The organism is Pseudomonas sp. N2-3-1-14 (assembly GCF_041228395.1).
Taxonomy (GTDB): domain Bacteria; phylum Pseudomonadota; class Gammaproteobacteria; order Pseudomonadales; family Pseudomonadaceae; genus Aquipseudomonas.
Map to the genome: position 1 here is coordinate 1657405 of NZ_CP166199.1, position 55837 is coordinate 1713241.

52 protein-coding genes, 2 tRNA genes and 1 pseudogene (1 of these 55 cut by a window edge) are annotated in these 55837 nt (G+C 58.7%); 30 read left to right on the forward strand and 25 right to left on the reverse strand.

Annotation, left to right across the window (positions count from 1 at the left end):
- Positions 1-51: 51 nt before the first annotated feature.
- The gene (locus tag AB5I78_RS07635; RefSeq protein WP_369300716.1) at positions 52-696 is read left to right on the forward strand and encodes a hypothetical protein; all 645 of its coding nucleotides are present in this window, start codon (positions 52-54) and stop codon (positions 694-696) included.
- On the opposite strand, the gene AB5I78_RS07640 is transcribed toward AB5I78_RS07635, so the two are convergent.
- From AB5I78_RS07640 to AB5I78_RS07675, 8 genes are all read right to left on the reverse strand, one after another.
- On the reverse strand, positions 671-1249 hold the full coding sequence (locus tag AB5I78_RS07640) for a recombinase family protein (RefSeq protein ID WP_369300715.1): 579 nt from the start codon (positions 1247-1249) through the stop codon (positions 671-673). The genes AB5I78_RS07635 and AB5I78_RS07640 overlap by 26 nt on opposite strands.
- A gap of 244 nt (positions 1250-1493) precedes the next feature.
- Complete coding sequence (locus AB5I78_RS07645; protein ID WP_369300714.1) at positions 1494-4382, reverse strand: DEAD/DEAH box helicase; 2889 nt, start codon at positions 4380-4382, stop codon at positions 1494-1496.
- Positions 4383-4623: 241 nt separating this feature from the next.
- Positions 4624-6591 carry a tyrosine-type recombinase/integrase gene (locus tag AB5I78_RS07650; protein ID WP_369300712.1) on the reverse strand — a complete coding sequence of 656 codons (1968 nt, stop codon included), beginning with the start codon at positions 6589-6591 and terminating at the stop codon, positions 4624-4626.
- Between the two features lie 88 nt (positions 6592-6679).
- Positions 6680-6753, reverse strand: a tRNA-Gly gene (locus AB5I78_RS07655).
- Positions 6754-6952: 199 nt separating this feature from the next.
- Positions 6953-7837, reverse strand: a complete 885-nt coding sequence (locus tag AB5I78_RS07660) for an alpha/beta fold hydrolase (RefSeq protein WP_145162862.1) — start codon at positions 7835-7837, stop codon at positions 6953-6955.
- A gap of 304 nt (positions 7838-8141) precedes the next feature.
- Positions 8142-8834, reverse strand: a complete 693-nt coding sequence (locus tag AB5I78_RS07665) for a pseudouridine synthase (RefSeq protein ID WP_369300710.1) — start codon at positions 8832-8834, stop codon at positions 8142-8144.
- The gene (locus tag AB5I78_RS07670) at positions 8834-9046 is read right to left on the reverse strand and encodes a cysteine-rich CWC family protein (RefSeq protein ID WP_369300708.1); all 213 of its coding nucleotides are present in this window, start codon (positions 9044-9046) and stop codon (positions 8834-8836) included. Before AB5I78_RS07670 ends, AB5I78_RS07665 begins: the two co-directional genes overlap by 1 nt.
- 84 nt (positions 9047-9130) lie before the next feature.
- Complete coding sequence (locus tag AB5I78_RS07675) at positions 9131-10753, reverse strand: methyl-accepting chemotaxis protein (RefSeq protein ID WP_145162868.1); 1623 nt, start codon at positions 10751-10753, stop codon at positions 9131-9133.
- Between the two features lie 262 nt (positions 10754-11015).
- On the opposite strand from AB5I78_RS07675, the gene AB5I78_RS07680 reads away from it, so the two are divergent.
- Complete coding sequence (locus tag AB5I78_RS07680) at positions 11016-11351, forward strand: hypothetical protein (protein WP_242194112.1); 336 nt, start codon at positions 11016-11018, stop codon at positions 11349-11351.
- A gap of 161 nt (positions 11352-11512) precedes the next feature.
- The gene (locus AB5I78_RS07685; protein ID WP_369300707.1) at positions 11513-11941 is read left to right on the forward strand and encodes a DUF3757 domain-containing protein; all 429 of its coding nucleotides are present in this window, start codon (positions 11513-11515) and stop codon (positions 11939-11941) included.
- 7 nt (positions 11942-11948) lie between these two features.
- Here AB5I78_RS07685 and AB5I78_RS07690 read toward each other — a convergent pair whose 3' ends face one another.
- Positions 11949-13061, reverse strand: a complete 1113-nt coding sequence (locus AB5I78_RS07690) for an enoyl-CoA hydratase/isomerase family protein (protein WP_369300705.1) — start codon at positions 13059-13061, stop codon at positions 11949-11951.
- A 136-nt stretch (positions 13062-13197) separates the two neighbouring features.
- Between AB5I78_RS07690 and ung the strand changes: the two genes are divergently transcribed.
- On the forward strand, positions 13198-13890 hold the full coding sequence (gene ung / locus AB5I78_RS07695) for a uracil-DNA glycosylase (RefSeq protein ID WP_369300703.1): 693 nt from the start codon (positions 13198-13200) through the stop codon (positions 13888-13890).
- A 35-nt stretch (positions 13891-13925) separates the two neighbouring features.
- On the opposite strand, the gene AB5I78_RS07700 is transcribed toward ung, so the two are convergent.
- From AB5I78_RS07700 to AB5I78_RS07720, 5 genes are read right to left on the reverse strand one after another with little or no spacing between them, the layout of a single operon-like run.
- Positions 13926-14963, reverse strand: a complete 1038-nt coding sequence (locus AB5I78_RS07700) for an AbrB family transcriptional regulator (protein ID WP_369300702.1) — start codon at positions 14961-14963, stop codon at positions 13926-13928.
- Positions 14956-16470, reverse strand: coding sequence for a tripartite tricarboxylate transporter permease (locus AB5I78_RS07705; RefSeq protein WP_106577026.1), 1515 nt, complete (start codon positions 16468-16470; stop codon positions 14956-14958). The genes AB5I78_RS07700 and AB5I78_RS07705 overlap by 8 nt, the downstream gene beginning before the upstream one ends.
- Position 16471: 1 nt before the next feature.
- The gene (locus tag AB5I78_RS07710; RefSeq protein WP_242194097.1) at positions 16472-16930 is read right to left on the reverse strand and encodes a tripartite tricarboxylate transporter TctB family protein; all 459 of its coding nucleotides are present in this window, start codon (positions 16928-16930) and stop codon (positions 16472-16474) included.
- A gap of 60 nt (positions 16931-16990) precedes the next feature.
- The gene (locus tag AB5I78_RS07715) at positions 16991-17974 is read right to left on the reverse strand and encodes a Bug family tripartite tricarboxylate transporter substrate binding protein (RefSeq protein WP_370004338.1); all 984 of its coding nucleotides are present in this window, start codon (positions 17972-17974) and stop codon (positions 16991-16993) included.
- 33 nt (positions 17975-18007) lie between these two features.
- Positions 18008-19300, reverse strand: a complete 1293-nt coding sequence (locus tag AB5I78_RS07720) for an OprD family porin (RefSeq protein ID WP_369300700.1) — start codon at positions 19298-19300, stop codon at positions 18008-18010.
- Between the two features lie 235 nt (positions 19301-19535).
- Between AB5I78_RS07720 and AB5I78_RS07725 the strand changes: the two genes are divergently transcribed.
- Entirely contained in the window at positions 19536-20207 is a 672-nt protein-coding gene (locus AB5I78_RS07725; RefSeq protein ID WP_083359659.1) for a response regulator, read from the forward strand.
- Positions 20200-21585 carry a sensor histidine kinase gene (locus AB5I78_RS07730; protein WP_242194093.1) on the forward strand — a complete coding sequence of 462 codons (1386 nt, stop codon included), beginning with the start codon at positions 20200-20202 and terminating at the stop codon, positions 21583-21585. Before AB5I78_RS07725 ends, AB5I78_RS07730 begins: the two co-directional genes overlap by 8 nt.
- On the opposite strand, the gene AB5I78_RS07735 is transcribed toward AB5I78_RS07730, so the two are convergent.
- Both AB5I78_RS07735 and AB5I78_RS07740 read right to left on the reverse strand, forming a co-directional pair.
- Positions 21586-22407 carry an HDOD domain-containing protein gene (locus AB5I78_RS07735; RefSeq protein ID WP_369300698.1) on the reverse strand — a complete coding sequence of 274 codons (822 nt, stop codon included), beginning with the start codon at positions 22405-22407 and terminating at the stop codon, positions 21586-21588.
- 36 nt (positions 22408-22443) lie between these two features.
- The gene (locus AB5I78_RS07740; protein WP_369300697.1) at positions 22444-23385 is read right to left on the reverse strand and encodes a folate-binding protein YgfZ; all 942 of its coding nucleotides are present in this window, start codon (positions 23383-23385) and stop codon (positions 22444-22446) included.
- A gap of 140 nt (positions 23386-23525) precedes the next feature.
- Here AB5I78_RS07740 and AB5I78_RS07745 point away from each other — a divergent pair, with 140 nt between their 5' ends.
- Entirely contained in the window at positions 23526-23780 is a 255-nt protein-coding gene (locus AB5I78_RS07745; protein WP_014717362.1) for a succinate dehydrogenase assembly factor 2, read from the forward strand.
- Positions 23764-24210 (forward strand): protein YgfX, encoded by a 447-nt coding sequence (locus AB5I78_RS07750; protein WP_242194087.1) that lies wholly within the window; start codon positions 23764-23766, stop codon positions 24208-24210. The genes AB5I78_RS07745 and AB5I78_RS07750 overlap by 17 nt, the downstream gene beginning before the upstream one ends.
- Here AB5I78_RS07750 and nadB read toward each other — a convergent pair.
- Positions 24179-25795: an L-aspartate oxidase gene (nadB, locus tag AB5I78_RS07755; protein WP_369300695.1), complete on the reverse strand. Its 1617-nt coding sequence runs from the start codon at positions 25793-25795 to the stop codon at positions 24179-24181. The genes AB5I78_RS07750 and nadB overlap by 32 nt on opposite strands.
- Positions 25796-26258: 463 nt before the next feature.
- Between nadB and rpoE the strand changes: the two genes are divergently transcribed.
- The 4 genes from rpoE (at position 26259) to AB5I78_RS07775 (ending at position 30113) form a co-directional block, all read left to right on the forward strand.
- Positions 26259-26840 carry an RNA polymerase sigma factor RpoE gene (gene rpoE / locus AB5I78_RS07760; protein ID WP_003172477.1) on the forward strand — a complete coding sequence of 194 codons (582 nt, stop codon included), beginning with the start codon at positions 26259-26261 and terminating at the stop codon, positions 26838-26840.
- A gap of 32 nt (positions 26841-26872) precedes the next feature.
- Positions 26873-27460: a sigma-E factor negative regulatory protein gene (locus tag AB5I78_RS07765; protein WP_003172479.1), complete on the forward strand. Its 588-nt coding sequence runs from the start codon at positions 26873-26875 to the stop codon at positions 27458-27460.
- 16 nt (positions 27461-27476) lie between these two features.
- Positions 27477-28439 carry a MucB/RseB C-terminal domain-containing protein gene (locus AB5I78_RS07770; RefSeq protein ID WP_145162893.1) on the forward strand — a complete coding sequence of 321 codons (963 nt, stop codon included), beginning with the start codon at positions 27477-27479 and terminating at the stop codon, positions 28437-28439.
- A 234-nt stretch (positions 28440-28673) separates the two neighbouring features.
- Positions 28674-30113, forward strand: a complete 1440-nt coding sequence (locus AB5I78_RS07775) for a DegQ family serine endoprotease (protein WP_145162895.1) — start codon at positions 28674-28676, stop codon at positions 30111-30113.
- 55 nt (positions 30114-30168) lie between these two features.
- Here AB5I78_RS07775 and AB5I78_RS07780 read toward each other — a convergent pair whose 3' ends face one another.
- Complete coding sequence (locus AB5I78_RS07780; protein WP_200623290.1) at positions 30169-31602, reverse strand: M48 family metalloprotease; 1434 nt, start codon at positions 31600-31602, stop codon at positions 30169-30171.
- Positions 31603-31697: 95 nt separating this feature from the next.
- On the opposite strand from AB5I78_RS07780, the gene AB5I78_RS07785 reads away from it, so the two are divergent.
- A complete protein-coding gene (locus tag AB5I78_RS07785) occupies positions 31698-31937 on the forward strand; it encodes a sulfurtransferase TusA family protein (protein WP_369300692.1) in 240 nt (79 codons plus the stop codon).
- Between the two features lie 31 nt (positions 31938-31968).
- On the forward strand, positions 31969-33039 hold the full coding sequence (locus tag AB5I78_RS07790; RefSeq protein WP_242194081.1) for an AI-2E family transporter: 1071 nt from the start codon (positions 31969-31971) through the stop codon (positions 33037-33039).
- Between the two features lie 36 nt (positions 33040-33075).
- On the opposite strand, the gene AB5I78_RS07795 is transcribed toward AB5I78_RS07790, so the two are convergent.
- A complete protein-coding gene (locus AB5I78_RS07795; RefSeq protein WP_145162901.1) occupies positions 33076-33549 on the reverse strand; it encodes a peroxiredoxin in 474 nt (157 codons plus the stop codon).
- Between the two features lie 14 nt (positions 33550-33563).
- Positions 33564-34124 carry a glycine cleavage system protein R gene (locus AB5I78_RS07800; protein ID WP_003172487.1) on the reverse strand — a complete coding sequence of 187 codons (561 nt, stop codon included), beginning with the start codon at positions 34122-34124 and terminating at the stop codon, positions 33564-33566.
- A 274-nt stretch (positions 34125-34398) separates the two neighbouring features.
- Between AB5I78_RS07800 and dapA the strand changes: the two genes are divergently transcribed.
- The 8 genes from dapA to AB5I78_RS07840 all read left to right on the forward strand — a co-directional run bounded on the left by dapA (position 34399) and on the right by AB5I78_RS07840 (position 40180).
- On the forward strand, positions 34399-35277 hold the full coding sequence (gene dapA, locus AB5I78_RS07805; protein ID WP_106577012.1) for a 4-hydroxy-tetrahydrodipicolinate synthase: 879 nt from the start codon (positions 34399-34401) through the stop codon (positions 35275-35277).
- A gap of 17 nt (positions 35278-35294) precedes the next feature.
- Positions 35295-36410, forward strand: coding sequence for an outer membrane protein assembly factor BamC (gene bamC / locus AB5I78_RS07810; protein WP_106577011.1), 1116 nt, complete (start codon positions 35295-35297; stop codon positions 36408-36410).
- Positions 36411-36414: 4 nt separating this feature from the next.
- Positions 36415-37173 carry an MBL fold metallo-hydrolase gene (locus AB5I78_RS07815; RefSeq protein ID WP_119738968.1) on the forward strand — a complete coding sequence of 253 codons (759 nt, stop codon included), beginning with the start codon at positions 36415-36417 and terminating at the stop codon, positions 37171-37173.
- Positions 37174-37200: 27 nt separating this feature from the next.
- On the forward strand, positions 37201-37914 hold the full coding sequence (gene purC, locus AB5I78_RS07820; RefSeq protein WP_016971341.1) for a phosphoribosylaminoimidazolesuccinocarboxamide synthase: 714 nt from the start codon (positions 37201-37203) through the stop codon (positions 37912-37914).
- 83 nt (positions 37915-37997) lie between these two features.
- A tRNA-Ser gene (locus AB5I78_RS07825) sits at positions 37998-38087 on the forward strand.
- Between the two features lie 581 nt (positions 38088-38668).
- On the forward strand, positions 38669-39154 hold the full coding sequence (locus AB5I78_RS07830; RefSeq protein WP_124416683.1) for an Hcp family type VI secretion system effector: 486 nt from the start codon (positions 38669-38671) through the stop codon (positions 39152-39154).
- Positions 39151-39882, forward strand: a complete 732-nt coding sequence (locus AB5I78_RS07835; protein ID WP_369300689.1) for a DUF4225 domain-containing protein — start codon at positions 39151-39153, stop codon at positions 39880-39882. Before AB5I78_RS07830 ends, AB5I78_RS07835 begins: the two co-directional genes overlap by 4 nt.
- Complete coding sequence (locus tag AB5I78_RS07840) at positions 39872-40180, forward strand: hypothetical protein (protein ID WP_369300688.1); 309 nt, start codon at positions 39872-39874, stop codon at positions 40178-40180. Before AB5I78_RS07835 ends, AB5I78_RS07840 begins: the two co-directional genes overlap by 11 nt.
- A gap of 287 nt (positions 40181-40467) precedes the next feature.
- On the opposite strand, the pseudogene AB5I78_RS07845 reads toward AB5I78_RS07840, so the two are convergent.
- Positions 40468-41693, reverse strand: a pseudogene (locus tag AB5I78_RS07845) (MFS transporter).
- 274 nt (positions 41694-41967) lie between these two features.
- On the opposite strand from AB5I78_RS07845, the gene AB5I78_RS07850 reads away from it, so the two are divergent.
- Positions 41968-42222 carry a hypothetical protein gene (locus AB5I78_RS07850; protein ID WP_145162907.1) on the forward strand — a complete coding sequence of 85 codons (255 nt, stop codon included), beginning with the start codon at positions 41968-41970 and terminating at the stop codon, positions 42220-42222.
- A gap of 122 nt (positions 42223-42344) precedes the next feature.
- Here the strand turns inward: AB5I78_RS07850 and AB5I78_RS07855 are convergent, their stop codons facing one another.
- From AB5I78_RS07855 to AB5I78_RS07865, 3 genes are all read right to left on the reverse strand, one after another.
- Positions 42345-43940, reverse strand: a complete 1596-nt coding sequence (locus tag AB5I78_RS07855; RefSeq protein WP_370004339.1) for a methyl-accepting chemotaxis protein — start codon at positions 43938-43940, stop codon at positions 42345-42347.
- Between the two features lie 144 nt (positions 43941-44084).
- A complete protein-coding gene (locus AB5I78_RS07860) occupies positions 44085-45290 on the reverse strand; it encodes an EAL domain-containing protein (RefSeq protein WP_369300684.1) in 1206 nt (401 codons plus the stop codon).
- Between the two features lie 108 nt (positions 45291-45398).
- On the reverse strand, positions 45399-49010 hold the full coding sequence (locus AB5I78_RS07865) for a transporter substrate-binding domain-containing protein (RefSeq protein ID WP_369300682.1): 3612 nt from the start codon (positions 49008-49010) through the stop codon (positions 45399-45401).
- A 176-nt stretch (positions 49011-49186) separates the two neighbouring features.
- Here AB5I78_RS07865 and AB5I78_RS07870 point away from each other — a divergent pair, with 176 nt between their 5' ends.
- From AB5I78_RS07870 to AB5I78_RS07890, 5 genes are all read left to right on the forward strand, one after another.
- Positions 49187-49813, forward strand: a complete 627-nt coding sequence (locus AB5I78_RS07870) for a response regulator transcription factor (protein ID WP_242194061.1) — start codon at positions 49187-49189, stop codon at positions 49811-49813.
- A gap of 173 nt (positions 49814-49986) precedes the next feature.
- Positions 49987-50544: a cytochrome b gene (locus AB5I78_RS07875; protein ID WP_369300681.1), complete on the forward strand. Its 558-nt coding sequence runs from the start codon at positions 49987-49989 to the stop codon at positions 50542-50544.
- Positions 50545-50578: 34 nt separating this feature from the next.
- Complete coding sequence (locus AB5I78_RS07880; RefSeq protein WP_177410078.1) at positions 50579-51130, forward strand: tetratricopeptide repeat protein; 552 nt, start codon at positions 50579-50581, stop codon at positions 51128-51130.
- A 72-nt stretch (positions 51131-51202) separates the two neighbouring features.
- Positions 51203-51688 carry an RNA polymerase sigma factor gene (locus tag AB5I78_RS07885; RefSeq protein ID WP_242195037.1) on the forward strand — a complete coding sequence of 162 codons (486 nt, stop codon included), beginning with the start codon at positions 51203-51205 and terminating at the stop codon, positions 51686-51688.
- Positions 51685-52452 (forward strand): anti-sigma factor, encoded by a 768-nt coding sequence (locus AB5I78_RS07890; RefSeq protein ID WP_369300680.1) that lies wholly within the window; start codon positions 51685-51687, stop codon positions 52450-52452. The genes AB5I78_RS07885 and AB5I78_RS07890 overlap by 4 nt, the downstream gene beginning before the upstream one ends.
- 2 nt (positions 52453-52454) lie before the next feature.
- Here AB5I78_RS07890 and AB5I78_RS07895 read toward each other — a convergent pair whose 3' ends face one another.
- A complete protein-coding gene (locus tag AB5I78_RS07895; protein WP_369300679.1) occupies positions 52455-53414 on the reverse strand; it encodes a LysR family transcriptional regulator in 960 nt (319 codons plus the stop codon).
- Between the two features lie 157 nt (positions 53415-53571).
- On the opposite strand from AB5I78_RS07895, the gene AB5I78_RS07900 reads away from it, so the two are divergent.
- The gene (locus AB5I78_RS07900; RefSeq protein WP_369300677.1) at positions 53572-54891 is read left to right on the forward strand and encodes an MFS transporter; all 1320 of its coding nucleotides are present in this window, start codon (positions 53572-53574) and stop codon (positions 54889-54891) included.
- Between the two features lie 13 nt (positions 54892-54904).
- Positions 54905-55837: the 5' portion of a Zn-dependent hydrolase gene (locus AB5I78_RS07905; protein ID WP_369300676.1), read on the forward strand. 297 nt of this gene lie beyond the right edge of the window; only the first 933 of its 1230 coding nucleotides appear in the window; the start codon lies at positions 54905-54907; the stop codon falls past the right edge of the window.

Sequence of the window (55837 nt, forward strand, 5' to 3'; positions counted from 1 at the left end):
GTCTCGTAAGCGCACGTTTGGGCGAGCGAAAACCATAAAAGGATGTGTGCGATGCAGTTTGTTATGAAGCTGGCGGGGTGTGTCGGGATTGTGTTTTTGATAACGCAAGGAGTTAGCCGGTGTTCGGAGGGCGAAGACGGCGCCGAGATCGTTACGAAACCTGTTATCAGCGAGACTCAACAAATCAGTGCCCTAAAGGCGAAAGAAGATTCTGCACCTGAATCGCTGCTTTCGGATGAAGGTATCGCAACGGCCGACCAAGGCTCTGAGTGCTACAGCGATGTATCCCCTAAGCTCAGGTCTCTGATTGATGATATTCGTGCCTGTGAAGTTGAAAATGCTTTGGGAAATCACGACAGTTCGTCCCTAAAGATCATTCCTGCACGGGGCTACAAAAATGGTGCCGCCGGTGTCTTCAAAAAGTATCGCCTGCATGTCAATCAGAATGCCGATGTAACTTGCCGAGATGAGCCTTGGCCGGATACGGGCGCTGCTGGCTGTAAGGTTGGCGTTTACGTAAGCCGTATCAGGAAATCGAATCAATACTCGGACTCTGCTGGCTGGACTGCGGTCTGGTTTCGTGGAGTTAATGACTCCTCATTCCGCCCCGTGAGTCCTTTTGCAGAACACATATCAACGGTCAATGACTCCATCCTGCGAGTCGGCGGTCTTATGGATGTTTCTGATCGGCCTTGACCCCGGCGATGGTCGCCCTTGAGACCGCGTATAACTTCGATAGAGCGCTGATACTCATGCCCTCGTCGAGAGCTGTCGTGATTTCGGAACGCTGTCTGTGCGTGAGCTTGGGCGGCCTGCCAAGCTGTTTTCCTTGTGCCTTGGCTCTTACCAGTCCCGCCTGAGTGCGTTCGATTAGTAAGTCCCGTTCCATTTCAGCAACTGCCGCAAGCATTGATAGCAATAGCTTTCCTGCTGGAGAGGTTAGGTCGGTGGACCCTAGCTGTTGCACAACGACTCGGATGCTGCGTTCGCCGAGCATTCGAACGGTCTGAAGAATATCAATCGCATCTCTCCCTAGCCGGTCTAGCTTGGACACTACGAGTGTTTCCCCATCCCGAATCTTACTCAACAGCTCTCGGAATGCCGGGCGCTGAGCTGCGTGGGTTTTCCCGCTCACTGTGTCTGAGAACCAGAAATCTATGACCCATCCGGCGTTCTCTAGCTCTAGACGTTGGTTGAGGGTCTCTTGCAGTCCTGTTGATACTCTGCCATAAGCGAAAGTAGTAGCCATTTGCCCGTGTCCCTTGAGGTGTCAGAAAACGGTGTCGAAAATAGGACGCCATGCCAGGAAAGCCAAGGCTAATTTTCTGACAGGTCTTGTGCGAGGCTGTTATGGATGCCAGAAAACGGTCGTTTGTTGGCATAGTTTGCAGGATGTATAAATTACAACTGAAGAGAGCACACTCTCCCCAGATTATAAAATACACCCTGCACGCGATTCCCGTAGGGTGCGAGCGAACAGATATCAAGGAGTATCAATCATACTCAACAAATGGAAGATCATCAGACACTGCCTGTCCTGGAGTAGTCAGCCATTGCCAGAGCTGCATCTGAGTCAAATAACCTTGCCTTAAACGCAGCAAAGCCTCCGCTAAGTCATGGCTTTCGACTACGCTTAATCTTGTGCATGAGTTGATTGCTAAGGGCACGCTTGGATCAACACCGGGATGGCATAAGGTCACGCAAGAAGTGTCCTTGTAGCCATGTATTTCAGACGCTGAAAGAACCTCAGTTGCGTCATTGTAATCAACGAGTTTGTCTCCTTGTTTTGACTTTAGCTCAAAGATAAGGTGTGGCGAGCCTTCAAGGCTTATCAAATAGTCGGGCGCACCTGTAGTTTTGTTGGAGTCCAATTTTGTATGGTTTATACCCAAATGCGTTAGTAGTCGCTCAAACGCAAGTTCGAAAAAGTCTCCGAGTGACTCGTAATAGTCTTTAAAATAAACAACGCTATCTAAGTTCATTGCGCGTTTGATATGATATTTTGAAGCTTTTTTGCGAGACTCCGTCTTCCAATCGCGCACGGCATCTCTAAGCCAGTTTGCCTTTACTACTGGTGCGGGTTTTGCTTTTATAAAAACTTCCTTGCGGCAATCGTCAGCTTCTTGCGACCCAAGCATCAGCTTTTGAGGACTTGAATAGCCAGCAGCACCAAGGGCAAGTATTTCTTCACGCTGGAGCTTATACTTCTCAGAGTCGGCATTTAGCTCCATAAGCCAGAGCACATTGTCCGGCAAGCCAAATGTGAGGCGCATAATAACCCGTCTGATGACCCTTGGAAGCCTCGCCAGCTTTCTAAGGTCGGGCATAGTGTCTGTGATAACCGATGGAAGTAGTTCAGTAGGTGTTCTGCGATCAACAACAGCTGTTAAAATAGAAGCTAGCCCCTGAAGCACCCAGCTAAGATCACAAATTAGGCTTCTAATTGCACCAGCTCTGAGGTCAGGTGCTAATCCTTCTAAATCCTTTAGCTGAGCTCCTTTCGCCCACATCGAGCAAATATGAGCGCCGTTAACAGGTTTAAGGTTTGCTCTCCATACTGTTTCAGCCAAACTGTCCTTGTAAATATCAGCGTTGAAAAGAGGGTGTTTTTCTAAAGCCCACGGTAGGTTTCGAGTCACCCCTTTTCCGTTCATAGGCACAAACTCCGGGCTGTTCAATGCAGCGGAAAAAAGAAGAAAAATTAACTTATCCATGTCGCCCAGGTTGTCAATCTTCGGCAGGCAGGATGTTAGCGAGTCTTGTTTTTCACAAATATATTTTAGTAGGTAGGTGGATGTTTCAGGTGTCAGGCCGCTTAGGCCAACTGCCTTTCCTACGACTGTAGCCGACAGTTGTTTTGAGTCTGACAGTAGCAGGTAGCCTTGCGCTACAAGTTCCCCTACAGCTAGAGATATCCGGTGCGGCCAACGTTGATATGCTACGGGGTTTTTTTCTAACTCTCTTATCGCGCTAAATGTGCCTAGTATTAGCTCTGCTACCTGCCCCTCGGTTACACATAGCCCAGACGAGACTAACTGTAGTGCGAGTAGGTTGAATCTGTCAGGGCTTATTCTAGCTTTGATCAACGGCATGGAGCCAAAGTTAAGATATTTTCGCGCATCTATGGCTTCGGACTGGGACTTGGCAAAATAAAATATTTTCCCACTTACTCCCTCATATCCCATTCTGCCAACCCTGCCTGCCATGTTGTGGAACTCGGCAGAGTCAATCGGGATATATGCTTTTCGGGGGAAATTATATCTTGAGAATTTTGAGAAAATTGCAGACGCTAGTGGAAAATTAACGCCTGCTGCCAGGGTCGTAGTGGCGAATACAACATCCAGGTCTTTACTCAAAAGCTTGGCTTCAACAACTCCACGTTCATCGTCTGTTAGGTCAGCGTTGTGAATTGCAATTCTCTTACCCATGGATCTAGATAGAAACTCATTTGCAAATGTGGCGGGTAAACCGTCAAAATCCAGGCTGCCCTGTCCGGGGGCAATAGGACCCAAGAGCAATTCTGCTAGAGTGTAAGTGTCCTTCACGGTCATGCAGAACACTATTAGGGGGAGGCTACCGGGCTCATGCTTTACCACATGTTTAACGAGGGCGATGGCATCTAGTATGTTAGGGGTCTGTTGTATTGGTCCAATAAGAAGGTCTAGCTGGCCTGTATTTGCCGTAATCAGCCCGCTTGGAGTATGGCAGCTGTATTCTATATGTTTTTCGCGGGCAGGGCTCAATAGTAACTTAACGCCCAACCAGTCGCTCAACTCCCTAGCATCTTTAGTGTCGAGAACTGCCGAGAGACCAATAAACTGCAACCATCCAACTCTCCTAAGTAACGAAAGCAAAACTTCAACGCTTTGCCCACGACTCTCATCTGCAATAATTTGTATCTCATCGCATACGACTACAGTATTGCGCATATCAGATGGGATGCCGGAGGCAGACAGCAGAGCTAGATATTTTTCATACGTAGCAACTAAAACACGGGCCCCCAAAGGATCTGCACAATTTTCACCAGCCGCGTCTTTGACAGAGTCTCCTGTAGCGAGCACCAAGGAGGAATGATCACCATTTAGGAAGTCGTTGAGTAGCTGACTACGGAAGTCTGACATTTTTTGCTGTGCTAATGCACGGTGCGTGACCAAGTAAACCGCGTTAGCACCTCGTTCAAGATTCTGCGCGATACCCCAGAGCCCAATCAGAGTCTTGCCAGTCGAAGTCGGTGAGACTACGAGTAGACTCTCCCCTCTTCCCACGCCGCAGTCTAGGGCCCCAAATTGAGCATCCGTAAAAGATACCTCACCGTCAAACAACGATAATTTGGTTATAACGTTCTGTGTAAGGCAGTGATTATCAGGAAACTCATATTTCATCTGTGCGTCCTTGACGTTGTTCCGGCTTAGATCGGCCTGGGTATGAATACGAAATACCACATGTCAAGTCATTTTGCCACCATATTGCCGGCGAAATGTATCGGTTACGGGGAGCCTAGGAACGTAGCTATTAAGGCTAGATGACCGATAGCCATAGAGGATCCGGAAAAGATGGGGTGTGATATTCCTCCATATTCCAGTTTTTCTGCATACAATATTTAGCTCAACCAATAGTTTTTTGCTATTGGGGTGCATGCGACTTTCGTCGCAATGCATCAGTGATCGCATCCAGGCCATCTGTAATAACAAAAGGCTTTACTTGGGGAAGCTCATAATTAAGTAGCTTGACGTAAGTTAACAATCGGTCAGCTTCGGCATCTTTCCTGTAACGGCCTGCGGTCTCTGTTGAACCTCTGATATGACCTGCCATCTGAGCAATGATGTCCGACGGAACCTCTTGTTCGTTCAAAGCAGTAATAAAATTGTGCCTGAAAGAGTGGAAGGTTCGCTTTCCGTCACGGGTGACAAGCAACTGTTTACCAAGGAAGCGCTCGTTGAACCAGCTCCCTGCTGGTTTGCCGTAACCTTTGATGGCATCGCGCTTGAGTTCTGGGAACAGGCGATTATGGCCAGCTTTAGATAACGCTTTGACATAAGCCGGGAATCCTAGCTCTATCACGTGAGGGTGAAGGGGTATGATTCGTTTGGAGTTGACAGTCTTTAAGGATTTATCTGATCCATCAGTCACTACGCCATCGCGCACGTCGGCATCCATCTTGTCGGGGGTGTCGAGATTGAAGTCAAGATAATATACTCCGGATTCGGAGATTTTTAAGTCGTCAATATAAAGTTGGCAGAGCTCATTTATTCTGCCGCCTGTGTAGAGTCCGAGCAATGGTAGCCAGTAGAAGTGAGGACGGAATTGATAGAATCTTCCTTGCTTGTTTCTTTCACCTGTTCCTATTGAAAACCAAGGTGCAGAAAAAATCTTGTCAAGGTATACCTTTTCAAATAAGAAGCGATCATCTTGATTTCGTGTGGTTTTTTTCGATTTTTCAATCACTCTTTTTGCCGGATTCAGAGTGAGAATCATATTGTCGACCGCCCATGCGAACATACTCGACAGTGAGTCCATGTAGCGTTCAACACTCGCAGATGAAAGGCGAGTTTCTCCATGTTCCTCGGCCATTGCTAGTAGCTGATTTGCGTCTTGGGTTTTATGGCGACGAGCTGCGCTATACCTATTTTCTGGCATTTTCCGGAGTTTTGCCTCGTAGTCCCAAATCAATTGTCGGTTTAGGGCCCCCAATTGAGGATCGTTCATGAGCTCTACAAATGCGCCACATTGTGTAGCCATCCTCTTCTGCTGATCGGGCTTCCACTTGAGCTGTTTCCTTTTCAGGAATTGAACCATTAAAGATGAAACGGATTCTTTGGCTCGATCCGGTCTACAGCATTCATAACTTAGTGATTGTGGGGCTGAGGTGGCGGAAATGAATGCCGTTGGGGTTGAGGTGGCGGCTAGCAACGCCGCTTTGTCCGCTAAGGCTTTTACCCATGGAGCCCTAATTTTTTCGGCTTGAATCTTTGTGATAAAGACCGAGCTGGTAGTAAACCGTATACCGGGTAGGTCACAGAAGGCTGCTGTCCGAGTATTTAGCTTGAAGCGAAACGCGGTTTCGTCGGAGTAGCCACATTCAATTATATTTGCAATCGTATGGCTGCGATGGAAAGGTCTGAGGTGTCCAGTGAAGGTTTGCGGTATGCCCAACTCAAATGCACTGTCCAGGACAAAGCCGCCGGTATCTTCTTGTCGGTCCACTATTGTGTAATCGTCAACCCAATATATTGGATGGGCATTCAGCCTGCACGCGATGGGAATTTTGTGGTTCAGAATCTCTCTTAGCACCAGCGCAGGCTCGACCTCAAAGGTCTCGCAGAAATCTTGAATGCTGATTAGCCCGGGTCCTGCTAGCAGAGGGCTCCCCTCAATCACCTTCGTCTCATTCACTTTTTTCAGCTCACTTATGCATGAATGCCACCGCGCCATTAGGTGCGATGCTACAGCTTTCGCTGAGCTGAGATCAGTGGTTTGGGTAGACGTGTGAATTTCTCTTTGCCCCAATTGAACGCGATAGCGAGCCGGGACGGTGATGCGAAGGACGTAGATTCCGCTCGAACGGCGGTAGAGGTTGTTGCGTTGCGTCACGTTGTAGGAGTCCTTAGTAGGAGGACTACGTGACAATCTCGCTTTCTGCTCGTTAGATTTGAGGAAAATCAATGAGTTAAGAGAGAAGTGGAGCGGGTAGAGGGAATCGAACCCTCGTCGGAAGCTTGGGAAGCTACTGTTCTACCATTAAACTATACCCGCTCAGAGCGGCTGACTTTGTACCAGATGTTCATCGGGATTTGAAGTTTTTCTTCGAAAAATGTGTGGGTTGCGTCGCTCAAGCTCACTTGGAAGCTGGCTTGCCCGCGATACATCACCTGGGTGTGGCTGACACACAGGTGCCTGCGTCGCGGGCAAGCCCGGCTCCCGCCCAAGCGGGCGTTTATGCAGTGCTTTCATTTCAAATCGCAAAGGCATGCTGTGTCTGGCCCTGGTGGTAGCGCAAACGACTGACCTGTCGCTGCGGTTTCAAAAAGCCCACCACCGCGTCCCGGCTGTCCCGACACGCCGCCTTGTGCTCCATATCCAGAAAATGCCCGGTCGCCTGAACAGTGCTGAAGCTGCTCTTGGCCACATGCTGGCCAAACAGCTTGGCATCCTCGGCACTGGTGTACTCGTCCCATTCACCATTCAAAAACAGCACTGGAATGTCGATTTGCCGCGCTGCCTTGAGGTAGCACAGGCGGTCGCTGTTGAGCACGTGGCTGATGTGAAAATGCATCTGCCCGTATTCGTGCTCGGCCAGGCTGCTCACGTGTTTGTAGTTGAAGCGCTTGAACAGCGACGGCAGGTGTTTGCCGATAGTGCTGTTGACCAGGTGGCCGACGCGGTCGCGGTCGAGATTGCCGAGGTAGTCCACACCGCGTTCAAGGTAATCGCGCATCGGCGCGTTGATCACCGGGGAAAACGAACTGATCACAGCCTTTTCCACGCGACGCGGTCGCGCAGCGAGGGCGACCAGGGTGGCAGCGCCGCCCCAGGAAAATGACAGCACGTGCTCGGCGGCGAAGTGGTCGATGAGTTCCAGCAGAATCTGGCCTTCGACTTCTTTGGTCAGCATCTGCTCGTGGCGGTTGTGGATTTTGGAGCGGCCAGCGTAGGGCTGGTCGTACAAAACCACGTTGAACTGCGGGTACAGGCTTTTCACGGTTTGGGCGAAGGACGCCGTGGTGGCCATGGAGCCGTTGACCAGGATGATGGTCTTTTCAGCAGCATCCGCGCGATAGAACTCCGTGTAAACCCGATACTGACCCTGTATATCCAACACAGCGATTTCTGGCCTCATGTCGTAAGACTCCTGGCAAGCGGGTAGGGCGCGCAGATCACTCTGCACGAGCTTTATGACAGGTAGGCATACGCCTGGAAGAGGAGCACCCATGTCGGTCCGATGACGGCTGGCCGACGGCTGTTGTTAGGGCGGGCTGTTTGCCTGAGGGGCCCGTAAATCAAGCGCGGGCGGGGCAAGGTGTTTCTTGGAGGTTATAGGCGACTCGCCAGTCATAATTTGGCTGACGTCTTGATTCAAGCACCACAGACGCCAGGTCGCAAGCCAACAAGCTGGTTTATTGCCAGCATCGGCCGAACGGTCGTCAGACCGCGAGGATTTCGTTTTCAGTCAGTGCCCGATATTCGCCCGGCGCCAGCGAGTCATCCAGCACCAATGGCCCCATCCGCTCACGGTGCAGGCCGATGACCTTGTTATCAAAGTGCCCGAACATGCGCTTGACCTGGTGATAGCGGCCTTCAATGATGCTCAGCCGCGCAGTCGTTGGCCCCAGCAGTGCCAGCTCGGCGGGCTGCGTGGTGAGGTCTTCAAACGCGAAATACACACCGGCTGCGAAAGTTGCCGCGTACGCCGGGGTGATGGCCTGTTCGGTTTCCACGCGATAAACCTTGGGCAGCTTGGTCTGCGGTTGGGTCAGGCGCCGTGACCATTGGCCGTCGTTGGTGATCAGCATCAGCCCGGTGGTGTTGAAATCCAGACGACCGGCAATGTGCAATTCATCTTTGTCCGGCTCATCGAGTAAGTCCAGCACGGTCGGGTGCTGCGGGTCCGCTGTGGCGCTGACACACCCCTTGGGCTTGTGCAGCATGAAGTAGCGCGCCGGCTTGCCGGCTTGCAGCACGTCATTGTCGACACACACGCGGCTGAACTCACGCACCTCATGGTGCGGATCGCTGACCGCCACGCCATCGACAGTCACCCGTCGCTCAACCAGCAGCAAGCGCACTTGCTGGCGATTGAAGCGCGGCAGGTTACTGAGGAAACGATCAACCCGCATTACCTCGGCTCGACTCCGCGCAACTGCGCATCGACGTGGGCACATCGGGGGCACAGGCAGGCCTTGTTGCGCAACGCGTCGGGCAGGGCTTGCAGTACTGCCGGGTCGATGGTGACGCTGTAACACCAGCAGGCCTGGTCGACCGTACGTGGGTCAGCCAGGGCGCAGCCGTTGCGGGCGCCGCAGGCGGGGCAGAGTGATGGCGTGGTCATGGGCAGGTTCGGGCTGGATCGGACAAGTTTGCGTAGAGTCTCGGTGTGCGTTGTACGATACAGGGCCGACCCTGCCCAGGCTACTCAGAGCTGGAACTTGCTGACCAATACTTTAAACGAAGTGGCCAGGCGCGACAGGTCCTGGCTGGAGGCGTTGGTCTGATGGGCGCCGGCGGCCGTCTGGGTGGACAGGTCCTGGATGTTCAGCAGATTGCGGTCGACTTCGCGCGCCACCTGGGCCTGCTCCTCGGAGGCGGAGGCAATCACCAGGTTGCGTTCATTGATCTTCGCCACACTGGCGGTGATCCGTTGCAGCGCCTCGCCGGCATTCTGCGCCAGGGCCTGGGTGTCGGTGGCCCAGCTCAGGCTCTTGTTCATGGCTGCGACCGCATCGTCGGCACCGGTCTGCACTTCACCAATCATCTTCTCGATATCCACCGTGGACGTCTGCGTACGGTGGGCCAGCGCCCGCACTTCATCGGCGACCACTGCAAAACCACGCCCTTGCTCGCCCGCACGGGCGGCTTCAATGGCCGCGTTGAGGGCCAGCAGGTTGGTCTGGTCGGCGATGCCACGGATCACATCGATGACCTTGCCGATCTCTCGCACTTGGCTGGCGAGGTCTGCAACCGATTGGGTGGAGTCGTTGATCTCGACCACCATCGAACTCATGCCGGACACTGCCTGTTCCACTTGTTGGCGGCCATCTTCGGCCTCGGAGGTGGCCTGGCGCGAGGCTTCAGAGGTCGAGACCGCGTTGCTGGCCACCTCGTCCACGGCTGCGGTCATCTGGTTGACGGCGGTGGCCGCTTGTTGGATCTCATCATTCTGGCGGGTCAGGCCACGGCTGCTTTCATCGGTGACCGCGCTCAGTTCTTCGGCTGCCGACGCGAGCTGATCGGAGGCGTTGGCGATTTCCAACAGGGTGCTTTTCAGGCCGCCCTGCATATCCGACAGCGCCATCAGCAATTGCCCGGCTTCGTCGGTGCGTTCGGTGACGATTGCCTGGGTCAGGTCACCCTTGGCAATGCGCTGTGCGCTTTCGACCGCCTGAGCGATGGGCCGGGTGATCAGGCGGGTGATCAACATGCCAACGATGATGGCAATGAGGAAGGCCAGCACTATGCCGCTGATCATCCACGTCAACGCGCTGTTGCGCAGCTCCTCGGCAGCGATCGCGCCTTCTTTGATCTGGCGGTTATTGGACTCGATCATCACGCGGATCAGCTCGCGCGCCTGGCGGAAGAGTTCATTGTTGGTGGTGTTGAGCAGGGTGCGGGCCTGATCGCCCTGGCCACTGTCGATCAGCGCCATGATGCGTTCGGAACTGCTGATGTAGGAGGGCCACATCTGGTCGAGTTTATCTCCGGCCGCCCGTTCGTCATCTTCCAGTGGGGTTGCGCGATAGGTGGCGTAGGACGCCTGGCTGCGCTTGAGTTCCTGGGCGATGTCCTGGCGCACACGGTCACGATCCTGGGGGGAAACGTCGCCTTTGCTGGCATCCATCAAGCGGTACAGGCCGCGGTTATGGGCGACCAGGCCGTTGAGGGTGGCGGCCGTGTTGCTCACCGACACCAGGTTATTGGAGAAGGTGAGCTCCAGTGCCGAAGAGAGGCGAACCACCCCTTTGATTCCCAGCAGGCCGACCCCTAGGGTGACCAGCGCACACAAGAGAAAGGAGAGCAGCAGTTTGGTTGAGATTTTCATGAGTCGAGTCCGGACGGGGTGGCGATGAGTGCATGCTAGGGCCTCCCTGGCGCCATGCGATGTCATAGTGACATTATGGTAATCAACAAAGTTGCGATCCAGATTAATTTACTGAATCGATACAGCCTGAGTAGATGTATCAAACCGTTACGAAAACGCACCAGATTCCGTTTTTGATGTCAGATGTTTCGTCATTCAGTGAAAGCTGAATGCCGCCTTCCCGCGTCGCTGGAGGTGCTCTTCCGCGGTCCAGGAGGCCGCCATGTATCGACGACTGCTGCTCAGCGCTTTACTCGGTCTGACCCTTTGCGCCTGTGTGCCTTATTACGATGGAGGTGCTACTTACTATCGCTCCGAGGTCTACACCGCGCCGGCACCGGCCTATTACTACGGTGGCCCTGCCTACTATCAATATGGGCGCAGCTACTATGCGCCGCCGCCACGTTACTATTCGGCGCCGCGCTATTACCAACCGGCCCCGCGTTATTATCCACGGCCCGCTTACCGGCCTTATCCAGGCCAGGGCTGGAACAATCGGTGGGGCAATGGCGGGCCGGGCCATGGTGGCGGACGCGGCGGCGGTGGCGGCCATCGTTGACAGGTAATGCCCCCAAGCGGCGCCCCAGGCGCCGCTTTTTTATGCATGCCGTTCGTCGGCACTGTCATTTCTAACAGCTATCGCAAGCGTTTGATCTGCATTCCACTGCTGGGGACGCCGTTGTGCGTCTCTGAGGAGGCGGTGGGTTTATGGAATGCTCTTTGATCAAACGTGTGTGCTGGTTCTTATTGTTAGCGGGTGGCATGGCGCAAGCGAATGCGGAACAGGGCTGTCCCTACCCTTCATCGGTCAAATACGTGAGCGGCTATTTTCAAGCGTCGGATAAACACTCTCATTGGCGAAGCCCGAAGGTCGACGCCGATGACTTCGCGGATCGGTTTATCGGTGCGCTCTTCACCCCCGGCCAGGGCAAGGATCGCGAGAACGGCTACCTGGACCGCTGCGTTTATCGGATGGGCAGCGGGCGAAGCCTGGCGTTGCGGTATGACATGCCGGGGGCCCTCAGCACGATGTCGCTGACGAAGTCCCTGCATTGGGAACTCGCCACCGATCCACTCGAACAAGATGTCTACATTTGTCAGGACAGCCAGCCGGACAATTGTGCATTTACGGTCGGGCGCCAGAATTGATTGCCTGTCAGTAGTCGGACAAGTCCGCCAGCGGGTGCCTGCCTTCCCACACCTTGGTGAAGTGCGCCTGCACCACAGCCTCCGGCACCGTGTTGATCTCGGGCCAATGCCAATGGGGTTGTTGATCCTTGTCGATCAACCGTGCGCGTACGCCTTCGGCAAATTCCGGGTGACGGCAGCAATTGAGGCTCATGGTGTATTCCATCTGGAAGACCTCGGCCAATGACAAGTGCCGGGCGCGCTCGACCTGTTCCCACACCAGATGCGCAGTCAGCGGGCAGCCTTCGGCCAGCGTCTTGCCGGCACGGCTGAACAGCGGGTCGGCGTGGTCGCGCAACAGGTTCAAGGCGCGCCAGGCACAGCGCACATCGCCCACATCCAACCATTCATCGATCTGTGCGCGGCGGGGCAGCCACTGCGCCTGCGGTTGCTGGCTGACGGCTTCCTGGGCCAGTGCCTTGAGCAGGCTGTTGAGCTGCATCGGGGTCTGTTCCTGCCAGTTCAGTTGCAGCAAGCCTTCGATCAGTTCGTCTTGCTGGTCATCGCGCAGGAAACGGTCGGCCAGGCCCAGGTCTACGGCATCGCGGCCGTTCATATGCGCGCCGGTGAGGCCCAGGAATAACCCCAGCTTGCCGGGCAAGCGTGACAGGAACCAGCTTGCGCCCACATCCGGGTACAGGCCGATGCTGATTTCGGGCATCGCCAAACGGCTGCTGGGGGTGACGATGCGTATTGCAGCGCTTTGCAGCAGGCCCATGCCTCCGCCCAGCACATAGCCGTGGCCCCAGCAGATCAGCGGTTTCGGGTACGTGTGCAAGCGATAGTCGAGGCGGTATTCCGCCGCAAAAAAATCGGCGGCCAGTGCCGGCACAACGCCGGGTCGTTCACGGCAGGCCTGGGCCAGGCTACGTACTTCACCCCCGGCGCAGAAGGCCTTTGGCCCGTTGCCGCGCAGCAGTACGCAGACGATATTCGGGTCTTTGGCCCAGGCATCCAGACGTTCGGTCAGGGCCAGGATCATCGGCAAGGAAAGCGCGTTGAGCGACTTTTCAGCGTCCAGGCTGGCGATGCCAAGGCGGGCGCCGTCGCTGCCGGTCAGCTCTTCGAAGTGCAGGTTCATCGTGACCTCAATCGAGAAAGTGAAGGATCAGTATGATCGGTCCAACGGAAAGTGCCGGTGGTGTGTCAGATCAATTGACAAGCGGGGCCTGCTTTCCTAGGGTTCGCCCATTCTTTTTCTACGCGACGAACACACCATGACCGACGGCGACCGTATCAAACTCGAACCCAGCTGGAAACACGCCCTGCGGGATGAGTTCGAGCAGCCCTACATGGCCCAACTGCGCGAGTTCCTGCGCCAGGAACACGCTGCTGGCAAAGAGATTTACCCGCCAGGCCCGCTGATTTTCAATGCGCTCAATTCAACGCCTTTGGACAAGGTCAAAGTGGTAATTCTGGGCCAGGACCCGTACCACGGGCCCGGTCAGGCCCACGGGTTGTGCTTCTCGGTGCAACCGGGCGTGCCGACGCCGCCCTCGCTGGTCAATATTTATAAAGAACTCAAGCGCGACTTGAACATCGATATTCCCAACCACGGTTGCCTGCAAAGCTGGGCGGATCAGGGCGTGCTGATGCTCAACACCACCATGACCGTTGAGCGCGCCAATGCCAACGCCCATGCGGGCAAGGGCTGGCAGTTCTTCACGGATCGGATTATCGAAGTGGTCAGTGAACATCAGCCGCACTTGGTGTTCTTGCTGTGGGGAGCCCATGCGCAAAGCAAGCAGAAGCTGGTGGACGCGACCAAGCACCTGGTACTGACGTCGGTGCATCCGTCACCGTTGTCGGCGTATCGCGGGTTTCTGGGCTGCGGGCATTTCAGCCGTGCCAATAAATTTCTTGAGCAGAATGGCGAGACGCCAATCGAGTGGCGGTTGCCGCCGGCTTAAAGCCTGCCGCAATCCATTTTGATTTGCGTCAGGGTTTAGGATTTTTCTGGCTGGCGGTTCCAGTGCCGGAACAACGGCTCTGCCAGAAACAGCACGAACAACAAACGCATCACCTGCATCGCCGTTACCAATGGCACCGACAGCTGCAGGGTTTCGGCGGTGAGGCTCATTTCGGCGATGCCGCCGGGCATCATGCCCAGGGTCAGTGAGCGCAAATCCAGCTGCGTCAGCGCGCTCAAGCCCACAGCCGCCAGTGTTGCAAGCGCCATGGTCAAGGCCGTGCCGATCAAGGTGCGGCCCATGAATGACGGCGCCCGGCGAAAGAACTGACGGTTGAAATGGCAACCCAAGCCGCTGCCGATCAACCATTGGCCGATCTGGCTGCCGCCGTCGGGCAGGCCGTAGTGCAAGTCCCACACAACGCTGGCAGTTGCGCTGACCAACAAGGGCCCAAACAGCCACGGGTTCGGCTGACGTAAACGCTGCCAGCCCCAGGCGACCAGGGCTCCTATCGCAAACAGCAGCGCCAGCCAGCTCCAGCTCACCGGCGCCGGATGAAACTGCGGCGCGCCGCCTTCCAGCCAATACTTGAAGATCGCCGGCACGCACAGCACCACCACCAGCACCCGCAGACTCTGGCCCGCCGCGACACGGCTGAGCACCGCGCCATTGCGTGCGCCGAGGTTGACCATCTCACCGGAACCGCCCGGCATGCTGGAGAAGAACGCGGTGGCGCGGTCTTCACCGCTGCGGCGCATCAACCACACGCCGACAATGCTCGACAGGCTGGTGATCAGCGCGCCGAAGAAGATCAGGCCGAAGTGGCTCATGACTTGCTCGATCACCACCGGGGTGAAGTGCAGCCCGATGCCGATGCCCACCACCCATTGGCCGCATTTGCGCCCGCCGGGAATCTCCGCCAACTGCCACGGCGTGAGGCAGCGCACCAGGATAATCGCCAGCAACGAGCCGACCATATAAGGCAAAGGCCAGCCGACGAGGCTGGCCAGGTAACCGCCGGCCAGGCCGACCAGCGGTGTTGCCCACCATTGCTTAAAGGTGACCTCAGACATCGGCCAGGGCACGACGCTGCAGGGCACGTTTGCGGTAGATGCGCACCAGCGGGAAGGCCAGCATCAGCGCGGTCAGCACCCACACACCAAAGGTGATCGGGCTGGACCAGAGGATGTCCAGCGCGCCGTTGGAAATCGACAGCGCGCGGCGCAGGTTCTGCTCCATCAGGCCGCCGAGGATGAAGCCCAGCAGCACGGGCGACAACGGGAAGTCCAGCTTGCGCAGGATGTAGCCGAAGATGCCGATGCCGACCATCAGAAACAGGTCGAAGGTGGTGGCGTGAACCGCATACACACCGATTGCGGTGATGATGGCGATCACCGGCACCAGCGCCCAGTTCGGCACGGCGAGGATGCGCGTGAAGATGCGGATCATCGGGATGTTGAGGATCACCAGCATGATGTTGGCGATAAACAACGACGCGATCAGGCCCCAGACGATGTCCGGTTGCTGTTGGAACAGCAGCGGGCCCGGGGTGATGTTGTACAGCGACAATGCGCCGATCATCACAGCGGTGGTGCCCGAACCGGGTACGCCCAAGGTCAGCATCGGCACCAGCGCGCCGCAGGCGGAGGCGCCGATTGCGGTTTCCGGAGCGGCGAGGCCGCGCATGTCGCCCTGGCCGAATTTACCGCTGGCACCGGCCAGGCGTTTTTCGGTCATGTAGGCAACGGCCGAGGCGAGTGTCGCGCCGGCACCCGGCAAGACGCCCATGATGAACCCCAGCAAGCCGCAACGGATGTTAACCACGAAGACTGCAGACGCTTCCTTCAGGTTGAACATCATGCGTCCGGTGGCTTTTACCGCTTCCTGGCCGCGGTGGGTTTTTTCCAGCAGCAACAGGATCTCGCTGATGGAGAACAAACCCAGGACCAATACGACAAACTGAATGCCGTCGGTGAGGTGGATGTTGTCGCCGGTAAAACGGTACACGCCGCTGTTGGCGTCGATGCCGACGGCTGAGAGGAACAGGCCGATCAGCGCCGCCACGAACGTCTTCAGCGGTTTGTCTCCGGCCATGCCGCCGAGGCAGACAATCGCGAACACCATCAGTACGAAATATTCCGCCGGGCCGAAGGCAATCGCCCATTTAGCCAGCAGCGGCGCAAACAGCACCATGCCGCAGGTGGCAATGAACGCACCGATGAACGAACTCCACGCCGACAACGACAGTGCCACACCGGCCAGGCCTTTGCGGGCCATCGGGTAGCCGTCGAGGGTGGTCATTACGGTGGACGCTTCGCCGGGAATGTTCAGCAGGATCGAGCTGATACGGCCGCCGTATTCGCAACCCAGGTAGACGGCAGCGAGCAGGATCAGCGCCGACTCCGGCGGCAGCCCCAGGGCGAACGCGATGGGGATCAACAGCGCCACGCCGTTGATCGGGCCAAGGCCCGGCAGCAGGCCGACCACCGTGCCGATCAAGGTGCCGCACAGGGCAGTCACCAGGTTGTAAGGGGTCAGTGCAACGCCGAAGCCCTGGCCCAAGTAGCTGAACGTGTCCATATCAGTTCTCCAGAACTTCAAGCAGGCCGAGGGGCAGCGGTACATCCATGGCTTTGTCGAACAGCAGGTAAAGACCGATTGCCATCAAGGTGACGATCACCACGCTGGGTAACCAGCGGCCGCCATACAGGCGCGCCATCGGGATGCCGATCAGCATGCTGCTGAGGATGAAGCCCAGAGGCTCGAACGTGCCGGCAAACACGATCAACAGCGCCACGCAGATGCCGATCTTGATCAGCGTGTCGCGGTCCAGGGCCGGTTCTTCTTCGGTGTGCTTGGTGGGCTGTGGGCGAAACAGCATGTAGATCAGGCCCAGGCTCATCAGCCCGAGCATCAGCAGCGGGTAGGCGCGAGGCCCGACCGGCTCGTAGGAAAACGCCGCCTGATACGGCCACGCCATCAGCGCGAGGCCGGCGCAGACCAGCAGCATGACTGAGGCGAAAATGCGTTGTAAGAGCATGTGAAACTCCTGGGCCGCGCCGCCCGTCGAGGAGGGCGCGGCCGTCCAAAAGAGGGGCGATTACTGGATCAGGCCGAACTCTTTGGCCAGCACTTTGTAGTCAGCCACCTGTTTCTTCACGTAGGTGTCCAGCTCCGGGCCGGTCATGGCGAACGGGAACAGCTCACGCTGGTCACGCAGCTTGGCGAACTCTTCGGAGGCCAGCAGTTTGTCGAACGCGTCTTTCCACCAGGCGTAGTCGGCATCGCTGACTTTTGGCCCGAGGTAGAAGCCGCGTACCACCGGCCAGACGATGTCGTAGCCTTGCTCTTTGGCGGTCGGAATATTCTTCATTTCCGGCTCGTCCAGGCGCTCTTCGGCAAACACGGCGAGCAGGCGCATGTCGCCGCTGAGGATGTGCGGCATGGAGTCGGAGATGTCGGTGCTGCCCACCTGGATATGACCGCCGAGCAGTGCGGTGGCGATTTCACCGCCGCCTTCGAGTGCCACATAACGCAGGTCGCGCGGGTTGATACCGGCAGCCTTGGCGATCAGTGCGGTTTGCATCCAGTCCTGGCTGCCGACGGTGCCGCCAGAACCGATAACGACGCTGCCCGGATCTTTCTTCAGGGCTTTGACCAAATCGTCGAGGTTTTTGTAGGGCGAATCGGCTTTCACCGCGATGGCGCCGTAGCTGGTGCCGACGGCGGCGAGCCAGCGCACGGCGTTTTCATCAAAGCGACCGAACTTGCCTTGGGCCAGGTTCAGCAGCGAACCGCTGGACCACGCTACCAGCGTGCCAGCGTCCGCCGGGCGCTGAGCGACCACCGCGTTATAGGCCACCGCGCCCACGCCACCTGGCATGTAGGTGACGCGCATCGGCTTGCTCAGCAACTTTTCGTTGACCAGCGCGCTTTGCGCCAGTTTGCAGGTCAGGTCAAAGCCACCGCCGGGCGAGGCCGGGGCGATGCACTCCGGGCGCTTGGGTTCGTCGGCGGCCAGCAGTTGGCCGGCGAACAGCATGCAGCCGGCGGCGAGGGCCAATTTACGCAGTGAATAGGTCATGTTTATCTCCGTCGTTGTTGTTATGAGTTGCGACTACCAAAGCGCAATGCTGTAGCTCACCAGCACGCGCACTTCGTCGGCATCACGTGCCGAATAGTTGGAGCGGTAGGTGGCGTTACGCAGGCGCAGGGCGACATCCTTGAGCGTGCCGCTTTGCACCACGTAGCGGATCTCGCTGTTGCGCTCCCACTCCTTGCCGGTCTCGCCGTTGCGAAGCCTGATGTTGTCACCCGACAGGTAACGGCTCATGAAACTCAGGCCGGGAATGCCCAACTTGGCGAAGTCATAGTCGTAGCGCGCCTGCCAGGAGCGCTCTTGTGCGCCGGCAAAGTCGTTGATCTGTACGAAGTTGACCAGGTACGGGTCGCTGCCATCCACGTAGGGAAAGGCGCTGTCGCCGGACATGTGCTGGTAGCCGGCGCTGAGCTTATGGCCATTGAGGGCATAGCTGAACAGGCCGTTGAGGGATGTGTTGTCGATGTTGCCGCCGCGGGCGCTGCCGGTGTCATCACTGATGGCCAGGCGCAGGTCGGCGCCGAAAGTGCCGGGGCCCACTGGGCGTGAGGCCACAAGGCCCAGGAAGTGCTGGCGGTACACGTCGTCGAGCTGGGCGAAGTGGTAGCTGCCGGTGATCTTGTCGGCAAACGTGTAGTCCACGCCGCCGAAGTTGAAGTGCTTGTCAGTGGCGCCGCTGACGAAGCGGCTGTTTTTGTTGTTGAGGGCGATGTCTTCGTAGCTGGTGTCGTCACGGTCCTTGGCCTTGTCCAGACGGCCGCCGGTGAACACCAGGTTCTTGAATTCTTTGGAGGTCAGCAGGCTGCCGTTGAAGGTCTGCGGCAGGATGCGCCCGTCGTTGGGCTTGAGGATCGGCAGTTCGGGGATCAGCGCGCCGATTTTCAGTTCGGTGGCGGAGATCTTCACTTTGCCGGTCAGGCCCAGCTTGGAGTATTCGTTGGCGGCGCGGCCGTCGTCGTGGGTCGGCAACAGGCCGGTGCCGGTGCGGTCGGGGCTGGAGTCGAGCTTGACTCCAAGCATGCCCAACGCATCCACGCCAAACCCGACAGTGCCATCGGTGTAGCCCGATTGCAGGTTGAGCATGAACCCCTGGGCCCATTCGTCACGCTTGGATTGCTGGGCACTGGTACCGTCGCGAAAGTCGCGGTTGAAGTACATATTGCGGGTTTCAAGGGTGGCGCTGCTGTCTTCAAAGAAGGCAGCCTGGCTCAGTGGTGAAAAGCCGGCAAGGGCGGTGGCACTGGCAAGGGCGGTCTGGGCAAGGCGAGAAAAACGAACAGGCGGGCAAGCCTGTGGCTGTGTCGACAGCATCGTTGTGTACTCCGTTATTGTTCTTATTTTTGCGAAAACGCTTCGAGGCGTTTTTCTGGCGCTACGGATCAGGTAGCTCGGCGGGCATGACCCACCGTGGCTGGATGCTAAAGGGCGAAGCTTTCACTAACCTTTCAGTTGCCTTTCAATGTTTTCGGGCTTCACAGGGCAGGTGGCGCCTGTAAACTGCCCCGCAAAGCGTGGCGTCGACCATGCCCGAATGAGGTGAAAATCCATGCGTGTCCTCCTGGTTGAAGACCATTTGCAACTCGCCGAAAGTGTCGCCCAGGCGCTCAAGAGCACGGGTTTGACTGTCGACGTGTTGCACGATGGCGTGGCCGCGGACCTGGCCTTGAACAGCGAGGAATATGCGGTGGTGATCCTCGACGTGGGGCTGCCGCGCATGGACGGTTTTGAAGTGTTGGCGCGTCTGCGCGCGCGTGGGAAAAATCTGCCTGTGTTGATGTTGACGGCGCGCAGTGATGTGAAAGACCGCGTGCACGGCCTGAACCTGGGCGCCGATGACTACCTTGCCAAGCCATTTGAGTTGACCGAGCTGGAAGCGCGGGTCAAAGCGCTGTTGCGCCGCAGCGTCTTGGGGGGTGAGCGCCAGCAAGCGTGCGGCGTGCTGGTCTACGACCTCGATACCCGGCGTTTCACCGTGGGTGGTGAACTGCTGACGTTGACTTCCCGCGAGCAAGCGGTGTTGGAAGCGCTGATCGCACGCCCTGGTCGGGTAATGAGCAAGGAGCAATTGGCGTCGCAGGTGTTCGGCCTGGATGAAGAGGCCAGCCCCGACGCCATCGAAATCTACGTGCACCGCCTGCGCAAGAAGCTCGACGGCCAGCCTATCGCCATCGTGACTTTCCGTGGCCTTGGCTATCTGCTGGAAGCCCGCGATGCATAAGCCCAGCAGCCTGCGCTGGCGCCTGCTGTGGAACCTGGCGCTGTTGCTGGTGGTATTGATGCTCGCCAGCGGCATGAGCGCCTACTGGAATGGGCGCGAAGCCGCCGACACCGCTTACGACCGCACCTTGCTGGCGTCTGCGCGCACCATCGCCGCCGGATTGACCCAGGTGGACGGCACACTGAGCGCGAATGTGCCTTATGTGGCGCTGGACACCTTTGCCTACGACAGCGCCGGGCGTATTTACTATCAGGTCAATGACATTGATCGCAAGCTGATCTCCGGTTACGAAAACCTCCCCGGCCCGCCGCCGGGCACGCCGCGCACGGACGACTACCCGGCGCTGGCGCGGTTTTACAACGCCACCTACCAGGGCCAGCACGTACGCGTGGTGAGTTTGCTCAAGGCTGTCTCCGAACCGAACATGAATGGCATGGCCGAAATTCGCGTTGCAGAAACCGATGAAGCGCGCGAAAGCATGGCCCGTAGCCTGCTGGCCGACACCTTGCTGCGCCTTGGGATGTTGGCCGTCGGCGCATTGCTGCTGGTGTGGTTTGCCGTCAGCGCGGCGCTGCGTCCGCTGGAGCGCTTGCGCACTGCCGTGGAGGAGCGTCAGCCCGACGACTTACGGCCATTGCCGTTGGTTGAAGTGCAGCATGAGTTCGGTCCCCTGGTGCGCTCCCTCAATCACTTCACCGAGCGCCTGCGCGGCCAGTTCGAGCGCCAGGCGCAGTTTATCGCCGACGCCGCCCACGAATTGCGCACCCCGCTGGCGGCACTGAAGGCGCGTTTGGAACTCGGCCTGCGCAGCGACGCCCCGGCGACGTGGCGCAGCACCCTGGAAACCGCCGCCCAAGGCACCGACCGCCTCACCCATTTGGCCAACCAACTGCTGTCGCTGGCACGCATTGAAAACGGCGCGCGGGCGATTGCCGAAGGCGGGGCGCAATTGCTCGACCTCAGCCAACTGGCGCGGGAATTGGGCATGGCCATGGCGCCGCTGGCGCATGCGCGCGGCGTTGCGCTGGCGTTGGAGGCGGATGAGCCGGTGTGGCTGCGGGGCGAGCCGACCTTGTTGAACGAGTTGCTGAGCAACCTGGTCGATAACGCCCTGGCCCACACACCGCCCGGAGGCAACGTGATTTTGCGGGTCACGGCGCCCGCGATCCTGGAGGTGGAAGATGATGGCCCGGGCATCCCGCTGGATGAGCGGGACCGGGTATTCGAGCGTTTCTACCGCCGCAGCCAACAGGGCATGGGCTCAGGTTTGGGGCTGGCGATTGTCGGTGAGATCTGCCGCGCACACTTGGCGCAGATCAGTCTGCATGACGGCGAGTTGGCGGGATTGAAGGTGCGCGTGAGTTTTATCGCGGGTTGATCAGTAAAACATCGAGCGCGCTTCTTCCAGCTCGGCACGCAGGGCATTGCTGTAGAGGTCGACGCGCAGCTTCTGGATCGCCGGCAGGCTGGCAACCGATACATTCGCCAGCGGATGATCGGTGCCCCGGTGGCAATACAGCACGGCGACTTGCACCAGGTCGATGTAGTCCAGGCTCGCGGAGTCGCGTTCCAGGTCCAGGTATTGCCCTGGCAGCTTCGCGAGCATCTCCGGAAAATCCCAGTCACCCAGCAGTTTGTCGCCCAACAGCGGGTGAATGCTCTCTATCACATGGTTGAGGCTGACCGGGTCGGAGAGCAATTCGTAACGGTCTTCGGCATAGGCGAGGATCGGCAGCACGCCAATCTGATGCACCAGACCGCCGAGCGCTGCCTGGTCAGGTTTCAGCTGGCTGTGGCTGCGGCACAAGGCATAGCTCACACCTGCTACTTCCAGGCTGCGGCGCCACACTTCGCGCATTTTCAAATCGACGACTTCGGAGCGGGCGTGGAAGATCTGCTCCATCACCAGGCCAATGGCCAGGTTGCTGCTGTAGTTGGTGCCCAGCCGGGTGATGGCGGTATGCAGGTCGGTGACTTCCTGGGTCGCGCGCATCAGCGGGCTGTTGACCACTTTGATCAGGCGTGCCGACAGGGCGGTGTCGCGAGCGATCACTTTGCTCAAGTGGCTGATGCTGATTTCCGGGTCTTCGGCGGCCTGACGTATGTTCAGGGCCACTTCCGGTAATGTCGGCAGAACCAGGTCATCGTTGTCGATGGCCGTCACTAAAGCCTGTTGGACTTTTTCCGCCAGCTTGTTCATTCATGTTCTCTAGGGTGCTGCAAAAAAGTGCGGCGATTAACGCTGGATCTCTTTATCGCGATCCAGTTGGTAAGGCAGATCGAGCAACTGCAAGCCCGGGCCTTCCAGGGTGCCTAAGTGCACATCGCCACTGTCGGCAGCTTCGGCCTGCAGCACGGCCAGAAGTTCCACGCATTGGTCAGCTTTTGCTGCAATCACCACCTCACCGATAGCACTGTTGTGGCTGGGCGCGAACAGCGGGGTGCCTGGCTCGGGCAATTCGGTTGCATCAAGGCTCAAGCGATACAGGCGACGCTTGAGTTTGCCCAGGTATTGCATGCGCGCGACGATTTCCTGGCCGGTGTAGCAGCCTTTCTTGAAGCTGACGCCGCCGACGGCCTGCAGGTTGAGCATCTGCGGGATAAACAGTTCGCGGGTCTGAGGCATGACCTGGCCGATGCCGGCGCGGATCTGGCCCAGCAGCCATTGATTCAAGTCAGCAGGTTGCAGCTGTGTGGCCAGCTGAGCGCGCACGGTTTCGGCGTGTTCGACGGGCACCCAGAGTTCGCTGCGGCCAGGGGAGACGCGAATGGCGATCAATGTGTCGCTGCGCGTTACGCTGTCGGTTTCGGCAGGCAGCTCAAGGCCAAGGGAGGCGAGGGCCTGATCCGCGTTCGACAGGCCGAAACGCACCCAGGCGGCGCTTTCGTCGGTGAGTTTGGATTTGGAGAACACCGCGTATTTTTTTAAATCTGCCAGTTGCGGTTCGAGCAGTTCGCTGGCCATGGCCAGGAGCACGCCGTCGCCTTGCAGCAGGATGCGAAAGCTCGACTGCATACGGCCTTTTTGCGTGCAGCGAGCGCCGAGGCTCGCCTGGGTGTCACTCAGGTAATTGAGGTTGCAGGTCAGTTGCCCTTGCAGGAACTTGGCAGCGTCGGCGCCGCGGACGGCAAGAACGCCTTCGTGTGACAAGGGGCAAAAAAAAGCGGAGTCAGCCATGGGTCATCGCAGGTCAAAAAGTCATGGGTGCATCATAGAGGGGCGTCCGGCAAATGGATAGTTTCCGTATGGTGCGACCAAAGCCGACTGGTCCGGTGCTGTCGGGCCTGTATACTTGCGCTCTATTTGAGGAGCGCTCCATGGTCGAAGATGTAGAAATCAATCGCCTCTACTGGCACAGCCGTCGCGGCATGCTGGAGTTGGATGTGTTGCTGGTGCCTTTCACCAAAGAGGTGTACGCGACGCTCAATCAGGTGGACCGCGACCTCTACGTCAGGCTGCTGACTTGCGAAGATCAGGACATGTTCGGCTGGTTCATGGAGCGCGCCGAATCTGAAGATCCGGAGCTGCAGCGCATGGTTCGGATGATTCTGGATCGTGTCCAGCCCAAGTAATCGCTTCGAATGCCGCTGGCAGGCCTCACGGCTATTGCTGGCGGCCTATCTGCTTGCCCAGCTGTTCGCGTTGGGCGCCTTGCTGCTTGGGGATCTACCGTTCTACGGCCTCGGCATTCTGTTGTGTCTGGCTCACGCCGTGTGGGTTTTGCCGCGTCATATCCTGTTGAACCACCGTTCGTCGATTCGTGGCCTACGCCGCGATGAAGACGGCTGGCAGCTATTCTGTGATGAGCGCGGCTGGCACCCTGTGCAACTGCGTCCCGACAGCCTGGCATTACCGTTGATCGTGGTGCTGCGCTATCGGGTGCAGGGAGAATGGCGGGTGCGTTCGATCTGCGTGCCCAGGGACGCGCAGGCTGCCGACGTGCATCGGCGCCTGCGGGTTCGCTTGAAGTTCAGCCGCCGTAGGTGGCTGGCACCAGAATAGTGTCACGGGCCTCGGGCAGCATCTGCGGGTAGTCGAGGGTGTAGTGCAGGCCGCGGCTCTCCTTGCGCGCCATGGCAGAGCGGATCATCAGTTCCGCCACCTGCGCCAGGTTGCGCAATTCGATCAGGTCACGGCTGACTTTATAGTTGCTGTAGAACTCGTCGATCTCGTCCAACAGCAACCGCACGCGGTGTTGAGCGCGTTGCAGGCGCTTGTTGGTGCGCACGATCCCCACGTAGTCCCACATGAAGCGGCGCAGCTCGTCCCAGTTGTGGGCGATGATGACGTCTTCGTCCGAGTCGGTGACCTGGCTGGCGTCCCAGCGGGGCAGGGCGGCGGGTACCGGGATGCGGGGCAGTTGTTCGAGGATGTCGGCGGCGGCGGAGCGGGCGTAGACGAAGCATTCGAGCAGCGAGTTGCTGGCCATGCGGTTGGCGCCGTGCAGGCCGGTGAAGCTGGTTTCGCCTATCGCATACAGGCCAGGCACGTCGGTGCGGCCGTGTTGGTCGACCATCACACCGCCGCAGGTGTAGTGCGCGGCCGGCACTACCGGGATCGGGCCTTGGGTGATGTCGATGTTGAACGCCAGGCAGCGCTCGTAGACGGTGGGGAAATGGGCCTTGATGAAGGCTTCGGGCTTGTGGCTGATGTCCAGGTAGACGCAGTCGATGCCCAGGCGCTTCATCTCGTGGTCGATGGCGCGGGCGACAATATCCCGCGGCGCGAGCTCAGCGCGAGGGTCGAAGCGTTGCATGAAGCGCTCGCCATTTGGCAGTTTCAGGTGCGCACCTTCACCGCGCAGGGCTTCGGTGATCAGGAAGCTCTTGGCCTGCGGGTGATAAAGGCAGGTGGGGTGGAACTGGTTGAATTCCAGATTCGCGACGCGGCAGCCCGAACGCCACGCCATGGCAATGCCATCGCCGCAGGCACCGTCGGGGTTGCTGGTATAGAGATAAACCTTGGCCGCGCCGCCCGAGGCGAGAATGGTGAAGCGCGCGCCGTAGGTGTCGACTTCGCCGCTGGCGCGGTTGAGCACGTAGGCGCCGAGGCAGCGTTCGCCTGCCAGGCCCAGGCGCTTTTCGGTGAGCAGGTCGACGGCTACCCGTTGTTCCAACAGCTCGATGTTGGGGCGTTGGCGGGCCTGCTCGAGAAGGGTTTTGAAAATGGCGGCACCGGTGGCGTCCGCCGCATGGATGATGCGGCGGTGGCTGTGACCGCCTTCGCGGGTCAGGTGGAATTCAAATCCGCCGTCGTCGCTGCCGGCATGCTCGTCGCGGGTGAACGGCACGCCCTGGTCGATCAGCCATTGGATGGCTTCGCGGCTGTGCTCGACGGTGAAGCGTACGGCGTCTTCGTTGCACAGGCCGCCGCCAGCGTTAAGAGTGTCTTCGACGTGGGATTGCACGGTGTCAGTGTCGTCCAGAACTGCCGCGACGCCGCCCTGGGCCCAGAATGTCGAGCCGTTGGCCAGATCGCCTTTGCTCAGCACCGCAATGCGCAAGTGGCTGGGGAGCGTCAGCGCCAGGCTCAAGCCGGCCGCGCCACTACCGATCACCAGGACATCGTGTTGAAACTGTTGGCTCATTAGCAGGATTCCGCAAAAAGCGATCCAAAGGGGTGGCGCGAACAGGACGCCTGGATCGGCGAATCAAAGGGTCACACGGGCCACTAGTATATAGAGGGGGGGAGCGGCACAATAGCCGGGCATTCGTGGCAATGTGAGATTACGGTGCGCAGCTTGGGTAAAATCGGCTGGTTATTGAGACGGGAACTTTTTGCATAAGCCCTGACTCAATAGCAGGTTGCCCGAAAGCTGGGAAAACGTTGAGTTTATTGGCCCGTCGGGAGCATTGGACGCGTCAGAAAACCGGCGACAAGATTATTCGCGCAGCCGGCAATGCCCGTGCTGCGTTTTTCGTGTGTGCCAAATCAGTGCGCGCCGGAAACTTGCTTGGAGGGGGAGAACTTTTGCGAAAAGTCCGAGTCTATGTTTGCAAGCCTGATCGTTTAGTTATGCAAGCCTCCTCCAAGTACAACGAGGAGTGTTCATGCTAACCCAGGAAGAGGATCAGCAGCTGGTCGAGCGCGTTCAACGCGGCGACAAGCGAGCATTTGATCTGCTAGTGCTGAAATACCAGCACAAAATTCTCGGGTTGATCGTGCGTTTTGTGCACGACACCCATGAAGCGCAGGACGTTGCACAGGAAGCCTTTATCAAGGCATACCGTGCACTTGGCAACTTCCGCGGTGATAGTGCGTTTTATACGTGGCTATACCGCATCGCCATTAACACGGCGAAGAACTATCTGGTGTCTCGCGGCCGCCGCCCACCAGACAGTGATGTAAGTTCAGAAGATGCAGAATTTTATGATGGTGATCACGGCCTCAAAGATCTCGAGTCGCCGGAGCGTGCATTGCTGCGCGACGAGATCGAAGGCACCGTTCATCGCACAATTCAGCAACTTCCAGAAGATTTACGTACGGCGTTAACTTTACGTGAATTCGATGGTCTGAGTTACGAAGACATTGCGAGCGTCATGCAGTGTCCGGTGGGGACTGTGAGGTCACGGATTTTCCGGGCCCGGGAAGCCATCGATAAAGCCTTGCAACCGTTGTTGCAGGAAAACTAAAGACAGCGGCGACAGCCAAGAGAGGAACCGCCATGAGTCGTGATGCCCTGCAGGAATCGCTGTCCGCAGTGATGGATAACGAAGCGGATGAACTGGAACTTCGTCGAGTGCTCAATGCATTTGATGATGCCGAAACCCGTGATACCTGGTCTCGTTACCAAGTCGCTCGGGCGGTGATGCACAAGGATCTTCTAATCCCTCGTCTGGATATTGCTGCGGCCGTTTCTGCTGCGCTGGCTGATGAAGCCGTTCCGGCAAAAGCTGCTCGTGGTCCATGGCGTAGCCTGGGTCGTTTGGCAGTAGCTGCTTCGGTAACTGTTGCCGTGCTGGCCGGTGTTCGCCTGTACAACCAGGACGAAATAGCCGGTGCCGAACTGGCCCAACAGACTCAGCAACCGGTCATGGCCGGTCCGCAAGTCAAAGGTCCAGCAGTGCTGGCCGGCTATAAGGAAAGCTCCGATACCACCGGCCCTATGGCTAACGGTGTACTTCAAGGGCAATCCGGCTGGCAGGATCAGCGTCTTCCAGGCTACCTGCGCCAACACGCACAGGAATCGGCTTTGAAAGGCACTGAAAGCGCTCTGCCATACGCTCGTGCAGCAAGTCTGGAAAACCGCTAAACCGTTAAGGAGCCCTATGCGCGCCATACCGCTCCTTACGCTTTTGCTCAGTGGTTGTTTTGCACTATCCGCCCATGCCGACGAAGCCCAAGACTGGCTGACTCGACTTGGGCGTGCAGAGCAGCAGCAAAGCTTCGAAGGTACGTTCGTCTACGAGCGTAACGGCAGTTTTTCTACCCACGATATCTGGCACCGTATTCAAGACGGGCATGTCCGTGAGCGGCTCTTGCAACTCGACGGATCAGCTCAGGAATTGGTGCGGGTAGACGGTCGAACCCAATGCGTCAGTGGCGCTCTGGTTGCCGGCCTGGGTAATTCGCCCGAAGCGCCATCGCGCGCCCTTGATCCGCAAAAACTCACTCAACTCTACGAATTGGCCGTCATTGGCAAATCTCGCGTGGCCGGTCGAAATGCGGTGATTATCTCGATCACGCCGCGCGATCAGTATCGGTATGGTTTCGAGTTGCACCTTGATCGTCAAACTGCGTTGCCGCTCAAATCCTTGTTACTTAATGAACAGGGACAATTGTTGGAGCGTTTCCAGTTCACTCGACTGAACACGTCGGTCGCGCTCTCTGACCGAGACTTACAGCCCAGCGGTGATTGCGCACCTATCGCGCTTGCCAATAGCAAGGCGCCTGAAATCCCCGCCACCCATGCGTGGCACTTGGATTGGCTGCCTCCGGGGTTTCAGCTCACCAGCAGTACTGCACGCAAAGATACCCAGACCAAGTCTACTGTCGATAGCCTGATGTACGACGATGGGCTGGCACGTTTTTCGGTGTTTCTTGAGTCGACCGATGGCGCCAGCGTGAGCGAAACCCGTACTCAGCTGGGCCCGACCGTTGCCGTATCGCGCCGCTTGAACACGGTAGAGGGTGAAGTGATGGTGACCGTTGTGGGCGAAATCCCCATCGGCACTGCCGAACGCATCGCGCTGTCGGTGCGCGGTGAAAAAACCGCTGCCGCAAAGCCGTGAGTTGTTAATCCTATGTTCATCCTGACCTTTCAATGTGAGCCTGTGCTTGGTTGGAGGCTGGAAGCATGAAACTTCAGGATCAGTATTTTCACTTGCAAAAAATCCCCATGTTTTTTATAGGTCAGGGCTTGTCGGCCCTGGCCTTGTTTTGTTCGCGGAACAAAGATGTCGGTCGCACTTTTCGGCGTTTCTTGAACCCTGTCGCTCAACCCTGCTCGTCGTAACGGGAGCTGTATGTCGATACCACGTTTGAAGTCTTACCTATCCATAGTCGCCACGGTGCTGGTGCTGGGTCAGGCCGTGTCCGCGCAAGCGGCCGAATTGCCTGACTTCACCCAACTGGTGGAGCAGGCCTCGCCTGCCGTGGTGAACATCAGTACCACGCAAAAACTGCCGGATCGCAAAGTCTCGAACCAGCAGATGCCCGATCTGGAAGGCCTGCCGCCAATGCTGCGCGAGTTCTTCGAGCGTGGCATGCCGCAACAGCGTTCCCCGCGTGGCGGCGGCGGTGGCCAGCGTGAGGCACAGTCCTTGGGCTCGGGCTTCATCATCTCGCCTGACGGCTACATCCTCACCAACAACCACGTGATTGCCGACGCCGACGAGATTCTTGTGCGCCTGGCGGATCGCAGTGAGTTGAAAGCCAAGCTGATCGGCACCGACCCACGTTCCGACGTGGCCTTGCTGAAAATCGACGGCAAAGATTTGCCGGTACTGAAACTGGGTAAATCCCAGGACCTGAAAGCCGGCCAGTGGGTAGTAGCGATCGGTTCACCGTTCGGCTTCGACCATACCGTCACCCAGGGCATCGTCAGTGCCATTGGTCGCAGCCTGCCAAATGAAAACTACGTGCCATTCATCCAGACCGACGTGCCGATCAACCCGGGTAACTCCGGCGGTCCGCTGTTCAACCTGGCGGGCGAAGTGGTCGGGATCAACTCGCAGATTTATACCCGCTCCGGCGGCTTCATGGGCGTGTCCTTTGCTATTCCGATTGACGTGGCCATGGACGTTTCCAACCAGCTCAAGAGCGGTGGCAAGGTCAGCCGTGGCTGGTTGGGCGTAGTGATCCAGGAAGTGAACAAGGACCTGGCTGAGTCGTTCGGTCTCGATAAGCCGGCCGGTGCCCTGGTCGCCCAGATCCAGGACGACGGCCCGGCTGCCAAAGGTGGCCTGCAAGTCGGTGACGTGATCCTGAGCATGAATGGCCAACCGATCATCATGTCGGCAGACCTGCCGCACTTGGTCGGTGCACTCAAGGCCGGCAGCAAAGCCAAGCTGGAAGTGATTCGTGATGGCAAGCGCCAGACCGTTGAGCTGACCGTTGGTGCGATCCCGGAAGAGGGCGCCACCCTGGACGCTCTGGGCAACGCCAAACCGGGTGCCGAGCGCAGCAGCAATCGCCTGGGCATTGCCGTGGCTGAGCTGACTGATGAGCAGAAGAAAAGCTTCGACCTTAAAAGCGGCGTAGTGATCAAGGAAGTGCAGGACGGCCCTGCCTCTCTGATTGGCCTGCAGCCAGGTGACGTGATCACTCACCTGAACAATCAGGCCATCGACTCCACCAAGCAGTTCACCGACATCGCCAAGGCGCTGCCGAAGAACCGTTCGGTGTCGATGCGTGTCTTGCGTCAAGGGCGTGCGAGCTTCATTACCTTCAAGCTGGCCGAGTAACTTCCAGGCCAATAAAAAGCCCCGCGAAAGCGGGGCTTTTTTGTGGGCGATGTATTTAGCTCATCATCCCTTTTACCAAGCGTTCCTGCTCGATCAGCTCACGCTGGCGCGCGTCGATACGAGACGACAGCGGGAAGTTGTTGCCGGCCCGGCGTTTGGCAAAATCCAGTTGCTGAATGGCCTGCTGGAAGTCGCCTACCAATGCAAAGTACTCGGCGCGGGCTTGATGCAAGCCAATGATGTTGCCGGACAGTCCGCGTGTCTCGGCGACCTGGTACCAGACGTCGGGGTCATCGGGACGGGATTTGAGCAAGGCATCCAACGCTTTCTCCGCATCGGCGGTTCGGTTCTGCTTAAGCAACAAGTCCACGCGCACCTGGTTGAGCGGGTAGTTGCCGGGGTACTGGGTGAGCATCCGGTCAGTGCGTTGCTGGGCATCCGGCAAGCGGTTGTTGGTGATGTCCAGCTCGATTTGCGCCAAGTTGTACGTGATGTCGTTGGGCGCTTTGGCCAGCAGCGGTGCGAGGGTTTCCCGCGCTTCCTTGAGTTGAGTGCCCTTGATCTGGGCGATGGCCAGGCCATAGCGCGCCACATCGTTTTTAGGGTTCTCGTCCAACTGCGCCTGGAAGCGTTTGGCCGCAAGGCCGGGCGTGTCCTCGTATTGCAACTGCACGCGCGCGCGAATCAGTTGATAGCGCAGACTGTCTTCCTTGCCGCCGGGTTTGGCTTGCTCGGCACGGTTACGGGTGTCGGCGATCCGTGATTCGGTAACCGGGTGAGTCAGCAGGAACTCCGGTGGCTTGGCGTCGAAGCGATATTGACGCATCAGCCGTTCGAACATGGTCGGCATGGAGCGCGGGTCGTAACCGGCTTTTTCCAGGTTAAGAATGCCGATACGGTCAGCCTCTTGTTCGTTCTGACGGGAGAACCGACGTTGCTCCTGGATGGCTGCCGCCTGGCTGCCGGCAATCGCGGCAATGCCGGCATCACCCGCACCCGCTGCTGCAGCGATGATGCCGCCGAGCAAAGCGGCCATCATCGGGATCTGCATGCGCGACTGCGCTTCCACACCGCGGGCGAAGTGGCGCTGGGACAAGTGAGCCAATTCGTGGGCGAGTACCGAAGCATATTCGCCTTCGGTTTGCGCGTTGAGGAACAAACCGCCGTTGACCCCGACAATCCCACCGGGGGCGGCAAAAGCGTTGAGTTGTGGGCTGTTGATCAGGATGAACTCCAGGCGCCGGTCATTGACCTGACTGGTCTCCACCAGCTTGTACACGCTGGTTTCCACGTAATCCTTGAGTTGTGGGTCATTGAGTTGCGAGACCTGGCCGCGCAGGTAGGCAAGCCAAGCACGGCCCAACTGGTATTCCTGTTGTGGCGAGACAATGGCAGAACTGGCGTCGCCAAGTGACGGCAGGTCGTCAGCGAAGCCCGGAGAGGCCAGCAGGCAGGCCAGCGTCAGCAGGGTAGGGCGCAAAAAAGTCATGCACAGAGCCTTTCGACAAAGAGCTTACTGTAGCCGGACACTGAGCTTCGGACCAGATATTCTAAGCACCCCAAACGCGTGCCCGGAGTAAAACCATGACCGACGCTGTAGCCTTTGATGCCGAACTCGATGCCAGCGGCCTCAATTGCCCGTTGCCGTTGCTTAAGGCCAAGCTGGAACTCAATCGATTGGCCAGCGGCGCAGTGCTCAAGGTGATCGCCACGGACGCAGGCTCCCAGCGTGATTTCCGCACGTTTGCCAAGTTGGCTGGCCACACCCTGTTGCATGAAGAAGATGCCGCCGGTGTATACCACTATTGGTTGCGCAAGGCCTGAACCGTTTGCCCCTACCGCCCGAGGTTGATTGATGTTCAAAGTGTTACGAGACTGGATTCAGCGCTACTTCTCCGATGAAGAAGCCGTGGTGCTGGCGGTCCTGCTGTTCCTGGCCTTTACCGCCGTACTCACCTTGGGCGGCATGTTGGCACCGGTGCTGGCCGGGATGGTGTTGGCGTACCTGATGCAAGGTCTGGTCACCACGCTGGAGCGTATGCGTTTGCCGGGAGGGGTCGCGGTAGGGTTAGTGTTTGCGTTGTTCATGGGGTTGTTGGTGGTGTTCATCGTGGTGGTGCTGCCCTTGCTGTGGCATCAGCTGATCACGTTATTCAACGAGTTGCCGGGCATGCTCGCCAAGTGGCAATCGCTGTTGCTGCTGTTGCCGGAACGCTATCCGCACCTGGTGTCGGACGAGCAGGTGCTGCAGGCCATCGAAGTGGCGCGCGGCGAGATCGGAAAGTTCGGGCAATGGGCGTTGACCTTTTCCCTGTCGAGCCTGCCGTTGCTGGTCAACATCATGATCTACCTGGTGCTGGTGCCGATCCTGGTGTTCTTCTTTCTCAAGGACCGCGCCATGATCGGCCGCTGGGTAAGCGGTTACCTGCCGCGTGAGCGAGCGCTGATTACCCGGGTGGCGGAGGAAATGAACCGGCAGATTGCCAATTACATCCGCGGCAAGGTCATTGAGATCGTCATCTGCGGGGGCGTCACCTACATCGCTTTCGTCGCACTCGGCCTGAACTACGCGGCATTGCTGGCGTTGCTGGTGGGTGTGTCGGTGGTGGTGCCCTACGTCGGCGCGGTGGTGGTAACGGTGCCGGTGATGTTGATTGCGCTGTTCCAGTGGGGCTGGAGTGATCAGTTCATCTACCTGATGGCGGTGTACGGCATTATCCAGACCCTGGACGGAAACGTACTGGTGCCGTTGCTGTTCTCGGAGGCTGTCAACCTGCACCCGGTTGCGATCATCTGTGCGGTGTTGTTGTTTGGCGGGCTGTGGGGGTTTTGGGGTGTGTTCTTTGCGATTCCCCTGGCGACACTGTTCAAGGCCGTACTGGATGCGTGGCCGCGGCAAGAACCGGCGGTGGCGCCTTTGTTGTAACGATGGGGGCGAACACCCGGTGTTCGCCCCAACGATTCAAGCCTTGCTCAGCGCCTGCGCCGCCGCCAAAACGGCGTCCACATGCCCTGGCACTTTCACGCCACGCCATTCCTGACGCAGCACGCCATCCTTGTCGATCAAGAAGGTGCTGCGATCAACGCCCAGGTATTCCTTGCCGTAAAGCTTCTTCAGTTTGATCACATCAAACAGCTGGCAAACTGCTTCGTCCTTGTCGCTGATCAGCTCGAAGGGAAATTCCTGCTTGGCCTTGAAGTTTTCGTGGGACTTCACGCTGTCGCGCGAAACGCCAAACACCTCGGTGTTGGCGGCCTTGAACGCTGCGTACTGGTCCCGAAAGCCCTGGCCTTCGGTGGTGCAGCCCGGCGTGCTGTCTTTCGGATAGAAGTAGATCACCACTTGCTTGCCCTTGAGGGCTGCGAGGCTGAAAGTCTGGCCGCTGGTGGCCTGGGCTTCGAAATCGGCCACGGGTTTATCGATGACTACCGGCATGGATAGATACTTCCTTACATTGGGTTCTGTGGGCGCCATGGCTCGATCAAGGCGTCGAGGTTCAGGGCATCGGCGAAATCCAGGAACTGGTCACGCAACCAACTGATCTGCACGCCCGCCGGCAAGGTCACGGTAAACGTGGCGTTGAGCATGGTGCCGCCGGTCTGTGGCGCCTGATAGGTGTCGCAGGTCAGGTTCTCGAGCTCGACGTTGTGGTCGATAAAGAACTGGCACAGTTCGTTGACGATGTCCGAACGGTAAGCCGAGCTGACGTATGCCACGTAAGGCAGAGCCTGGGGGCGGTTTTCCAGTGCGGCGCTGCGCACTACGTTGACGGTGAAGTCATGCTTCTTGGCCAGGCCCGGCAGGCCGGTTTCCAGACGCGCCAGGGCGTCCCAGGTGCCGGAAATCTGCAGCACCAGCGCGCTGCACTCGCCATGGCGCGTGAGGCGGGAGGTTACGACGGCGCAGCGGTTTTCATGGCTGGCGCGGCACAGGACGTTGGTCAGCTCCATGGGGTTGGCGCCGAGGGCACTGATAACAAGGAATTGTTCGCGAACTGTGGGGGTGGACATGCAGCCTTCCTAAAAACGATGAGCGGTCGATACGGTCAGGGCTGTATCGATCAAAGGATGAAGGGTAGCGAAAACCGCCGCCAAGGGATAGGAGGTGGCGTTTTCATTGCGTGATCGGTCTGATTTCAGCGTGCTTCAAGGCACGCTTTGAGCCAATGATGGCATTGCCCATCGTTTAGTTGCCCCAGAACGCATCCTCAGGCGGTACTTCGCTTGTACAAGCATCTTGGCGCCAGTACCATTACGGCTCTCTTTTTCCGGCAGGAGCGGTTGCATGATTGCGGGCAGTATGGTGGCACTGGTCACACCCATGGATGCACAAGGTCATCTCGACTGGGATAGCCTGGGCAAACTGGTGGACTTCCACCTGCAAGAGGGCACCAACGCCATTGTGGCGGTCGGCACCACAGGTGAGTCGGCCACACTGGATGTGGAAGAACACATTCAGGTGATCGAATTCGTGGTCAAGCGCGTCGCGGGCCGTATCGCCGTGATCGCCGGTACGGGCGCCAACTCGACGCGTGAAGCGATCGAGCTGACCAAAAACGCCAAAAAAGCCGGCGCCGATGCCTGCCTGCTGGTGACCCCGTACTACAACAAGCCGACCCAGGAAGGCCTGTACCAGCACTTTCGCACCATTGCCGAAGCCGTTGATATCCCGCAGATCCTGTACAACGTACCCGGCCGCACTGCCTGCGACATGAAGGCCGAGACCGTGATCCGCCTGTCCACCGTGCCGAACATCATTGGCATCAAAGAAGCCACTGGTGACCTGCAGCGCGCCAAGGACATCCTGGCCGGCGTGAGCAGCGACTTCCTGGTGTATTCCGGTGACGACGCTACGGCTGTCGAGCTGATCCTGCTGGGGGGCAAAGGCAACATCTCGGTGACCGCCAACGTCGCCCCGCGCGCCATGAGCGAATTGTGCGCCGCCGCCATCGCCGGTGACGCCGTGACCGCCCGCGCGATCCACGAGAAGCTGATGCCGCTCAACAAGACACTGTTTATTGAATCCAACCCTATTCCCGTGAAATGGGCGCTGTTTGAGATGGGCTTGATGCCGGACGGTATCCGTCTGCCGCTCACCCGGCTCAGCGAAGCCTGTCACGAACCGCTGCGACAGGCCCTGCGCCAGTCCGGCGTCCTGGTTTAATTGAGGAAGCACTACGCATGAAGCGATTGGCCGGACTTTCCGCACTTGCCTTGATTATCTCCAGCACCAGTGGCTGCGGTTGGATTTGGGGCCCGGATGGTTACTTCCGTGACCGCGGCAGCGATTACCTGGAAGCACAAGCAACCAAACCGATGCAACTGCCGCCGGACGTCAATGTCGCCAAGCGCCTTGACCCGTTGCTGCCTATCCCGCGCAACGTTGCCGACGACACCACCAAGGGTGAATACGTGGTGCCACGTCCACAGCCGATCTCGGCCGTGGCTGACGCCAGCGACTACAGCCTGCAGAAGAGCGGCGACAACCGCTGGATTATCGCGCAGCGCCCACCTGCCGAAGTCTGGCCGGTGGCTGTGCAGTTCTTCCAGGACAACGGTTTTCGCATTGACCAGCAACGCCCGCAGACCGGTGAATTCACCACTGCCTGGCAGCGCAGCAGCGAACTGTCCGCCAACATGGCCCAGCGCCTGCAGGCCGGCGGTGTAGCCGCCGACAGCGAAGCCCGTGTGCGTGTGCGCATCGAGCCGGGCGTGCAGCGCAACACCAGTGAAGTCTACGTGGTCAGCGCCGAGCGTCCTGCCGGCAGCACCGCCGCTGTCGATTTCACCCCACGTTCGGTCAACATGGGCGTGGACGCCGCGCTGGTCGACGAGATGCTGGCCAGCATGAGCCGTATCTCCGAGAAGGGCGGTTCGGTGTCGCTTCTCGCTGCGCGTGATTACGACACGCCTAACCGCGTCAGCCTCACCGAGGACGGCAGCGGCAACGTGGTGCTGAACCTGGGTGAAGACCTCGACCGCGCCTGGGCCAGTGTCGGCCGCGCGTTGGAGAAAGGCCCATGGCGCGTTGAGGACATCAACCGTAGCTTGGGTCTGTACTACATCAACGTGGCTGAAAAAGCCGAGAAGAAAGACGACGAGCCAGGTTTCTTCGGCAAACTGTTCGGCAGCAAGCCGACCAAGGAAGAAGTTGAAACCCGTGCCGAGCGCTACCAGATTCGTTTGAGCAAAGTGGGCGAAAGTGTGCAAGTCACCGTCGAGAAAAACATCAACACCGTTGCGCCGGCTGAAACAGCGCGCAAAGTGTTGGGCGTGATTCAGGACAACCTGGGCTGATCCAATGCGTTTTGCCGTTCTCGGCAGCGGTAGCCAAGGGAACGGCACGCTGGTCGCCCACGACGACACGTACGTGCTGGTGGATTGTGGTTTCTCGTTAAAAGAAACCGAGCGGCGCCTGCTGCGGCTGGGGGTTCACCCCGCGCAGCTGAGCGCGATTCTAGTGACCCACGAACATGCCGACCACGTGCATGGCGTGGGTTTACTGTCTCGGCGCTACAATCTTCCGGTGTACCTGAGTCGCGGCACACAGCGCGGGATGCGCAAACCCATAGAACCTGCAGGTTTCCTGGCCGGTGGCGAGCAGCTGCAGATTGGTGCGTTGAGCATCGATGTGATTGCCGTTGCGCATGACGCCCAAGAGCCCACGCAGTACGTATTCAGCGACGGGGAGCGACGTTTTGGCGTGCTCACCGACCTGGGTTCTTACTGTTCCAAGGTGCTGGACGGATACCGCAACCTCGATGCATTGATGATCGAGTCCAACCACTGTCGAGACTTGCTGGCGCGCGGTCATTATCCGTACTTCCTCAAGCAGCGGGTGGGCGGCGAGCTGGGACATTTGAATAACCATCAGGCGGCGTACCTGGTGTATGAGTTGGGCTGGCAAGACCTGCAGCACTTGGTCCTGGCCCACCTGAGCAGCAAGAACAACCTGCCGCAGCTGGCCCGGCAATGTTTTGTCGACACCCTCGGGTGCGACCCGGACTGGCTGCAACTGGCCGATCAAGATTCAGGGCTCGACTGGCGACACATCGCCTAGCCCACCATTTAGCAAGCGGAGCCCATCATGGAAAAACGTGAAGAACTCTACCGCGGCAAAGCCAAGTCGGTGTACAAGACCGACGACGCCAACCGCCTGATCCTGCTGTTTCGCAACGACACCTCGGCGTTCGACGGCAAGCGCATCGAACAGCTCGACCGCAAAGGCATGGTGAACAACAAGTTCAACGCTTTCATCATGCAGAAACTTGAAGCGGCCGGCATTCCGACCCAATTCGACAAGCTGCTGGGCGACAACGAATGCCTGGTCAAGAAGCTCGACATGATCCCGGTTGAATGCGTCGTGCGTAACTACGCCGCCGGCAGCCTGGTCAAGCGTCTGGGCGTGGAAGAGGGCCTCAAGCTCAACCCTTATACGTTTGAGCTGTTCCTGAAGGACGACGCCAAGGGCGACCCGTTCATCAACGAATCCCACGTCGTGGCATTCGGTTGGGGCACCGCTGAGCAACTGGCACGCATGAAAGAACTGTCGCTGAAGGTCAACGAGGTGTTGAGCAAACTGTTCGACGACGCTGGCCTGCTGCTGGTGGACTTCAAGCTGGAATTCGGCGTATTCCACGACGGCTCCATCGTCCTGGGCGACGAATTCAGCCCGGACGGCTGCCGCCTGTGGGACAAAGACACCAAGAAGAAGATGGATAAAGACCGCTTCCGCCAGGGCCTCGGTGACGTCATCGAAGCTTATGAAGAAGTCGCCAATCGTCTCGGCGTACCGCTTTAATCGACGCAAGCATCTGATAGCACGGAAAAAAATCGTTTTTGGGGTTTGCTTCCGCGAAACACACTGTTATGATGCGCGCCGTTGGAGAGATGCCAGAGTGGCCGAATGGGACGGATTCGAAATCCGTTGTACCTTCACCGGTACCTAGGGTTCGAATCCCTATCTCTCCGCCATTACATAGAAAAAGCCCCGTAGCTGAATAAGCTACGGGGCTTTTTTGCGTTGGCTGACAAATCTGCCGCAGGCTCAATCGCTCAGTTGCTTTCCGGTAAACCTGATCACGATCTGGTTTATCAACGGCCGCTCCAGCGACGGTGATTTTCTGATCAGCCACCTGAAAAATTAGCCTGGCTGCTGCGTCGCTTGAGCTGTAGCCCTCAGGCATTTCATGCAGGCGGTTAGCGTCAATCCGGAGATCTTCAGTACTTACGCGTGAGCGACTGACGAGCGGTATCGCCAAGTTTTTGCCATTCCTTCAATGGCTTGATCTTCCTCGGTCATCAGAACACCCGAGGACAACTGCCACCCAATCCTGTTTGAAAGCAGAGATAGGTAACTTCTTCATGGCGTGTAGTTACATCGTGAAAAGGCTAATCCCCGACCTACCGATGCGATCAACGCCATTCATGACGACGACAGTGCGCTGAAATCAGAAGTCTCAGATTTTTCTGAGAATCGGACGCGTCCTACACGTGCAGCCTTGATCGCTGTAATAGTCTACTCAGCCGAATGGTTGAGTACGAGAAGGTTACCCATGGCGAACACTGGTTATATGTCGATCACCGGTAAGGTTCAAGGATTGATTTCAGCGGGTTGTTCAAGTCAGGAATCGATAGGTAATAAGTGTCAGTCGGGCCATTTAGATGAAATCATGGTGCTCTCATACAGCCATAACATGGCGAATATAGGCAACGTGAACAAGCCGACGCATCGCCCAATTGTGCTCACAAAAAATGTTGATAAATCGTCACCCTTACTCGCTCAAGCGCTTTCAAGTAGAGAGGAAATTGAATGTACAATTAACTTTTATCGAATATCTTCTTTTGGGCAGCAGCAAAAGTTTTACTCAATCTCCATTGAAGGCGGTGTTATCACAGACCTGACGCTGGATATGCCGCATGTCATTTTACAAAACGATGCCGAACCACAGGAACATTTAGCGATTCGTTATCGGAGCATCACGTGGGCTCACCACCTTGCTGGCACAACAGGCTATAGCGCTTGGGGAGGCGATGAGTGAAACCCTTGACGGACAGAGTGGATGGCGACAGGTTCGGTAGTTGCGATTTTTGGCAGGTCAGTCGTGCTGGGAGCATTCTGGCTAACCAGGCGTGTACCGTAAGCGCACGGCATATCAAAGATGGAGTTCTGCGACTGCAGTTCAACCGTGAGGTAGCGTTTTTCGCGAGAAGCATCGTCCGCGATGTGGAGCAGGGTAAAAAGTCCTCAGTGCAGGGTATGAGGGAGCTGGAAAGCGAACAAAAAAGCCTGATTGAGCAAGCACGGGATGTCGCACAAAAAGGTGTCGGGGTGATTGCCGGTGCACTGCAGTTCGCGACAGGGGCAGGCATTTGCTACGTGTCCTTCGGCACGCTATGCCTGGTCGCTGGAGCGCCGCTGATCGCGCACGGAGCGAACAACGTCTATGAGGGGGGACGAAATTTGTGGGAGGGCCGCTCGGACACTCAAGGGCCGTTACGCAAGGGATACCATGAAGTTGCCAAAGCAATGGGCGGTGGTGAGTTTGAAGGAAATATGGCGTACGGAGGCGCAGATTTATTGATGTCAGCATATGGTGCAGGTCGATTGGTGTTGAAGCCTGACTCCTGGCGTCTGTTTCGTTATGTTCGAGCCGATTACCAGCGTGGATACGTCGACGCAAGTAAAGCCGCCTTGGTACTCGATGCTGCAGCTGATATAAGCACCATAAATGTCTTATATAAAGAGTATAAAGAAAATGGGCGCTGACCAGATTCTTGTCACTACCATTTATTTTTTTATTTCTTTTTTAGGGTTTTTATTCTGGCGTTCAATCAGTAAGCATTATTCTGGTGATAACTTTACTGTTAAGTCGTTTTGGATATGCCTTGTTGGTGTTTTACTGTGGGGGGCGGCTCAGTCTAGTGTGGCGCGCCATGGCTCGTTATTATTTTTTTCTTCACCCTTGGAATTTCTGGAGCATAACGATTTGGTTCGATGGATTGCTTTCATTAGTTGGCTTCTTCAGGGGATATGTATTCCTAGCAAAACAATGCGCAACCCTTAGCTTGCATGCGTTCTGATCCAGCTTGTCTGAGCGACTGAGAAGGATTCGAGCCTATTGCCCGCAGCTATTCGCATCGAAACAACCCTTGCCAACAAGACCCGGACAACATCCACTCACCGGTGATCATGCACCTCGCTTAATTGAACGAGAACACCCAGGCGCTAGTGGAAGCTGTGTTGGAGCGCAATTCCCCGACAGGTACACCCACCCAATAATCCGCTACCTCAGAAACTAAAAAAGCCTGCTGAGCTCAACGCCCAGCAGGCTTTTCCGTCATTACTCCATGGTCAGCCGGGCTGCGCCACCAAGCTGTTGCTCACATTGCGCCCCAGTACCAACACCGTCACAAACCCACAGCCGACCAACGCCGTCGCCAAACTCAACAACACCGCGCTACCCATCTGATCGACGATCCGCCCGCCAAAGAATGAACCCAAGGCAATGATCACTTGGAACAAGGCAACAAACAGGGGCATGCCGCGTTCGACATCCTTGGGTGCCACCACGAACATCCAGATACTGGCGCAGGCCGGGAAGGCGCCGAAGGCGAAGCCCCACAGCCCGATCAACATCGCGGCGCCGGTCATGCCGGTGGCGAAGTAGGGGAACAGCGCGGTGCTGGTGCCGATCATCAGCGCGACCAGCAGCAAGGTGTAACGGACGCTGCGGTTGGCGGCGAAACCGGCAAAGACATTGCCCATCACCCCGGCCACACCATAAAGCAGCAGCAGTGAGCCAATCGTCGGGCCGTCAAAGCCGGAGCTGTTTTTGAAGAAGGGCGCCACATAGGTGTAAGCCGCAAAGTGCGCCAGCCCGATCAGCAAGACTGCGATCAACCCGACCCGTGCTTGTGGGTTGATGAACAAGGCCGGCAGGTCGCGGACCTCAATGGCTTTTTCCGGGGTAAGGCGTGGCAGCAGGAGGACCTGCGCCAGCAACACCGGCACGCCCACCAGCGCGGTCACCAGAAAGGTCATGCGCCAGCCCATCAGGCCACTGAGCCAGGTGCCAACGGGCACGCCAAGTACGGTGGCCAGCGTCACTCCCATCATGATGATCGACGTGGCCTTCGCTACGCCCACACCCTTGGGTGCCAGGCGTCCGCTGAGGGCGATTGCCGTCGCCCAGAAGCCGCCGATGCTGATACCCAGCAGTACGCGGCCGAACAACAGCACGCTGAAATCGCTGGCGTAGGCCACCACCGAGTTGGCGATGATCATGATCAGCGTCAGGCCGATCAGCAGGTAACGACGGTCCATGGCGCCAATGCTGACAGATAGCAACGGCGCGGCGAGGGCGGCCATGATGCCGGGCAGGGTCACCATCAGGCCGGCGTGGCCGGCGCTGATGCCGAGGTCGCTGGCAACGTCGTTGAGTACGCCCACCGGCAGAAACTCACTGGTCACCAAGGCGAAAGCGCCCACGGCGACTGAGAGAATCGCCAGCCACTGCTGTTTGACACTCTGTTGATTATGTTCGGGAAGGCCGCTGGGGCCGGGCTGGCGCTTGGCATGGTGTTGGGTTCCATAGGGACATGTCGCCTGAAACAGGCGAAGGGAAGGGAGAGTGGAGGCGATTATAGGAAGCGGGTTGGGCAATCACACAGGCGAGCGTTTCGATAATAACCATCAGTGCAATCGATTAGACGCCTTACATCACGCTTGCGCCTTTCGTACCGGTTTCCCAAACGTTGCCTACAGGCAGCGCGTTGCGACCCGTTCTGCAACTCACTATCGTGGTCCAGCGATTTTCAGGTAGGAAATCCCACTCAGCAAAGGACCTGCATCATGAGCAAAAACACCAAGAAAACCTCCGGCAAGATGGCCACTTTGGCGGCGCAAACCCTCAATAATCCAAACGCCTCGGCCCTTGCCAAAAGCCTTGCCGCGTCGGCCTTGGCCCAGAGCAGTACAGACAAGCAGACGAGCGCCGAGATGGAGGAGAAAGCAGCGAAGGCGCTTCAGAGCGATAAATACAGCGACCAGACCAAATCCCTCGCTGCCTCGGTCCTCTCCCAGGCCAATAGAGAACGCGGAAGCTGAGTTAACAACGCCGCCAAGGTACAAGCCCTGTAGCTGAACACGCTACGGGGCTTTTTCGTGTCCAGCGTTTTGTCCCAGCAGCTTGAAGCGGGCTTAAACCACGAACTTCGCAATCATCGTGTTCAGGTCAACCGCCAGGCGCGAGAGCTCCTGACTGGCGGCGGTGGTCTGGTTGGCCCGGCGGCCGTCTGGGCCGACAGATCGCGGATATTCGTCAGGTTGCGATCCACCTCCCGGGCCACTTGCGCCTGCTCTTCGGAAGCGCTGGCGATGATCAGGTTGCCTTCGGTGATGCGTGTGATTGCATGGGTGATGCGCTCCAGCGACTCGCCCGCACAGTGGGCCACGGTCAGTGTCGAGCGCGCGCGTTCATTGCTGCTGTGCATCACCGATACCGCCTGGGTCGAACCCTTCTGCACCCCGCTGACCATCTGCTCGATTTCCTGGGTCGACTGCTGGGTTCGATGTGCCAGGGCCCGGACTTCGTCGGCCACCACGGCAAAACCGCGTCCGGCCTCGCCGGCGCGGGCGGCTTCGATGGCCGCGTTCAGCGCCAGCAGGTTGGTTTGTTCGGCAATGGCGCGGATCACGTCCAATACTTTGGTGATGTCTTGAACACTGTCGGCCAGGCTCTGGATTTCTTCGGTCGCCGACGTCACTTCCTCGGCCAGCAAAGAAATCGATTCCACGGTGTCCATCACGTGGCTGCGACCGTTGCCTGCCATGGCATCACCGTCTCGGGAGGCGTCGGCAGTGCTGATGGCGTTGCGTGCGACCTCATCCACGGCTGCGGTCATCTGGTTGACCGCTGTGGCGGCCTGTTCGATTTCACCGTTCTGTTCGTGCAACGCCCGTGTGGATTCCTCAGTGACCGCCGAGAGTTCTTCCGCCGCGGATGCCAGTTGATTGGACGAGTCGGTAATCTGGTGGATGGTTTCGCGAAGGTCCGACTGCATGGTTTCCAGCGCATGCAACAGCTGCCCAGGCTCGTCGTTGCCGTCCACCACAATCGACACGGTCAGGTCGCCCTTGGCTACTTGCTCGGCGATACGCACCGCCTGGTGCAACGGCAGCACGATGCTGCGGGTAAACAGCGTGGCCAGCAGTGCGGTGAGGAATGTCGCCAGTGCCATGGCGACGAATACCCATTTCACTGCGCCGTGGTACGTGGCGTCGGAGCTCGTGGCCGCGTCGTCGGCTTCCTGAATATTGATCGACAGCAGGTTCGCCAGCTCGGTCCCAAGCTTGTCGCCCAGGGCAATCAGTTCGCCATTGAGCAGCGCGATAGCCTGTGGGCGTTCGCCGTTGGCGGCCAGGGCCAATACCTGTTGCTGGACCTGCAGGTATTGTTCCTGGGCCGACCTGAAACGTTCGAACGTGACTCGCTCGGCGTCCACTGTGAGCTTGCTTGCGTACTGCGCGTTGTCGGCCTGAATCTGTTCGCGCAGCTGCGAAAAAGCCCGTTGGCTGGCCTTTACCTGCTCGGCGCTGTCCACCAGCATCACCCGGTAGGTCGCGGCGCGGATCTCGGACACGGCGGTTTGCAGGTCGCCCAAGGCGAGGATGCTGGGCAGCCAGTTTTTGTCGACTTCATCCGACTGGCGAGCCATGTCACGCATCTGGCTCAGAGAGAACAGGCCCAGCAATACCACGAGCAGCCCGACCAGGCCGAAGCCAAAGGCCGAACGCAACGCTATTTTCATCTTTCTTAAACTCATGAACTCCCCCGGTGACAGGAAAAAAGAGCGGTTGCAGCCTGCGGTTGTCCACGCGAAAGCGCAGGAGGCACCGGCTGCACCCCTCCGTTGGTTTGAATGTTTTCTAAGGCGCCAGTCAGCGGTGGTGACCGGTGTTGAGCGTCATCACAAGCGCTGCGTGATGGCGTTTCTGCCGATCAGCCATGGCAATAGGGTGTGTGCAGGCATTGGGCGAGCAAGCAGGTAGCCCTGGCCGGTTTCACAGCCCAGGGTTATCAGGATGTCGCGCTGTTCAACGGTTTCAATGCCTTCAATCACCACACCAATGTTCAGCTCGCGCGCCAGGGACAAGACGCTTGAGATCGCTGCACGGCTGCGCGGCTCCGAAGACAGGTCGCGAATAAATTCGGCCTGTATTTTTATTTCGTTGAACGGCAGGCTGCACAGGCGCTGCAATGACGAATAGCCGCCGCCGAAGTCGTCGATGGACAACCCGCAGCCCATCATGCGTAGGCGCACCATGTTTTCCAGGCTGATGGAGCCTGGGTCGAGCGTGCCGGTCTCGGTCATTTCAAACGACAGGCTGCAACCGGGCGCGTCGAAGCGCTTGAGCAGCAGGGCCACGTGCGCACTCATCTGCGGGTTGGCAAATTGGCTCGCGTTGACATTCACTGCGAAGGTGAGTGACACCTCAGAAGCCAGTGCTTCCTTGCGCAGCGTCAGGCATTGATCGATCTGGCGATACAGCAAACTGTCCATCAGGCCGTGCCGTTCCAGTACCGGAATAAATGACGCGGGCGCCAAGATGCCCCGCTCAGGATGATTCCAGCGTGCAAGCGCCTCCACGGAGGTGACCTGCAATGTCCTGATGTCGAATTTGGGTTGATAGAAGACCTCCAGCTCGCCGTTCTCCAGTGCGTTGAGCACCTGATGTTCGTTGGTCTCACCGGCAATATGCAGCGGGCAGGCTGGGTGCGAGTCGTCGTCCAGGTACTTGCCTGCCAGTCTTTTCAACTCGTGCTCGTGCAGCGGTTTGCACAACTGGCCGAGTACCCGCAGACCGAGCAGTGTCGCCATATGACTGATGGCTTGGCGCAAGTCCAACGCGATGCTGCTGGTGATAACCACCGATTTCAGCGCGTGCCGTTGGCTTGCGCGGCGCAGGAAGGTAATGCCGTCCATGCCCTCCATGCAGATATCGCAGAACGCGATGTCTACCGGCCCGTTGCTTTCCAGCAACTGCAGCGCCTCCCAGCCGCCAGAGGCTTCAAGAATGCGGGTACAGCCCAGATGAGCGAGGAGCATCACGGCGTAACGGCGCTGTACTGGCTGGTCCTCCAGGATCAGGACGCGAAGGGTGGACAGTGGCATCTGAATGGCTCATCGAAATTCTCAGACACTAGCTTGCCAAAAGGGGGTGGCCTTTTAATGGCGAAACCCCTTACGTCTTTGCAAGAAATTTCTTAAGCGGGTGGGCGCTTACGCCTGCGCAGAGTCCTCCTGCAGCAGCGCCAGCAGTTGCCGCATGCACGTTTGCACGGCGGCGGTCGAGGCAATCAGGTCGGCTCGCTCTGCGCCATTCGCGCAGTGGGCCTCAAGGTTTTCGCAGGTGAGGATCAGCTGTTCGTAGCGGATAAGCCTTGCCCCACCTTTGACCCGATGAGCCACGTAAGCCAAATGCTGTCGGTCGTCGCACGCCAGCAGCTCGGTGAGCTGTTGCAGGTCGGCGCGGGTGCTCGACAGCAGCTCTTCACGCACGGTTTGCAGCGCCGATAACTTGCCCGGAACCAGCGTTTTCAAATGGGCCTCGAGTGAGGCGGGGGTCAGCTCCGTGCTCGCCTCGTTGTCGAAGTACTCGGTTTGCAGTGGCTGCAGCCGTGCACTCAGTTGCTCCAGGCTGATGGGCTTGAACAGGCAGTCGTCCATGCCGGCCTCCAGGCAGCGCTGTTTTTCTTCGGCGACGGCGTTGGCGGTGAACCCCAGCAACAAGCAACCGGGTTCGCCTCTGGACTGCTCCGCCTGGCGAATCGCCTGGGCCAATTGATAGCCGTTCATGCCTGGCATGTCGCAGTCTGTCACCACCACATCGAACGGCTGCGCGTTCCACAAGGCCAAGGCCTGAACGCCGTCGCTGGCTTGCTGAACGTCGTGGCCCAAATAGGACAGTTGTTGTGACAGCACCAGGCGATTGGCGGCGTAGTCATCCACGATCAATACGCTTAGCGCCAGGCCCGACGTCATCTCCAGCGCCACGTCGGCCGGCGGCGAAGGAAGGTCTGCGGCAGGCAGAGCGAGCTTGACCGTAACCTGCGTGCCTTTGCCGGGGGCGCTGGTTAACACCAGGCTGCCGCCCATCATTTCGATCAACGACCGGCTGATGACCAGCCCCAGGCCGGAGCCTTGCTGCTGATTGCCGGCCTGGCTGAACGGCGCGAACAACTGCTGCTGATCGGCCGCGCAGATGCCCACGCCGGTGTCCACGATACTCACCGATAACTGCATCGGTTGGTTGGCGTCAGCCGGTTGCGCGTGGGCGCTGATGCGCACTTCGCCCACGGCGGTGAACTTGATCGCATTGCTCAACAAGTTGGCAATAATTTGTTTGAAGCGCAGGGCATCCATCAGCACATTGCGGTTGACCGCCGGATCAATCTCCAAGGTCAGCGTGATGGCCTTTTCACGCGCCAGGCCGTCGAACACGCGCGTCACCGCGTTCAACAACAGGTGCGGGTTTGCGCTCTCGAGCGTCAGGCTTTGCCGGCCGGATTCGATGCGGGCAATGTCCAGTACGTCGCCGATCAGCGCCAGTAATTCCTTGGCAGCGCCCGACGCTACATCGATGGCGGCGCGGTCGAAAATGCCGTGTTCAGACTTGCGCGCGGCCATTTCCAGCATGCCGAGCACGGCGTTCATCGGGGTGCGGATCTCGTGGCTGATGGTCGCCAGAAACGTGGTTTTGGCCCGGTTGGCGTTATCGGCTTCCTGCTTGGCGGCGTGCAGTTGTTCGACCAGGCGCTGGCGGTCACTGACGTCGACCCAGCCACCGATCAGGCCGTCGACACGGCCTTCGCTGCCGCGAAAAGGCAGGATCCAGTGATAGATGGTGAGCACTTCGCCACTGCGCAAGACGATCTGCCGGTCACGCAGCAAGGGTTCGTCGGCGTCCATGACGGCGAGGTAGTCGCGGTGATATTCCAGGGCCTGCTCCTGGCTGGAGAGCAGGCTTTGCATCACGGTGGTGCCGAGCAACTGTCGCTCGTCCTCAACACCAAAAACCTCGCGATAAGCCTTGTTGCACATCAGCAACCGTGCCTGGCGATCCCTTACATAAGTAGGGTGGGGCATGCCGTTGATCAGCACTCGATCAAATTCAAGCCTGGCACTGAGTGCCCGCTCGGCAAGCTTGCGGCGCAGCACTTGGCGGCGCAGCAACACAATCCATACACACGCACTCAGCAGCAGCACGGCCGCCAGCGCGAAGCCCTGCAGGATTGCTGCCCGGTGTTTGCTCCAATAGCTGTCGTCGAGCACCACCGGGCTGCGCCAGCGATTGGTCAGTTCGTCCATTTCCTCAGGCGAGATGCTCAGCAGCGACTTGTTGAGGATCGAGAGCAATATCGGCGAGGTGTGATCCACCGCAAACGCCAACTGCGCAGCACGGGCGCCGACGGTTGCGCTGATCTTCAATTGGTCGGGGTAGTTTCGGGCAATCAGATACCGTGCGCTGACCAGGGTGCTGACACAGGCCTCGACACTGCCTTTGGCGAGCATTGAAAACGCATCGGCGAGGCTTTGCGCTTCGACAATCCGCACCTGCGGAAACTGCCGTTCAATCAGCTCCCGGCTGGCGTTGCCCTTGATGATCGCCAGGCGTTTGCCCGACAAATCCTGCAAGTTGTTCGAGCTGTCGGCGTGGTTGCGCGTGACCAGCACAAACGGGGTGGACAGGTACGGCCGGCTGAAACTGACGCGTTGTTCGCGATCAAGGCTTGGGGTCAATGCCGCCAGCATGTCAGCCTCCCCGTGGTTGACACGGGTAATCATCGCATCCACCGAGCCGCCTTTTTGCGGGTCGAATTTCAACCCGGTCCTGAGGCTGATTTTGGCCATCACGTCGGCACTCAGGCCGCGGAAACGGTCGTGCTCATCAAAAAAGGTGAACGGCAAAAAGTCTTCATTGACCACCACTTTCAGGCGCGGATGGTGCGCCAGCCAGCGTTGTTCCTCGACGCTGAACTGTACCTGGTGAGTGCCCGAGATGCTCACGCCGCCAGCATTCCAACGGCGCGCAATGGCCATCTGTTCACTGGCGGGGATGGCTTGCAGCGCCGCATTGATCAGGTGCAGGAGTTCACTGTTCTGGCGAGTGGCGGCGAACGAGAAGTTATTGACTTCCATGCGCGAGAAATCCACCAGCTGCACGTTATTCAAGTAACTCTTGTTGATCAGGTAACTGGCGCTGACCGAGTCCCCCAGGTAAACGTCAGCCTTGGAAAAAGCCACTGCGCCTACCGCGTTGAGGATCGAGGGATACAGCTTGAACGTCGCGTCCGGATAGAACGCCTGAACCGTACTCAGCGGCAAATAGTGTTCGACCATGGCCACTGTTTTACCCGCCAGGGTGGGATCGACCAACGGCGAATCATGGGTGCGCGCCACCAGTGTCGGCTGGTCCAGGGTGTAGGGTTCGGACAGGCGAAGGTCCGGGTCTGCGCGTTCAAAATCGTTGGCCGAGGCCAGCAGGTCGATCTCACCGCGTTTGAGCGCCTGGATAACCGCGCCGCGGTTGGGGTAGCGCTGCACCTGGATTTGTACCGACAGCAGTTGGCCGATCAGCGCCAGGTAGTCCGCACTGATGCCCTCGAATTCGTTGCTGTGGTTGTTGATATCAAAGGGCGGATAGTCGGGCTCGGACGTGCCGACACGCAGCTGTTTTTGCGTACTCAGCCACGTCAGATCGGCGCGGCTCAAATGCGCTTGGCCCTCCTGCACGCTGGATCGGCCCAACACGGTTAACGTGACGGGCGAATCGGCCGCCCATGCCATGTGAGCACTCGCCCATAACACCAGCAGGGCTGCGAACAACTTCAAATCAAAGGTCCTTAATGCGTAAAAGAGAGGGCGCAACGGCGGCGCTTTATGCGCGCAGCGCCATTGTCCACCCACTGAGTAGCCTGTCCGGAATTGGGTAGTGGCACTAAAGCACTATGGTACATTGTCGGCATTATTGCCGACAAAGCCCGACTAATTCCCGAGGAAAGCTGCAGATGTATAAAGTCCTGGTGGTCGATGACCACCCTTTTATCAGGACCGCGCTGCGTACGCTCGTGAGTGAGGAAGGTTATGAAGTGGTGGGCGAGACCGACAATGGCGTCGACGCCATCAGCCAGGTCCGTCAACTGGCCCCGGACCTGGTGTTGCTGGACATCACCATGCCGCGCCTGGACGGCATTGCGGTGATCGAAAGAATCCGCGCGCTTGAGTTGAACACCCGGATCATCGTCCTCACCTCGCTTTCCTCGGAGCACTACGCCACGCGTTGCATCAGCGCCGGGGCCTCGGGGTTCATCAGCAAGACCGATGAACTGAGCGTACTGGCCCAGGCCATGAAAACCGTGATGAAGGGCTATGTCTATTACCCGGAAACGGTGGTGGCGTTTTCGCGCAAACGCGCATTGGCCGTGGATGAGGCGCAGCTGATTGCCTCGCTGTCCAACCGTGAACTCTCGGTATTTCAGCAGTTGTCCCGAGGCATGAGTAACAAGGACATTGCCCAGAATATTTTGCTCAGCAGCAAGACGGTGAGTTGCTATAAAGCGCGTTTGCTGGCCAAGCTCAATGTGAAATCGGTGGTGGACCTGGCTGACATTGCCAGGCGCAATAATCTGATTTAGCCCGCGATGCTCGTCAGCGGTGACGGCTATGCACCCTGCAAAACGCCGGCGCCGCTTCGTCCCTGTACACGGCCAAAACCCTCGCCACGTCCTCTTCGAATAAATTTTTCGCGCCTCACCGAATAACCTGCGCCGCTGCGGTGTTCACCTCACAGACCACCCAGGGAACGCCCATGAACCGCCATGCCGACCGCTACGACCGCCTGACCCGCACTTTGCACTGGCTCACCGCCGCCGTGGTGATCTTCATGTTTGCCAGTGCGCACATCTGGGAAAACCTCGAAAAGGGCACGCCGCTGCGCAAGGGCCTGCAATCGGTACATATCTCGCTCGGCATCGCCATGGCCCTGTTGATCGTCGTGCGGATTGTATGGCGTGTGTTCGGCGGCAATCGCCCGAAGGCCGACAGTCACCCGACGCTTAACCTGTTCGCAAAAATGGCGCATGGTTGCCTGTACCTGTTGTTGCTCGCGCAGATTGCCCTGGGCTTTTTGTTTCGCTGGGCTCAAGGCGAACCCTTCAACTTTTTCGGACTGTTCGCGGTTCCTGCGCCTTTCGTGATCGATCACGAATGGCGCAGCACCCTTGGCGGCCTGCATAACAATGTGGCCTGGGCGATCATCCTGCTGGCGGGCCTGCATGCCGCGGCTGCGCTCTGGCATCACTATGTACTGGGCGACAGCACGCTGCGCCGCATGCTGCCGGGTTCACGCAATGTGTTTCAAAAGTGATGTTTCCTCCCTATCGCTACGGAGCATGACCGCCATGAAAAACCGTCACCCACACCCCGTCACTTACCGCACCGCGCTGTTCTACGGTGCGTGCCTGGCTGCCGCGTTACTCGCGGGCCAGGCCCATGCCTCCGGTGACGAGTCGGCACCGCCCAAGCCCAATTGCCCCAAAGGCCAGGTCTGGGACACCAAGACCGCAAAATGCGTGCTGCAAACCAGCAAAGCCACCTCGGATGCCGACCGCACCGATTACGCCTACCGCCTGGCCAAAGATGGGCGTTACGACGAGGCCCTGGCCTTGCTCGACACCCTGCAAAACCCGAACACCGCCAAGGCCCTCAACTACCGCGGTTACGCCACGCGCAAGCTTGGGCGTACCGATGAAGGCATCGGTTATTACCTGAAGTCGGTCGCGCTCGATCCCAACTACGCCCAGGTTCGCGAATACCTGGGTGAGGCTTACGTGATCAAGGGGCGCGTCGACCTGGCGCAGGAGCAGTTGGTGAAAATCAAAGCCCTGTGCAGCACCACCTGCGAAGAATACGAAGACCTGGCCGAAGCGATTGCCGCTGCGCCACAGGCTTGAATCCACTGAGTGCGCGAGCAGGGGGCAGCCATTACCCACGAGGCTGAATTTCGTCGCGAGTTAGGCCTGCTGTTGCCGCGTTTGTGGCGATACGGGTGGGTGCTGTCGCGCCAAAAGCACCTGGCCGAAGATCTCGTGCAGGCCACCTGCGTCCGCGCGCTGGAGCGTGCCGGCCAGTTCGCGGCCGGCACGCGGCTGGACCGTTGGCTGCTGGCGATCATGCATTCCATCTGGCTCAACGAAGTGCGCTCGCAGCGGGTGCGTCAGGGCCAGGGTTTTGTTGATGCGGAGCAGGCGTTGTCCTTCGATGGCGAGCGCCAGGCGCAGGAGCAGGTATTGGCCGCGCAGGTGATCAAACGCGTCAACGGCTTGCCCGAGGCGCAGCGCGAAACGGTGTTTCTGGCGTATGTCGAAGGGCTTTCCTACAAGGAAATTGCCGAGGTACTGCGCATTCCCGTGGGCACCGTAATGAGCCGGCTGGCGGCCGCGCGTTTGAAGCTGGCCGAGACCGCCCCTGCAAAAAACCGGCAGGATCAAGCCAGCGGAGAACGGCGATGACTCACATAACCCCAGTGTCCGATGAACTGTTGGTGGCTTACCTGGATGGCGAGCTGGAGGCTGGGCAGCATCGGCTTATCGCCGATCAGGTCAGCACTGACCCGGCACTTGCCGCACGCCTTCAGGCCTTGCAGTGCGCCGATTTACCCTTCAAGGCCGCGTTCGACGCGGTGCTGGACCAAGCCCCCAGCGAACGCCTGCAGGCCATGCTCAACGCGCTGCCCCCGGTACAGGCGCCCACCTTGAGTCGCCGGCGTTTGCTGGCTGTGGCGGCGGGGTTTGCCGTGGCCGGTGTGGTCGCCGACCGCGTGTTCATGAGCTGGCCACGGGCGGAGTCCGGCCAAGGCTGGCGCGCCTCGGTTGCCGAGTACATGGCCTTGTACACGCCGCAGACCCTGGAAAACCTCAGCGCCGACCCCGCGTTGCAGGCCGCCCAACTGCGTTCCGTGGGCGCACAACTGGGCCTGCCGTTAACCGCTCGCGCGGTAGACCTGCCCGGCGCCGAGTTTCGGCGTGCGCAGATCCTCGATTATGACGGCGTTCTGATTGGTCAACTGACCTACCTGGACCCGCGCCACGGGCCATTGGCCTTGTGCATAACGATTAGCAAAAAAGGCGCGCAGCCCGTCGCGACCGAGCAGCGCCGAGGCCTGAATGTGGTGTATTGGGCCAACCTGTCCCATGGGTTCATGCTGATCGGTAGAAACCCTTTCGACGATTTGCAGGCCATGGCTGGCAGCGTCGAGCGCGCGTTGGCGGGTTGAAATCAGTGACTGGCATCCTCAGCAGCATCTGCCAGCCGAGCCGAAAGACGCTCGATAAACACCGTCTCCGCCCGGCTCATCTTCTGCTCGCGATTCCACAGCAGATGAATGTCCACATCGGCGATCCCGTCATCCGGCGGTAGCCGCCACAGCAGCCCGTGCTTCACATCGTCGGCCACCACATGAATCGGCAAACAGCCCAAGCCAAAACCGGCAATCACCAGGCGCCGCACCTCTTCCAGGCTTGACGACGACGCCACGATGCGCCCGCTGAACCCTTGCTGGTCACGAAAGATCGTCAGCGGCGACAACATGCCGCCAATCTGGTCGCTGGTAAAACTGACAAAATTCTCCGACTGCAAATCGCCTTCCGCCAAGCCGCTGCGCCCAAACAGCGGATGGTGACGCCCGCAAAAAAACGCATAGCGCTGGCGCAGGAACAGGTGCTGTTCCAGGCGTGGCTGTGGCCGGCGATTAAGGCTCAGGCCCAGGGTTGCGGTTTTTTCCAGCAGGGCGGCGACGATGTCCGAGCTGCGCATCACTTCAACCTCCAGGTCCACGCGCGGATGCTCACGGTGAAAGGCGGCGAGGAAGTCGTCGAAGGTCTCGGAGTTGATCCGACTGATCATCAGCAAACGCACTTTGCCGAGCACTTCATCGCCGGGTTTTTGCAGCGCATTGCTCATCTGCGACACCTGGCCATACATCTCGCCGGCGATGGTGAAGATCTGTTCACCCGCTTCGGTGAGCGCGAAGCGCGGGCCACGGCGGGCGATGAGTTGGCAGCCAAGCTGTTCTTCCAGGCGCTTGAGCGCCTGACTGATGGCCGGCTGGGTCAGGTGCAGGCGCGCAGCGGCGCGGCTGATGCTCAGTTCCTGGCCGATGACACGGAAGGTGCGCAGCAGGTTCCAGTCCAGTCGATCGTTGAGCAGAGGGTGACTGTCGCGGCGAAATTCGGGCATGGCGCAGCTCGATAATAAGCAGGATTTATAATCGGAATAATAAATAGAAAATTGACTAATCATAGCCCCGCGACGATAAATCATCCTTACCAAGCGCCATCAGAGCGCGTGCGTTCGACATTCTCCTGCCAAAAAAATAACCAAAGGAGCCAGCCCCATGAAGCCTTCCGCTTCGCCGCAGCCGCGCCGTGCTGCGGCCGCCGCTTTTATCGGCACCATGATCGAGTGGTACGACTTTTACATCTACGCCACCGCCGCCGCGCTGGTGTTCGGCCAACTGTTTTTTCCTTCCGACGACAAACTGTTCAGCACCATGGCGGCGTTCGGCACGTTCGCCGTGGGCTTCTTCGCGCGGCCGTTGGGCGGCATTGTGTTCGGGCATATCGGTGACCGCATCGGCCGCAAGAAATCCCTGGTGATCACTTTGGTGATGATGGGCGTGGTCACCGTGTGCATCGGCCTGTTGCCGACCTACGCTCAAATTGGCGTTGCGGCGCCGGTATTGCTGGTGCTGCTGCGCGTGGTGCAAGGCATCGCCGTGGGCGGTGAGTGGGGCGGTGCGGTGTTGATGGCCGGCGAACATGCGCCGAAAGGTCGTCGAAACTTCTTTGCGTCTTTCGCTCAACTGGGCAGCCCGGCGGGTTTGATCCTGTCGCTGCTGGCATTCAGCGCGGTCACCCGGTTGCCGGAAGAGGACCTGCTCAGTTGGGGTTGGCGCCTGCCGTTTCTGGCCAGCGCTTTGCTGTTGATCGTCGGCCTGGTGATTCGCCTGGGGGTCAACGAGTCACCGGAATTCCTTGAAGACAAGGCCATTGCCGAGAAAGCGCGGGCGATCCAGAAAGACCAGGCACCCGTGATCGAAGTGCTGAAAACCGCCTGGCGCCCGTTGCTGTTGTGCATCGGCGCCAACACCTTGGGCATTGCCGGCGTGTATTTCACCAACACCTTCATGATTGCCTACAGCACTCAGCAACTGGGCCTGCCGCGTTCGCTGATTCTGGAATGCCTGTTTGTCGTCGCCATCATCCAGTTCTGCATTCAGCCACTGGCTGCCTGGGTGGCCGAGAAGGTCGGGGCCACGCGTTTTCTGTGCGCCATGACCGTGCTGGCGATGGCCTCACCTTATCCGATGTTCGTGCTGGTCAGCAGCGGGCAGGCGCCGTTGATCATCCTCGGCATCGCCCTGGCCGTGGTGTGCATGGCCTCTTTCTACGCGGTGATCGCCGGGTTTGTCAGCGGCTTGTTTGAAACCCGCGTGCGCTACACCGCGATCTCCCTGGCCTACCAGGTGTGCGGCGCGCTGGCCGGTGGCCTGACGCCGTTGATCGGTACGTGGCTGGCCCACGAATACCAGGGCCAATGGTGGCCCATGGCAGTGTTTTACAGCCTGATCGCTGCGGTCTCGCTGGTGTGCGTACTGGCATTGTCGCGCCGCCACGCCACGGCTCACCGTCTTGAAATGGCCCACAGCGTTTAATGGAGTGTGCGTAATGTTAAAGATTAATGGCCAACGCCTGTGGGCGAGCCTGATGGCCATGGCCGAGATCGGCGCCACGGCGCGTGGCGGCAGTTGCCGCCTGGCCCTGAGTGCCGAGGACCAGGCGGGTCGTGAACTGTTCAGCCATTGGTGCAACGCCGCCGGGCTGACATTGAGCGTGGATGCGATCGGCAACCTGTTCGCCCGTCGCGCCGGCACCGACAAAGACGCCGCCCCGGTGATGATGGGCAGCCACCTCGACACGCAGCCGGAAGGCGGGCGGTTCGACGGGGTTTACGGCGTGCTGGCCGGCCTGGAAGTGCTCCGCAGCCTTGACGATCACGGCATTCAAACCCGTAAGCCGCTGGAAATCGCGGTGTGGACGAATGAGGAGGGCGCCCGTTTCACCCCGGCCATGCTCGGCTCGGCGGTGTTCACCGGCAGCCTGGCACTCGACCAGGCGTTGGCCACCACCGATGGCGCCGGCATCACCGTCGCCGAGGCGTTGCGCAGCACCGGCTACAACGGCGAACGGCCCTTGGGTGGCGTGGTGGACGCGTATTTTGAAGCCCATATCGAGCAGGGCCCAATCCTGGAGGACAACGCCAAGAGCATCGGCGTGGTGACCGGTGGCCAGTCGATCCGCTGGCTCGACGTGCGGGTCGAAGGCGTGGCCGCGCATGCCGGCACCACGCCAATGCCCCTGCGCAAGGACGCGCTGTATGGCGCAGCCAACATGATCCAGGCGCTGGAAAACCTCGCCGCCGATTTCGCCCCCGAAGGCCTGACCACGGTCGGCGAGTTGAGCATCAGCAAGTCGTCGCGCAACACCATTCCCGGCTTGCTGACCTTCACTGTCGACCTGCGTCATCACCGCGACGCCGACATTGAAGCCATGGAGCAACAGGTGCGCGCGCGCCTGCACGCCATTGCCGAGAAGCGCGGC

Excerpts from the sequence above, each read along its gene's own strand:
- AB5I78_RS07635 (WP_369300716.1), top strand. The coding sequence starts at position 52 with ATGCAGTTTGTTATGAAGCTGGCGGGGTGTGTCGGGATTGTGTTTTTG.
- AB5I78_RS07640 (WP_369300715.1), bottom strand. The coding sequence starts at position 1,249 with ATGGCTACTACTTTCGCTTATGGCAGAGTATCAACAGGACTGCAAGAG.
- AB5I78_RS07645 (WP_369300714.1), bottom strand. The coding sequence starts at position 4,382 with ATGAAATATGAGTTTCCTGATAATCACTGCCTTACACAGAACGTTATA.
- AB5I78_RS07660 (WP_145162862.1), bottom strand. The coding sequence starts at position 7,837 with ATGAGGCCAGAAATCGCTGTGTTGGATATACAGGGTCAGTATCGGGTT.
- AB5I78_RS07665 (WP_369300710.1), bottom strand. The coding sequence starts at position 8,834 with ATGCGGGTTGATCGTTTCCTCAGTAACCTGCCGCGCTTCAATCGCCAG.
- AB5I78_RS07670 (WP_369300708.1), bottom strand. The coding sequence starts at position 9,046 with ATGACCACGCCATCACTCTGCCCCGCCTGCGGCGCCCGCAACGGCTGC.
- AB5I78_RS07675 (WP_145162868.1), bottom strand. The coding sequence starts at position 10,753 with ATGAAAATCTCAACCAAACTGCTGCTCTCCTTTCTCTTGTGTGCGCTG.
- AB5I78_RS07680 (WP_242194112.1), top strand. The coding sequence starts at position 11,016 with ATGTATCGACGACTGCTGCTCAGCGCTTTACTCGGTCTGACCCTTTGC.
- AB5I78_RS07690 (WP_369300705.1), bottom strand. The coding sequence starts at position 13,061 with ATGAACCTGCACTTCGAAGAGCTGACCGGCAGCGACGGCGCCCGCCTT.
- ung (WP_369300703.1), top strand. The coding sequence starts at position 13,198 with ATGACCGACGGCGACCGTATCAAACTCGAACCCAGCTGGAAACACGCC.
- AB5I78_RS07700 (WP_369300702.1), bottom strand. The coding sequence starts at position 14,963 with ATGTCTGAGGTCACCTTTAAGCAATGGTGGGCAACACCGCTGGTCGGC.
- AB5I78_RS07705 (WP_106577026.1), bottom strand. The coding sequence starts at position 16,470 with ATGGACACGTTCAGCTACTTGGGCCAGGGCTTCGGCGTTGCACTGACC.
- AB5I78_RS07710 (WP_242194097.1), bottom strand. The coding sequence starts at position 16,930 with ATGCTCTTACAACGCATTTTCGCCTCAGTCATGCTGCTGGTCTGCGCC.
- AB5I78_RS07715 (WP_370004338.1), bottom strand. The coding sequence starts at position 17,974 with ATGACCTATTCACTGCGTAAATTGGCCCTCGCCGCCGGCTGCATGCTG.
- AB5I78_RS07720 (WP_369300700.1), bottom strand. The coding sequence starts at position 19,300 with ATGCTGTCGACACAGCCACAGGCTTGCCCGCCTGTTCGTTTTTCTCGC.
- AB5I78_RS07725 (WP_083359659.1), top strand. The coding sequence starts at position 19,536 with ATGCGTGTCCTCCTGGTTGAAGACCATTTGCAACTCGCCGAAAGTGTC.
- AB5I78_RS07730 (WP_242194093.1), top strand. The coding sequence starts at position 20,200 with ATGCATAAGCCCAGCAGCCTGCGCTGGCGCCTGCTGTGGAACCTGGCG.
- AB5I78_RS07735 (WP_369300698.1), bottom strand. The coding sequence starts at position 22,407 with ATGAACAAGCTGGCGGAAAAAGTCCAACAGGCTTTAGTGACGGCCATC.
- AB5I78_RS07740 (WP_369300697.1), bottom strand. The coding sequence starts at position 23,385 with ATGGCTGACTCCGCTTTTTTTTGCCCCTTGTCACACGAAGGCGTTCTT.
- AB5I78_RS07745 (WP_014717362.1), top strand. The coding sequence starts at position 23,526 with ATGGTCGAAGATGTAGAAATCAATCGCCTCTACTGGCACAGCCGTCGC.
- nadB (WP_369300695.1), bottom strand. The coding sequence starts at position 25,795 with ATGAGCCAACAGTTTCAACACGATGTCCTGGTGATCGGTAGTGGCGCG.
- rpoE (WP_003172477.1), top strand. The coding sequence starts at position 26,259 with ATGCTAACCCAGGAAGAGGATCAGCAGCTGGTCGAGCGCGTTCAACGC.
- AB5I78_RS07765 (WP_003172479.1), top strand. The coding sequence starts at position 26,873 with ATGAGTCGTGATGCCCTGCAGGAATCGCTGTCCGCAGTGATGGATAAC.
- AB5I78_RS07770 (WP_145162893.1), top strand. The coding sequence starts at position 27,477 with ATGCGCGCCATACCGCTCCTTACGCTTTTGCTCAGTGGTTGTTTTGCA.
- AB5I78_RS07775 (WP_145162895.1), top strand. The coding sequence starts at position 28,674 with ATGTCGATACCACGTTTGAAGTCTTACCTATCCATAGTCGCCACGGTG.
- AB5I78_RS07780 (WP_200623290.1), bottom strand. The coding sequence starts at position 31,602 with ATGACTTTTTTGCGCCCTACCCTGCTGACGCTGGCCTGCCTGCTGGCC.
- AB5I78_RS07785 (WP_369300692.1), top strand. The coding sequence starts at position 31,698 with ATGACCGACGCTGTAGCCTTTGATGCCGAACTCGATGCCAGCGGCCTC.
- AB5I78_RS07790 (WP_242194081.1), top strand. The coding sequence starts at position 31,969 with ATGTTCAAAGTGTTACGAGACTGGATTCAGCGCTACTTCTCCGATGAA.
- AB5I78_RS07795 (WP_145162901.1), bottom strand. The coding sequence starts at position 33,549 with ATGCCGGTAGTCATCGATAAACCCGTGGCCGATTTCGAAGCCCAGGCC.
- AB5I78_RS07800 (WP_003172487.1), bottom strand. The coding sequence starts at position 34,124 with ATGTCCACCCCCACAGTTCGCGAACAATTCCTTGTTATCAGTGCCCTC.
- dapA (WP_106577012.1), top strand. The coding sequence starts at position 34,399 with ATGATTGCGGGCAGTATGGTGGCACTGGTCACACCCATGGATGCACAA.
- bamC (WP_106577011.1), top strand. The coding sequence starts at position 35,295 with ATGAAGCGATTGGCCGGACTTTCCGCACTTGCCTTGATTATCTCCAGC.
- AB5I78_RS07815 (WP_119738968.1), top strand. The coding sequence starts at position 36,415 with ATGCGTTTTGCCGTTCTCGGCAGCGGTAGCCAAGGGAACGGCACGCTG.
- purC (WP_016971341.1), top strand. The coding sequence starts at position 37,201 with ATGGAAAAACGTGAAGAACTCTACCGCGGCAAAGCCAAGTCGGTGTAC.
- AB5I78_RS07830 (WP_124416683.1), top strand. The coding sequence starts at position 38,669 with ATGGCGAACACTGGTTATATGTCGATCACCGGTAAGGTTCAAGGATTG.
- AB5I78_RS07840 (WP_369300688.1), top strand. The coding sequence starts at position 39,872 with ATGGGCGCTGACCAGATTCTTGTCACTACCATTTATTTTTTTATTTCT.
- AB5I78_RS07850 (WP_145162907.1), top strand. The coding sequence starts at position 41,968 with ATGAGCAAAAACACCAAGAAAACCTCCGGCAAGATGGCCACTTTGGCG.
- AB5I78_RS07855 (WP_370004339.1), bottom strand. The coding sequence starts at position 43,940 with ATGAGTTTAAGAAAGATGAAAATAGCGTTGCGTTCGGCCTTTGGCTTC.
- AB5I78_RS07860 (WP_369300684.1), bottom strand. The coding sequence starts at position 45,290 with ATGCCACTGTCCACCCTTCGCGTCCTGATCCTGGAGGACCAGCCAGTA.
- AB5I78_RS07870 (WP_242194061.1), top strand. The coding sequence starts at position 49,187 with ATGTATAAAGTCCTGGTGGTCGATGACCACCCTTTTATCAGGACCGCG.
- AB5I78_RS07875 (WP_369300681.1), top strand. The coding sequence starts at position 49,987 with ATGAACCGCCATGCCGACCGCTACGACCGCCTGACCCGCACTTTGCAC.
- AB5I78_RS07880 (WP_177410078.1), top strand. The coding sequence starts at position 50,579 with ATGAAAAACCGTCACCCACACCCCGTCACTTACCGCACCGCGCTGTTC.
- AB5I78_RS07890 (WP_369300680.1), top strand. The coding sequence starts at position 51,685 with ATGACTCACATAACCCCAGTGTCCGATGAACTGTTGGTGGCTTACCTG.
- AB5I78_RS07895 (WP_369300679.1), bottom strand. The coding sequence starts at position 53,414 with ATGCCCGAATTTCGCCGCGACAGTCACCCTCTGCTCAACGATCGACTG.
- AB5I78_RS07900 (WP_369300677.1), top strand. The coding sequence starts at position 53,572 with ATGAAGCCTTCCGCTTCGCCGCAGCCGCGCCGTGCTGCGGCCGCCGCT.